Below are 56188 nucleotides of genomic sequence, written 5' to 3'. Positions count from 1 at the left end.
AAGCGCAGGTATCGGCCCAGGTAGATGCCGATCGAGACGGCGAGGATGATCACCGTGACCAGCACCCGGGACAGGGTGGAGTGCATGGCCGCGTTGTCGGTGTCACCGAAAAACACGGTCACGAAGCCCATTTGGACGATCAGGATGCCGAGCACCATGTTGACCACGCCCGACATGGCGAACGACAGGACCGCGACGATGTCGTACCAGAGCGGGACCGGGTCGTCCGGGCGGCGATGGTTGAGATTCAGTTCGGTGATCAGGTAGCTCGAATTCGGCAGCAGCAGTATCCAGATCAGCAAACCGGCCGCACCCACCACGATCGCGGCCCCGCGAGTGGTGGCCAGGTCGACCAGTCCGGTCGCGACGATCACGCCCAGCAGGATGCCCAGCGGCAGGACCGAGAGGAAGAAGTTCCAGACCATCGGCCGGTACACGGGGACGCGATAGATCCGGGAACGCAGCAGGATCAGTAGCAGCGCATAGGCGTTGAGTCCTAGGACATAAAGCATCAGCAGTTCCCCTGGCTTCATATCGGCAACCTATCGCCCAATTTGGCAAATATGTGGCAATGGCTCGGTGGGAGGATTTCCCACCGAGCCATTGCCGTTCCGGCCGTGCCTGTTCGGAGGTCATGCTCCGGCGGCGACCTCCAGACCGCGCCGCGCCGGCGACCGGAAGGTCACCAGGGCGAGCGCCGCCGCGCCGACGGCGATGATGCCGGCCGTAACGAACGCGGCCGAGAAGCCGTCGGTCAGCGCGCCGGCGTCACCGAGCTGGTCGGCGCCCGCGGTGGCGGCGATGGCGGTGACCGCGGCCAGACCCAGCGCCGAGCCGATCTGGTAGCCGGTGTTCACGATGCCCGAGGCGAGGCCGCCCTCCTGCGGCGGCGCGGCCGAAATAGCGGTCTGCAGAGTGGGAATGAAGGCCAGCGACATGCCCAGCGCCGCCACCAGGGAGCCCGGCAGCACGTCGATCCAGAAGGTGCCGTCGGGGCGGATGAACGACAGCCAGGCCAGTCCGGCCGACAGGATGAGCAGGCCGGCGACCGTCATGGTGCGAGCGCCGAAGCGGGCGAACAGTTTCGGCGAGATCGCGATCATGCCGATCATGATCAGCGCGGTCATCGGCAGCAGCGCCGCACCCGACGGGAACGCCGAATAGCCGAGCACCTGCTGCAGATACAGGTTCAGGAAGAACCACATCGGCACCCAGGCCGCGCCCAGCAGCACCTGCGCGAGGTTGGCCGCGCCCAGGTCCGGCGCGCGGAAGATGCTCAGCGGCATGAGCGGTTCGCGGCGGCGGGCCTGGATCGCGATGAACGCGCCCAGCAGCGCGACGGACGCGAGCAGCACCAGCCAGGTCGAGGTCGCGGCCCAATCTCCGCGCACCACAGCGAAGACCGCCGCGCCCAGCCCGAGGGTGGCCGTCGCCGCGCCGAGCAGATCCACCGAGGAGTGCGGCGCCAGCGCTCCATCGGGCGTCAGTGCGGGCGCGGCCAGCAGGGCTACCAGGGCGATCGGGATATTGATGTAGAAGACCCAAGGCCACGAGGCGTATTGGGTGATGAGGCCGCCGAGGAACACTCCGGCCGTGCCGCCCGCGGGGGCGGCGGCGCCGTACACGGCGAACGCCTTGGTCAGCTCGCCGGGATTGCCGCCGAACAGCATCATCAGCAGGGTCAGGGCCGAGGGTGCGATGAGGGCCGCGCCCGCGCCCTGCACGCCGCGCCCGATCAGTTCGACCGCGGCGTTGCCGGCGAGCCCGGCGACCAGCGATCCGACCGCGAGGACGCCCCATCCGGTCTGGAAGATCCGGCGGGCCCCGACGATGTCGGACAGTTTGCCGCCGAGCAGCAGCAGGCCGCCGAAGACGACCACGTAGGCATTGAAGACCCAGGACAGGTTCTCCTGCGAGAACCCCAGGGCGTCCTGCATTTCCGGCAGTGCGACACCGATGATCGAGGTGTCCATGATGACGATGAACTGGGCGAGGGCGATGAGCCCCAACGCGATCCAGCGCCGCGACGAGGGTGGCGCGGAGGTGTGGGTGGACATAGGAATCACTCCCTGACGGAGGTATCGGGGCCGGGGCGGCCACGGGCAGTTCCAACCCGTCCATTGGTACCCCCATGGGGTATACGAAAACAGCCCGGAGTGCTGTGACACTTCTCATACCTATTGGGGGTATAGGTATTTGCGGGTGGTCTGGCCTGCGCGAAAATGCTCCTGGCTCCGGAACTTTCGCGAGATTCGAACGGGGACACGCCCCGGGCATGGTTGACACCGACCCGGTGTCGGCTGTGAGGATTGGCCGATGATGAAACGAACGATCAATTGCTTGACCGCCGTTGCCATCCTCGGCGCCGGCGCGGCCGTCGCCGCCGCACCGGCCGGCGCCGAACCGAACGGCAGCCCGTGTCAGCTGGGCTGGTCGAATGTCGACCCGCGCTCGTGTGCGCAGAACAGTTTCAACATGAGTCCGGTCTTCACCCTCGGCAACGGGGTGTGCGCGGGCATGTTCTCCACCGGCGGCACGGCTTTCGACGGCCCGCTCTACCAGTACTCCGAGGCGCCCGGCGCCTCGCACTCGGTGATCCTGCGCATCAGCCAGGGCTTCTCACCGCTCGGCAACTGGGCCGCCCAGCTGCTGGCCTGCGACGTCAACGCCATCGTCGACTGGAACAACGCCGACACCGGCCAGCAGGGCAGCGTCACCCGCTTCATCGGCGCGGGTCAGAGCAGTACCTATCCGGCCATCTTCCCGGTCAACACCGGTCCCGGCCGAGTCCACCTGACGATCCGCACCGACCGCGCCAACATTCCGGCGAATATCGACGTCGTCGTGCCATAGGACCCTTGGGGCCCCGGCCCGCGATACTTCTCCCACCCGAATCCCGGATTCGGGTGGGAGTCTTCGTTATCGGGCCGTCAGGAACTGCTGCAAGCCCTCGGCGACGGCGGCGTCGCCCCGCACCGTCGGGTGACCCGGCTGCCCGTTGAAGTCCGGACCCGGGGTGAAGATGCCGTTCAGCCAGGGGTCGGCGGAGCACAGTCCGTGGCCCGCGGTGACCGCGGCGGCATCGAAGTACTCGACACCGAGCAGGGCGGCGGCGTCCCGCGGCGCTTGGCGGAGGCTGTCGAAGACGTCGGTGACCGCGCCCGCGCGGGGCAGGCCGACCGGGACGCCCAGCACGCCCATGCAGATCGCCTGGTCGCCCGGAGTGTGCAGCTCCTGGTACCCGACCAGGACGATCCGCGCGTTCGGCGCGTAATAGCGGATGTAGGTGACGATGTCGCGCAGGTGATCGACGTAGTCCTGACCGGTCAGCAGGGCCGGCGGATTGCCGTTCGAGGCCGCGTCGGCGGTGCTGCACCCGCGCAGCACGTCCAACAGGCATGGGACCAGCGCGTTCTGGGCCTGATGGTCGGCGCCCCACGCGTCGTTCAAACCGAACTGCAGCAGCACCGCTTTGGTCCGGGGACCGAACGCGCCGTCCGCGGCCGCCTGCCGCGCCTCGGTCAGCGCCGTCCAGTAGTGGTCCTCGCCGTGCCGCCACATGTACGCGCCGACGCAGGACACGTCGTCGAAGTCCTTGGTCTGCGACAAGCCCATCCGGTCCGCCAGCTGATTCGGCCAGGACGTGGGCAGGTGCGGGCAGGCCACGCCGGTCGGCTGGGGTTGCATGGTGGACCAGGTGGCATTGGCGGTATTCGAATCGCCCATGACCACCAGCGACTTGCCTTCCGCCTGCGCCGGATCGGTGTCCGCCCCGGCGACCGGCGCGGTGAGGCCGCTCAACAGCGCCGCCCCTCCGAAGACCATTGCGACGGCGGAAAGAAAGCGGCTCATGATCCTCGGCATTTCGTGCGGTAGCGAGTGGGACGCCCGGTACGGGTCGCCAGATCCTAGCGTGGCGCGCACCGGGCGAGTCGCCGTTTGATCATCGACCGCCCGCGGCCTGCGCACTCGCGCCGAAATGCTCGACGAGTAGGCGGGTCAGCGCTTCGGGGGCTTCGTCGGGGATCCAATGCGACACTCCCGGCAGCACTTCGAGCCGGTACGGGCCGTCCGCGTAGCGGCGCGTCAACTTGATGCCGGAGTCGAGTACCGCGGTGTCGCCGTCGCTCCAGACCTGCAGCGTCGGGACGCTGACCCGGCCGCTCAGCAGGCGCGGCGAGGAGAACGGCATGCCGCGGTACCAATGCAGCCCGCCGCGGGCGATCGCGCGGTCGCGCATCCGCGCCGAGTCCCGCCGGGCAACCTGCGCGGATTGGCCGGTCCCGCGCAGCAACCGGGTGAAGAGTTCGGTGCGAAGCAAGAGTTCGGGGACCACCGGTAGCTGGAAGAAGTACATGTACCAGGAGGCGAGGCCTTGGCGGCTGGTGAGGATCGCGCGGGCGAAGGCGCCCGGATGCGGGACCGACAACGCCGTCAGCGACAGCAGCCGGTCCGGCCCCTCGATCGCCGCGGCCCAGGCCGCGGCCGATCCCCAATCGTGGCCGACCAGGTGCACCGGCCGACCGATCTGGTCGATCATCGCCAGCACGTCGGCAGCCAGTTCGCCGAGCCGGTACTGCCACCGCAGGCGCGGGGAGGCGGTCGCGCTCGCGCCGCGCTGGTCGGGCGCGAAGGTTCGGTAGCCGGCCTGATTCAGCAGCTCTGCGACTTCGCGCCAACTGCGGGAGTCCTGCGGCCAGCCGTGCAGTAGCAGGACCGGCTCGCCGGAGATCGGTCCGGAGTCGATCACCGGGAACACCAGTCCGTCGCGTCGGAACGAGGTGATTCGCCCCGGAATGGATACTTCGGTCGCCATTGACTCGTGCACCTTTCCTGGTTGCAGCCTTGCTGATTCAGCGTGTCACATGCCGAGTGTTTCCGCTACCGTCGGTTACATGTAATGGTGCTGCGGTGCGAGGTGAGCGGACCCAGAGCCAGGTGGCGGCGAGCATGACGACCAGCGCCGGCTTGCCGAGCACCAGCGCCACCGTGCCGAGCAGTACGACCTTGTTCGCGAGATACAGCGGCACCATGATCAGCAGGTGTAGCGCCCAGAAGGCGAACCAGGCCAGAGACACCTTGCGGTGCAGGCGGATCCGCGCCTCGGGGTCGCCGGTGTGCGCGCGTTCCAGGCCGAGTTTGCGGGAGGCCCAATGGCTGAGCGGGCGGCCGCTGAGCAGGGTGATCCCGAAGGTGGCCGTGGCCACCGCGCAGATGATGAGGTCCGGCAGGTAGAAGCCGCGCCCCTCGCCGGTGATGCCGACGAACAGCGAGAACACCACGACCGTGGCGAGCGACACCGACACCACCTTGACCGAATCGCCCTTGATCAACCGGTAGAGCGAGATCAGCCCGGCGACTCCGAGCGCGACCAGTACGCCGATCTTGGCGTTCACCGCGGCGTATCCGGCGAGGAAGCCGATCGCGGGGGCAGCTCCGTCGAGCAGGTGTTGCGGCCCGCCCAGCGCCCGGAACTTCCCCCACATCTCGGCCGCGGTGGTCCGACGATCTACGGCTTCCTGCATCTGCACTTCCGTCACCAGCATCGCAATCTCCTAGGTATTCGAGGCTTTCCTGGATCGAGCCGCGGATGGGGACGGCTCTGGCTGGTTATTCGGCCTACATCGAGCCCCACGACTGCAGGAGGTAGGTGGCGTTCGCGGCCAGCTGGGTGACCTCACTCGCGAGGTCCAGCGTCGCGGATCCGAGGTTGATGATCGGGAAGTTCATGGTCAGGGCCTTTCATCGGGTTCTTATTGCAGTCTGACTGTAATAAGGATGGCGGGCTGTGGGCAATGCCTTATGACCCGGTAGACCGGTCGCGCCGGATGAGATGTGCGTCACGAACGGTGCTTCCAGCCAGGATTTGCCGCCCTGGGAGGCTCACTCGCAGCGGAAGCCTGTGTCGGTGCGGCGAATGGGGGAGAAGAACTCCCATGCCGCCTGTGCGGCGTTCGGGCCGCGCGGGTCGGTGAACTCGGCGGCGTCGGGATCGGCCGAGCCGCCCGACCAGTAGTGCGCCATATCGTGGATCGTCCACAATTGCAGTGTGGGACAGTCGGATTCGTACTTCCAGGATTCGACAGTGTAGGAATGGCCCTCGGGAACGTTGGCGACACCGTCGACGATTCCGGTCGGCTGTGGCGGGATCCCGTTCGGCGCGGCCTGGGTGGCGAGCAACAGGTTGTCGGTCTGTCGCCACTGTTCGATGACCTGCCGCCCGCATTCGTAAGGCACCGCCGGATCGGCGTCGCCGTGGAAGCCGATGACCGGCATCACCCGGCGATACCCGCCCTCAGCGGATAACGCCTGTGCCGCAAGCTGTTCCGGTGACACGGTCGGTAGGTACGGGCCCACGCAGCCGAGCGCGCCGTGATCGAATGCCGCGCCCGAGTGCACGCCGATGGCGGCGAACAGGTCTGGGAAGTACGCGCCGAGAAGCGTGGTTTCGTAAGCGCCGGAGGACATCCCGACCGCGTAGACCCGATCGGCGTCGACGTGGTAGCGCGCGATGACGAGCCGGGTCATCGCCGCGATCGCGGCGGCGTCACCGGACGTCCGGCTTTCCAGGGCGGGCGTGAGCAGCCCCGACCAGCATCGCTGCTGCAGCAGGTGGAACGGGCTGCCGTCGACGTAGAGGACCACGAACCCGTCGCGGCGGGCGATCGGATCCAGGAGATTTGCGTGCCGCTGCTGTTCGGCTGTGGTCTTGCAGCCGTGGACCATCACCACCAGCGCGGGGTCGGCGGGCAGGTCGTCGGGCACGAAAGCCTCGTAGGTGTAGGTCAATACGCCGGAGGTGTAGCTGCCGGTGTCGATCCGGCCGGGGTCCTCGGGCCGCGCCGTAGCAGGCGCGGCGGTCGCGATCAGCAAGCCGGTCAGCAGGACGATCAGAGCCAGTCGGAGTGTGCCCTGGCGCTCGGATACGCGCATTCTTCCTCGGCTTTCACCGGTCGGCCGCCGCCATCCGGTCGGCGAGGAACGCCTGGGCATCGGGCGCCCGGCGCAGCGCTTCCAGTCCGTGCTCGCCGAGGGGATCGCGCACGGTCTCGATCGTGGTTCCGCCGGCGCGCCACCGGGCCATGAGTTGGTCGGCTTGGTCGACCGGGACGATCTCGTCGGTGTCGGCGTGGTAGTTGAAGATTGGCATGGCCGGTGCCGTCGCTCCAGGAGAATTGTCCCGCAGGACCTGCGCGAACTGCGGGGATTGCAGCAGACCGGTGCCCAGGTCGTAATCATCGAGTCTGCGGAACGCGAAGTTGAGGAGCAGATCGGTGACGCAGGCGTCGCCGGCCGCCGCGATCGCGGAGTGCCCGCGCTCATCGAGCAGGTCACCGATACCGGCTTCGGGGTATTCGCGGTCGAACGCGACCAGGATCCCGAAGTTGTAGCCGGAGAAGATGCTTCCGTCGAACCGAGCGGTCAGGGCCGTCAGGTCGGCGGGGACACCGCCGATCGCGGCCCCGGCGAAGGACAGTTCGGGCGCATAGGTGGGTTGGAGCTGAGCGGCCCACGCGGTCGCGGCCCCGCCGCCGGAGTAGCCGTCGAGTCCCCAGACCGCATCCGGTCCGACCCCGGCGGGCTCGAACCCGCCGACCGCCCGGATGCCATCGAGAATCGTGTGCGCGGTGCGCGGCCCCGTCAAGAAGCCCGACTTCGGGCCTTCGTGATCGGGCACCGCCACGATCCAGCCTTTCGCGAGCATCTGCGTCAACGGCTCGGCCGACTGCACGGTGCGATTCACCAGGGTGTACGACGGCGCGCAGCGGGTACCGGTCGAATCCTCCGGCAGCTGTTCGGAAACCACCGGCCGTCGTCCGGGACCGGACCACGGCGCGGTGGGAACCAGCACGGTCGTCACCCCGAGTTCGGGGCGGTCACGAGAGTCATTGGTGCGGAACGACAATTGCCAGGCGCGGACCGGGATGCCCAGATCCACACCGACTTCGCGGTGGTCGACGAGTTGGCCGTCGCGGTAGGACGCGAGGTCGGGTGGGGGTGAGTAGAACGGATCGGTGTCGGGCCGTACCGACCCTGCGGCGTACGGAAGGTCCTCGGCCAGGGCCGGTGTGTTCGCCGTGAGGGCGACGGCGAGCGCGGCTGCCGCCGCGAAACGGGAGATCATGAATGGTCCTCGAGCTGGCGCCGGTTCAGCGGGCCGGGCGCAGGCAGCTGGCCAGCTCGTCGACGAGCGAGCACACGGTCTGCGGATAAACCGGCCGATAGTCGCCGGGGACGCCGCCGTTGGCGATGATCGACCGGTAGGTGTCGACCGCTGCGGTGGGCACGCGTTCGAGGCTGGGATCGTTGCGCACGTCGACGGAATAGAGTCCGAAACGTGGCTCGTAGCTGCCCCATTCGTAGTTGTCGGTGAGGCTCCAGTAGTTGTAGCCGATGACGTTCATGCCGTCGCGCACGGCGCGCTGCACCCAGTAGACGGCGTCGGACAGGTGGTCGGAGCGCTCGTAATCCGTTCGCGGTGCGCCGTTGTCGGTCGGCATCCCGTTCTCGACGACGTACAGGGGCCGGCCCGGAAAGCGTTCGGCGTAGTGTCGCAGCGCGTAGTAGATGCCGTCGGGGGCGGGGTTGGCCTTCCACGGTTCGGCGAAGGCATTGAAGAAGCTGAAGTCGGTCGGTGACATCGAGTTGTAGTAGTCGAGCCCGATGAAGTCGAGTTTGTCGGCGACCCGGTCGAGGAAGGTGGTGTCGACGGCGGCCTCGCCGACGGGGAAGTAGGCGACGTTCGACGAGACCTGCGCGCCGGGCTGTGCTGCGTGGATGTAGTCGTAGATGTCGCGGTGGGCTCGGACCCAGCGGTCCTGCGCGCCGGATACGTCGGCCGGGTCGAGTCCGCCGACCTGCATTTCCTCGAATGCGTACGCCGAGGGTTCGTTGAAGGTGATCCAGATCGGATCGAACCGGGCGTAGCGGTCGACGACCTGCCTCGCGTTGGCCAGCCAATCGGTGAGCATGTCGGCGTGCCGCCAGCCGCCGCGGTCGAATTCCCAGCCGGGATAGACCCAGTGGTCGAGGGTGATCATCGGCCGCATACCGGCGGCGCGGATGGTGGCGACCACATCGTCGTAGAACGCCCACGCGGCCGGATCGTACTGTCCGGGTGCGGGTTCCAGGCGCGCCCATTCCACGCCGAAGCGGAAGACGCCGACGCCCAGGTCGCGGGCGCGGGCGATGTCCTCGCGGTACCGGTGCAGAAAATCGGCCGAGGTTCCGACCGGATCGTGGGTCTTGCCCGAGGCGGCGTAGCGCGACCAGTTGCTGTCGGGCGAGTACCCCTCGGACTGGAACCCGGAACCCGCTACGCCCCACAGGAATCCGGCGGGCAGTGACCCGCCGTGATCGGCGCCCGGTTCGGCGGCTGCCGAGGTGATCGACAGCAGCGCCATACCGAGTGCGACCGCCGCGATCGCTGCTTTCCGACGCATGTGCTGCTCCTGTTTTCCTCCGCCGGTCACGGTGAACGGCTGCGGCGATGGTAGCTGACCGAGTGGTTGGTCTGCCAGTGCGCCGGGGCCGGTGCCATAGGATTCGACCTCATGGCGACCACCGACTCCGCGCAGCGATCAGGTGAACTGGCGCGCACCAAGATCATCGAGGTGGCGTTCGAGCACTTCGCGCGCCACGGGTACCAGGGCAGCTCGCTGGCCCGGATCGCCGCCGACGCCGAGATCTCGCAGTCGGGCCTGCTGCACCACTTCCGCACCAAACAGGCCCTGCTGCAGGCGGTCCTCGCCACCCGCGATCTGCGCGACATGGCGGTCACCGGCACCGGGCTCGACGAACTGTCGGCCATGGACTTCGACACGCTGCTGTCGTTCTTCGAAAACGTGGTCCGCCACAACGTCACCAACCGGCCCATGATCAGACTCGCCCACCTCGCCGCCGCCGAGGCCGACGGCCCCGACCACCCCGCCTACGAGTGGGTGACCGGCAGACAGCGGTTCCTGCGCTCCCTCATCGAGGCCGCCCTCGAACGTGACATCACCGCCGGTACGGTGCGCCCGGACATCGACCCTCGTGCGATGACCAGCCTGCTCATTGCCACGATGGACGGTCTGGAAAGCCAATGGCTGCTCGAGGCCGACCTGGACGCGGTCGAATCCTTCACCTATTTCACGACGTGGCTGCGCGCATCGGTCCAGCCGCTCGGCTGATCGGGCTCGGCGAGCGATCAGGGCTGCGTGTTCTCGATGACGCTGACGCACATGCGGGCGCATTCGGCGGCGAGTTCGGCGCTCGTCATCTCGATGGCGCCGGCCAGCCATCCCTCGATGAGTTGATTGACGCCACCGGTGATGAACAACGCGGCCCGTCGCAGCCAGGCCGGCTCGACGGTGATTCCCAGTGCCGCGGGGGCGTTTTCGACGACGAGGTCGGCGATCATGGCGAGCACATCGTGTCGGCGCTGCGCCAATTCGGGCAGATCGCCGGAGTCGAGAGTGGACACGATCCGATGAATGTTGCGGTCCGCCGCAACGATTTCGAGGACGGCCTGCAACGCGGCCCGCAGCTTGTGCTCGGCCGGGCCATCGGCCGATACGCCCGCCTGGACCATGGTCGACAGCATGTCGTCGCGGACCTCGTCCGCGACGGTGAGCAGCAGTTCCTCCCGGTTGGCGAAGTGCTCGTAGAAGTAGCGGTCGGTGAGTCCGGCCGTTTTGCACACCCCGCGCACGGTGACCGCGCCGATTCCTGATTCACCCCAGGTGGCGCGGGCCGCGGCGAGCAGCCGCGCGCGCCGGTCGGCGCGGCGCTCGGTGGCGCTGACGCCGCCGTAACTGCGGGTGGCCGTGTTCGTCATTGACAACACTCTAGGCGCGCTCCTACATTTGCGGACATACGTCATCAGATGACAGTCGTCATCAGATTAGCGATTCAAGGGAGAATCCGCGATGACCAGCACTCGCGCCACTGCCACGACCGCCTACGAACAGGTCACCGCACCGCTGCTCGACGAACACGACTACCGGATCGAGCAGATCGACGGGACGCTGCCGAAGGAGCTGCGCGGCACCCTGTACCGGATCGGGCCGGGCAAGCATCTGGTCGGGAAGTCACTGCTGCACAACGTGTTCGACGGCGACGGCATGATCTCCCAGTTCGTGCTGGACGGGACCTCGGTGCGGTTCCGCAACCGGTATGTGCGCACCCGCCACTTCGCCCACGGACAGCGCTCCGGGCGGATCCGGTATCGCGGTGTGGGAGACCAGATTCCGGGTGGGCCACTGGCCAATATCGGGCGGCTGCCGGAGAACGTGGCCAACACCAACATCGTCAACTACGACGGCGGCCTGCTCGCATTGTGGGAGATGGGCAACCCCTATCGCATCGACCCCGACACCCTGGATACGCTGGGCCCCACCGATTTCGGCGGCCGACTCGGGTTTCTCGGCGCGTTCTCCGCGCACCCGAAATGGGATCCCGTCACCGGCGACATGTACAACTTCGGCCTGGATGTGCTGCCCACCCCGCGCATCCGCACCTACCGCATCGACCGCTCGGGACGAGCGCACAACGTCGCGTCGGTGCCGATGCTCGATGTGCCGTGGAATCACGATTTCGCGCTCACCTCGCGCTACCTGGTGTTCGTGCTCGACCCGATCCTGCCCAACATCCTCAAACTCGCCTTGGCCACGACCTCGTTCGTCGACTCCCTGGAATTCAAGCGCGCCAAGGGCACCCGATTTCTGCTCGTGCCCAAGCACGGCGGCCGCCCGCGCATCGTGGAACACGAAGCGCTACTGCACCTGCACCTCACCAATGCCTACGACGACGGCGACGACGTGGTGGTCGAACTGGTCCGCCTCGACACCGAGTGGGACGAAGTCCGCCGCATGACCGGCGTGGTCAACCGCTCCGACCTCGGCGCCCCGCAGTTCCCGGACTCCCGGCTCATGCAGTACCGGATAACCAAGGGCGGCACCGTGATCGAACGCGAACTCACCGACCGATCCGGCGAATTCCCCCAATACGACTGGCGTCGCGGCACCCGCGAACACCACTACAGCTACCTCGCCGGTGCCGGCGGACCGGCCGGGCTGTTCAACTCCGTGGTCAAGATCGACCACCGCACCGGCAAGGTCACCAGCTGCGAACTGGGTTCGAGCTCGGTCGGCGAACCCCTGTTCGTGCCCCGCACCCGTGACGCCGCCGAAGACGACGGCTGGCTGCTGGCCCTCAACCACGACCTCACCGAAAACCGCTCCCAACTCCTGATACTCGACGCCCGCGACCCCGAACGAGGCCCCCTGGCCACCGCTTGGCTCGACCACCACATTCCCTGGGGATTCCACGGCACCTTCTCCCGCCGCATCGCGCACCCCGAGGAACCCCTGCCCGGCACGAACAGTCTCTGATGCCCCGGTATCGTCGCCTGGTCAGATGAGGTCGATGCTGTCGAGCACGCGGGCGCCGATCTCGGCGTCACCGGCGATCGAGACGTCACAGTCGCGCCAGGCGGCGCGGGTCGTGCCCCATAGTGGGAATTCGTCTGCGCGAGCAGTGATCTGGACTGCCGTGTTCTCCGTACCGCCTCGTCGCACGCGGACGGGTCGGCCTCGCTCGGGTTCGATGCGCCATGCGCCGCTGCCTGGGCCGGTGAAACTGATTGCGACCGGGACATCGAGCCAGGCGAGTCGTTGGCGGTGGGACTGCTCCAGCAGGGTGGTCAGCCATTCGAGGATCGAGGCTGTCCGCCGCTCGTCGGTGGGCGGGTGCGGGCGGTCCAGCGCCGGGGCGATGTCGTGGCGCAGGTGGGTGTGCCAGTCGAAGAGGAACATCGCCGGGAAGATTCGCATCGGATAGCGGCCGAGCTCGGCGACCCGCAGCCGGACTCGGCCGACACCGGGCGCGGTCATGACGGCCAGGGCGGCTGTGCCGACTCGGGTCCAGGTCGCGAAGCCTTCGAGGACTTGTTGCGGTGACCGGGGACGCGATGCCGCGACGGCTCGCTCGTTGAGGCTCTCCACGTCCTTGGTGGCCATGAACGCGAGCGCGTCCGGGGTGACGACGCTGCGCAGGTCGGCGGCCATGTGCGCCACAACGTCTTTCACGCTCCAGCCGGCGGCCCGGCTTTCGGCGTGCCACTCCGCATCGGTGAGATCGGCGCAGAAATCGAGCACGGCCTGGCGCTCGATCCGCAGCGCCGACAGGTGGTCACCGGACGCATTCGCGCTCACCCCTCGATCGTATCGGGTGCGGTCGGCTCCGTGGATGGCAGCGCTCCGGTTCAGTTCGGGGTGTCGGGCTTGTTGTCGGCTCGCAGGTGTTCGATCTGGATCTTGCTGAGCTGCTGGGCCTTTCGCAGGTGGCGGATGATCGCCTCCAGTTCAGCGTCGGTGTGGTCGGCGAGCATGGCTTGCCAGCCTTCGCCGAGCTCGTCCCAGACCGCGGTCACGCGGGCAACGCGCTCGGGAACCGGGGTGACCAGGACACGACGGCGGTCATGGGTGTCGGGGACGCGGAGGACGTAGCCGCCGCGCTCGAGCCGGTCGACCAGGCGGGTGGCCGAGCCGGTGGTCAATCCCGTCATATCGGCGATCTGTTTCACGGTCAGCGGTTCGGGCTCGGCGGTCAGCATGCTCAGGCCCTGCAGATCGGTGGGGTGGAGGCCGAGCCGGTCGGCGATGGCCTGGTTGAACAGCGTGTACGCGGCCATGTAGCGGCGCGATTCGTTCGACAGTTCCTCGTACAGCGCGTGCCGGCGCTCCGATGTCATCCAGATCACACTCCCTAATTAGCTGCGCGGCGCAGCGATCTCCGGTAGATTACTGCGTGACGCAGTTAATGCGCCACGCAGCAGATTCTACTAGGAGGACTTCATGCTCACGATCGCGGTCACCGGCGCCACTGGCGCCCAGGGCGGCGCCACCGCCCGTGCCCTGCTCACTCGCGGCCACCAGGTTCGCGCTCTCACCCGCTTCCCGGATTCTCCGGCCGCCGTCGCACTGCGCGAGCTCGGCGCGCAGGTCCACTACGCCGACTTCGACGACCGCGCATCCCTCGATGCCGCACTGGCCGGCGCGGATTCGCTGTTCGCGGTCACCACCCCGTTCGACACCGACACCACCGTCGAAACCCGCCACGGCAAGACCCTCGTCGACGCCGCGGCCGCCGCCGGCATCGGCCACATCGTCTTCACCTCCGTCGCGCACGCCGACCGCGACACCGGCGTCCCGCACTACGAAAGCAAGTTCGCCATCGAGCAGTACCTGCTCGAATCCGGCGTGCCCGCCACGATCATCGGCCCCGCCGCGTTCATGGACAACTACGCCACCGGCTGGACCCTCGACAGCCTGCGAGCGGGCACCTTCGCCTGGCCCATGCCCTCCGACCAGCCGCTGACCCTCATCTGCGCCCAGGACATCGGCGCCTTCGCCGCCCTCGTCCTCGACCGCCGCGGCGAATTCCTCGGCCGTCGCATCGACATCGCCGCCGACGAGCTCACGCCCGCGCAGATCGCCGCCGTGCTCGCCGACGCGCTCGCCACTCCCGTTGCGCACCATCAGGTCCCGCTCGAATTCGTCCGCAGCCGCTCCGAAGACCTGGCCGCGATGTTCGACTACTTCACCACCGCGGGCCTCGACGTCGACGTCGCCGGCCTGCGTCGCGACCACCCCGCCGTCGGCTGGTCCACCTTCGCCGACTGGGCCGCCCGCCAGAACTGGCCCGCCCTCCTGGCCGCCGCACCCACCGGCCACTGACCCCGAACGCTCCGCGCGTCAATTCGATCCCGCACCAAGGAGTTCCGTTGAAACCCATCGGCTACTGGCTCAACCGCGCCGACCGCGCCTTCACCACCCACATGGACACCATGCTTACCGAGTTCGAGCTCACCCGGATCACCTGGCAGGTCCTCAACGTCGTCTCGGACATCCCCGACGCCACAGACACCGACGTCCACACCGTCCTGGCCGCCAACGCCGACCGGGCCACCCTCGACGCTGCCATCGCCACCACCCTCACCGGCGACTGGACCACCCGCCCCGAACCGGGTCGCATCGCCCTCACCGACCACAGTCGCCGCCGCCTCGCAGACGTCATCGACCGTGTCGCCGCCTTCCGCGCCCAGTCCATGCACGGCATCACCGAAGACGAATACCGCACAGCTGTTTCCGTCCTCGAACGCATGACGCTCAACGTCGAATCCGCCGCAGTCTGACATCCGGGACGCGGTCACCGTGGCGACGAACTCGGAAATGTCGCCACCGCCGCCGCGCCCGGCGCTTTGGTCGGCGACCCTGCCGGCCCGTGGTCTGAAACGCCAGGAACGGGGCGGTCAGACGGGCATGTTCTCGGATCGGGCTCGATTCGCCTACGACGGGCGCTCGGATGGATCTGTGTGGGGCGTGTTGTGTGGTCATCGGGTGTGGAAGGCTGGGGATATGAACCGATTGGGCAGCGCGACATCGCCTTATCTGCGTCAGCATGCCGGGAATCCCGTCGACTGGCGGGAATGGGATGCTGCGGCGCTGGCGGAGGCGGCGGAGAGAGACGTGCCGATTCTGCTGTCCATCGGGTACGCGAGCTGCCACTGGTGTCATGTGATGGCGCACGAATCGTTCGAGGATGCCGATACCGCGGCGCTGATGAACGAGAACTTCGTGTGCATCAAGGTGGATCGGGAGGAGCGGCCCGATCTGGACGCGGTGTACATGAACGCGACCGTCGCCATGACCGGGCAGGGCGGGTGGCCGATGACGTGCTTCCTGACGGCTGAGGGGGAGCCGTTCTATTGCGGGACCTATTACCCGAAGACGCCTCGGCACGGGATGCCGTCGTTCACGCAGGTGCTGACCGCGGTGGGGGAGACGTGGCGGAATCGGCGGGACGAGGTGGATGCGGCGGCGGGGCAGGTGGCGGAGGCGCTGCGGCAGCAGACCGCCGGGTTGCCGGATGCCGGGGTGGTGATCGGGGCGGAATTGCTTCAGCACGCCGTGTCGGCGGTGTTGAAGGATGTGGATGGGCAGCACGGCGGGTTCGGGGGTGCGCCGAAGTTTCCGCCGTCGGCCATGTTGGAAGGGTTGCTGCGGCATTATGAGCTGACCGGCGATCTCGGTGTGCTGCAGGCGGTTTCGTTCACCTGCGAGTCGATGGCCCGGGGTGGGATCTATGACCAGCTGCGGGGTGGGTTCGCGCGGTACGCGGTGGATGCCGCGTGGGTGGTGCCGCACTTCGAGAAGATGCTCTACGACAATGCGCAGTTGGTGCGGGTCTACTCGCATCTGGCGCGGCGGGGACTCGATGCGCCGGGCGGTGAACGGGCCGGAGAATCGCTGGCGCTGAGGGTGACTCGCGAGACAGTGCAGTTCCTGATGGCGGATCTGGGGACCGAGCAAGGGGCATTCGCCTCCGCGCTGGACGCCGACACCCACCTCGAGCCGGACGGGCCGGGGGTGGAAGGGGCCACCTATGTGTGGACGCCCGCCGAACTCAACGGCGTGCTCGGCGCGCTCGACGGGGCTTGGGCCGCAGAGATATTCGGCGTCACTACGGCGGGAACGTTCGAGCACGGGACCTCGGTGCTGACTCGGTACACCGATCCGCAGCCCGCCGACCACGAGCGGTTCGAGGCGATTCGGGCAGCCATGTCCGCGGCGCGGGAACGCCGGCCGCAGCCCGAGCGGGACGACAAGGTGGTGACCGCCTGGAACGGGATGGCCATCGTCGCACTCGCGGAAGCCGGTGCCGGACACGGGCATCCGGAGTGGATCGCCGCGGCGGCACGGTGTGCGCGGTATCTGCTGGACACGCACGTCGTCGACGGCCGCGTCTGCCGCGCCTCGCTGGGCGGGACGCCCGGTGCGGCGGCGGGCGTACTGGAGGACTACGCCTGGCTGGCGCTGGGACTGCTCGCCCTGCACCAGACCGCCGAAGGGGACTGGCTCGCCGCGGCACAGCGCGTACTCGACACCGCCATCACGCATTTCGCCGACGCGGACACCCCCGGCAGCTGGTTCGACACCGCCGACGACGCCGAGACGCTGCTGACCCGGCCCCGCGACCCGCTGGACGGCGCAACCCCTTCGGGCACATCGGTTCTCGCCGAAGCGCTGCTCACCGCCGCCGCACTCGGCGAACCGGATCCGGCGGCCCGCTACCGGCAGCTCGCGGACGACACCCTCGCCCGTGGCGCGGTCCTGCTGGCCCGCGCCCCCCGCTCGGCGGGCCACTGGCTCGCCGTCGCCGAGGCCGCCGTCCGCGGACCCATCCAGGTCGCGGTATCCGCGGGCCCGGACGGCGAATCCGGTTGGGCGGCAACACTGACCGCGGCCGCCCGCGCCGCCGCCCCGGGCGGGTCGGTGATCGTCTCCGGCCCGGCCGACTCCCAAGCCCTGCTGGCCGACCGCCCGCCCGTCCGTGACACCGCCGCCGCCTACATCTGCCGCGGCTCGGTCTGCGACCTCCCGGTCACCACGGTCGAAGACGTGCGCGCCGGCCTGCTCCCGCCGCAGTCGGCCTGACCTGCGGCGTCGCGGTCGATCCGGTCGTGGTTCCCGCCTGTGTCGCGGCGGGAATCATGACCAGGACCGCGACGACGTGCACCGCGCGAAACAGTCCGAGTATCACCCCCACCGGGGTCACGCCGGTGAACACTGCGCTCAGCCGGTCGGCCGCCAGCAACGCGCCCACGGGTTCGGCGACCAGCGACGCCAGCCCGACCGTGCCCAGCCCGACCACGAGAATCCCACGCGCCCAAAGACTCCCGAACAGCATGCGAGCCGCGAGCGCGAACACCGCCAGATAGATCCCGGCCCGGATCGTCAGCGCGACCGCGACTCCCGTGACCGGCACCCCCGGATCCTCGAGCGCCTGCGCCGCCCGCAACAGCGTCTCCGCCACCCCGGCGACGAGCGCGATCACGACCGCCCGATAGGCGAGCACCGCCCGTTCCGGCCGCTCCCACCCCGCCGCCGACTTCCGCTCGAACGCACCGATCTCATCCATGCCCCCACTGTCGAGCCTCCGGCCTCGCGCCGAATCACCCTCGGGTACGGGCTCCCGGCGGTTCCCCGGTACGACAGTGGGACATAGCCGTCGCGCATATTCCGTTGCCCGGGAGGTTCGGGCCGCCATACAGTCCGACCGTGTTCAGCTCATGTTCTTCACTGAAGTATTGCCAGGTCCCGTTCGGTTCGCAGACCGGCCTCGAGCGGGTTGGATGATCAGCGCTCGGCGGGTTCCGGGGGTGGGGGTGCGGCCTGTTGGTGGGCGCCCGACGGGGCGGTGCCGTTGTGGCGGGGCGACGCGGGGGACTCGGACGTCACGTCGGTCCAGCTCGGAGTGGGTTCCTTGCGGCCGCGGAGGTGGAGAGTGTCGTGCAGGGTCCACTGTTTGCGCTCGGCGTCGGAGGCGGCGTCTATGACGGCCTGACTGGCGAGGATGCGGCGGGGAACCAGTTTCGCCTCGGTGGTGAGGCGGGCGGCCTCGTTGACGGCGTCACCGATGACGGTGAATTCGAGGCGGGTGTCGGTGCCGACGTCACCGGCGAAGACACAGCCGCGCGCGATGCCGATGCCGACCTCGAGTTCACCCAGCGCCGCCACCTCGTCGCGGATGCGGCGGGCGGCGACCAGGGCGGGGGTGGCGTTGTCGTCCAATGCGATCGGCGCACCGAAAATGCACAGCGCCGCATCGCCTTCGAACTTGTTGACCAGGCCGTGGTTGTCCTCGGTGGCCGCCACCACGATGGTCAGCAGCCGGTTCAGCTTGGCCACGAAATCGTGCGGGGCGAGTTCGGTGGCCATGGCGACCGAACCGGTCACGTCCACGAACAACGCGGTCGCCTCCCGCATGTCGCCGGTCAGGCTGGGACTGCCGGACAGCGCGCGCTCCGCCACCTCCTCGCCGACGTGCCGGCCGAAGACGGTCCGCATGCGCTCGCGCTCATTGAGATTGGCGGCCAGCTCGTTCACCGAATGCTCGAGCCGCCCGATCTCGCTGGTGCTGTTGATGGTGACCCGCGCCTCCAGATCGCCGTGCGCGATCCGGTCGAGCGCGTCACGCAGGGTGTGCATGGGGGTGGCCACCGCGCGAGCCAGGGCCGCCGTCGCCACCACACCCGCCGACAGGCCGACGATGGCCAGATAGATGCCGGTCCGGATGCGGTCATCGGCGTCGGTGGACGGATCCGCGAGCACGGTGATCAGCATCAGCAGCGGCACCGCGCCCGCCACCGCGAAGGTGACCACCACGCGTGCCAGCACGGTGTTGCTCCAGTGCGCGGTCTCGTCGAGCACTTCCGCCACCACCGGAATGGTCGGCCGGATCAGCCGGTCCACGATCAGATAGGTGAGCGCCGCCGACTCCAGCCCGCCGAGGGTGAACATGGACAGCACCACGGGGAAGCTGCGGTCCTCGGTGGCGTGCGCGAAGATCGCAGCCGCCACGATCACGCCCGGCAGCCAGATGGCCAGCGCCCGGATGGTGATCGCGAGCGGCAGCCGCAGCAGTCGCCGCGCCTCGTGTTCGGTGGGCGGCCGATGCTGATCCAGCCAGCCGAAGTAGTGCCGCCGATCGCGCACCGCGAGCACGATGCCGGCGAGCGCGCCGATGGCCGGATAGATCGATACCCCGATGAAGGTCGAGATCCAATTCGAACCGAGCCGGCCCAGGAATCCGCTCAGGAACAGTTCGGTGGTGATCACCGCGAGGCCGCCGAGGTTGCACGCCATGACGACAGCAGAAAGACCCCCCGGCGCCCGCAGCGCCCACAGGATGAGTCTGCTGGTCACGTCGCAGACTTTAGAGACCTTTCGGGGGAGATTGCACGTTTGTGGGCAATTACTCCGTCAGCTCAGCACTACCAGCCAGACCGCGATGTAGTGGCACAGCGCGGCGACGACCGTTGCCGCGTGGAAGAACTCGTGGTGCCCGAAGACCTCCGGCCACGGATCCGGCCAGCGCGACGCGTACAGGATCCCGCCCACGCTGTAGGCGATCCCGCCCGCGAGCAGCAGAATCACCGGTGTCCAGCCCACATTCGCGATGAGCGTCCCGGCCACCGGGACGATGGCCCACCCCAGCAGCAGATACAGCGGCACCCCGACCCATCGAGGTGCGGTGGGCCACAGCATCTTCAACGCCACCCCCGCCAGCGCACCCGCCCACACGATGCCCAGCAGCACGTTTCCCGCGGCGCCGCGCACCCCCAGCAGCGCGAACGGGGTGTAACTGCCCGCGATGAAAAGGAAGATCATCGAATGGTCGGCCCGCTTCATCCACATGCGGGCGCGGTCGGTCTTCCAGTTCACCCGGTGATAGGTGGCGCTGATCCCGAACACCCCGCACACGGTGATCCCGTAGACCAGTGTCGACCAGGCGGCTCGAGCCGACACCGTGCTCGCGACCGACACCAGCACGATCACCGCGATGGCGGCGACCCCGACGGCCCAGGCATGGATCCAGCCGCGCAGGCGGGGCTTGATGAGAGCCAGTTCGTCGCGGACGGTTTCGACCAGACCCGCGGTGTGATCAACGGGCTGCACGCTGTCGGCCATATGTTCCTCCTCGGTAACCTACGGTACCGTAGGTTGTCTCGGCGCCCGACCGCCGGCCGGTGGGAAAGTTTCTACGGCTCTTTCGACCGGCAAAATACGCGGGGAGGCGGGTGAGCGTAGGGTTGCGGCCGTGAAGTTCGTGGGTCAGGTGCGTGGACTCCCATATCGCGTATACGAGGCACGGCTGGCCAAGCAGCTGGCGGGTAAACAACATCCGCGGCATGTCGCAGTCATGTGTGACGGCAATCGACGCTGGGCCAGGGAGAACGGGTTCAGCGACATCTCGCACGGCCATCGGGTCGGTGCGCTGAAGATCGCTGAACTGGTCGGCTGGTGTGGCGAGGCCGGCATCGAGATGGTGACCCTCTACCTGCTCTCCACCGAGAATCTGCGCCGCGATTCCGACGAACTCGACACGCTTTTCGAGGTCATCACCGACGTCGTCGACGAACTGTCTGCGCCGGAACAGGATTGGAGCGTCCGCATCGTGGGCGCGCTCGATCAGCTGCCCGCCGAGTTCGCGCGCCGGCTCAGCGAGGCCGCCAAGAGCACCGAGGGCCGCACCGGCGTACACGTCAACGTGGCCATCGGCTACGGCGGCCGCCAGGAGATCGCCGACGCGGTGCGTTCGCTGGTCCGCCAGGAGATGGACGCGGGCGAGACCGGCGAGGATCTGGTCCAGTCGATCACCGTCGACGCCATCGGCCAGCATCTCTACACCTCCGGCCAGCCCGACCCGGATCTGGTCATCCGCACCTCCGGTGAGCAGCGGCTGTCCGGATTCCTGTTGTGGCAGAGCGCGTATTCGGAGATCTGGTTCACCGAGGCGTACTGGCCGGAGTTCCGGCGCGTGGATTTCCTGCGCGCCCTGCGCGATTACGCGGCCCGGCACCGCCGGTTCGGCGTCTGACCACCTCTGTTATCTCGTACTCCGGTGACTGTGTCACAGGAGTACGAAGCGAGAATGTTGTGGGTGATCCCGCAACAGTCGGTCAACGGTTCCGTTGCAGTGCAACGGCTTCGACGTTCGCGGGCGGGTCGCTGCCGTACCGTCTGGTGCTATGAGCGAGCTGCGTGATGAGTTGGGTGGCCCGGTGGAATCCCAGGTAGTCGCGGTCCCGTACCTGAGTTACGAGGAGTTCGGCCGGAGATTCCTGGAGTACGCCGCCTCGCCGGAGCGGATCGCGGGGGCGTTCGGGAAGCTCACCGGGGAGGCCTTCGAATTCGGGCCGATCGGCGCGGGCCCGGGCAAGCTCGCCAAACTCTCGGCGACCGTGCGGCTCGGGCAACCCCGCCTCGATCGCGAAGTGGACGGCATCATCTCGTTCGATCTGGTGATCCCGCTCAAGGTGGACCTGCTCATCGACCTGGCCGTGGACCGCTACCCGTTCCGCGTGGACGGCACCATCCACCTGCACCTCACGGTCCGCACCGCCGAACCGCTCCGGGTGCTCATCGAGATCGCCGAACCCCAGCCCAGCAATGTCCGCATCAATGTGGCCAGCGCCACCCGCCGCGGCGAACTGCTGCGCATCATCGCCAGCGTGGATCACGAGATCCGCCGTTTCGTGGCGCGCTACATCGCCACCGAGATCCGCAAACCCCACATCCAGGCCGCCACCGACATCGATGTGGGCGCCCGGCTGGACGCCGCCTGGACGCTCTGACCTACAACCCTCCACCCGGTGCCTCGCCGCGGACACGCGGCGAGGCACGAGATTCAGAGTTTCCGCAACCGCAGCCGGTTGATGGTGTGGTCGGAGTCCTTGCGCAGCACCAGGGTCGCGCGCGGCCGGGTCGGCAGGATGTTCTCCACCAGGTTGGGCCGGTTGGTGTTGTGCCAGATTTCCTTGGCCTGGTTGGTGGCTTCCTGATCGTTGAAGTTCGCGTAGTGGTGGAAGTGCGAATTCGGATCCTGGAAGGCGGTCTTGCGCAGCGACAGGAAGCGCTGCACGTACCACTTCTCGATGTCCTCGATGCGGGCGTCGACGTAGACCGAGAAGTCGAACAGGTCCGACACCATCAGGCGCGGACCGGTTTGCAGCACGTTGAGGCCCTCGACGATGAGGATGTCGGGCTGGCGCACGCAGTGGTATTCGCCGGGCACGATGTCGTAGGCGATGTGCGAGTAGACGGGCGCGCACACCTCGTGCGCACCGGATTTCACCTCGGTGACGAAGCGCAGCAGTTTGCGCCGGTCGTAGGACTCCGGGAAGCCCTTGCGGTGCATGATGCCGCGCCGGGTGAGTTCGGCTGTCGGGTAGAGGAATCCGTCGGTGGTGACCAGATCCACCCGAGGATGGTGGTCCCAGCGCGCCAGCAGCGCCTGCAGCACGCGCGCGGTGGTGGACTTGCCGACGGCCACCGAGCCCGCCACGCCGATCACGAACGGCACCTGGCGGTCGGGGTGGGTCTCGCCGAGGAAGGTGGCGGTGGCGGCGAACAGTCGCTGCCGGGCCGCGACCTGGAGGTGGATGAGTCGGGCCAGCGGGAGGTAGACCTCGGCGACCTCCTCGAGGTCGATCTGCTCACCGAGACCACGCAGGCCGACCAGTTCTTCTTCGGTCAGCACCAGGGGAGTCGCCTTGCGCAGGGTGCGCCACTGCTTGCGGTCGAATTCCACGTAGGGGCTGGGCTCGCTCATCCGTGCCATTACTCGTGTCCTTGCATTCGACACTCGTGTCCTGGGATCTGACACTCGCCTCGCGTCGCCAACACTCCACGCATAGCCGAATTGTGCTCGGCTCCAACAGGGAGGTGAACACCAGGTGTTGCTACTGGCCGGTAACCAGAGTGGGATGGGCCACATCACAGAGGCCGGGCGTGTCGGGTGAGGCTGTGAGACAGGCTGATCCGGGCCGAAGTGCGCCGGTCACGCGGCCGGGACGGCGAAGGCGAGCGCGCTGCGGATGACGAAGGCGAGCGCTCTGCATAGGGTCGGGGCATGGCAGCGCATCCCTTGGTGACCGATTATCTGCGCCTCGGCTTGGCATTCGACCGCCTCGAAGAGGGCTTCGTCGACGCCTACACCGGCGACCCCACCCTGCGCCGCGAGGTCGAGAACGCGCCCATGCCCGAGCCGCGCGACCTGGCGCACCGCGCCGCCGGCCTGCGCAAGGAACTCCCCGACGCCGGACTGTCCGTGGAACGCGTCGAGTTCCTGGACGCGCACCTGCGCGCGCTGGAATGCTCCGCACGCAAATTCGCCGGCGAGGACATCTCCTTCATCGACGAGGTCCGCGCCTACTTCGACGTGGACATCGCGCCAGGCGACACCGAGGACTACCGCGAGGCGCACCGGCAGCTCGACGAGGTGCTGCCCGGCGACGGCCCGCTGCTGGACCGCATCTCCGCGCACCGCCGCCAGGACGAGATCCCGCCCGAACGCTTGAAGGAGTGCGTGGCCGCCTTCTCCGGCGCGCTGCGCGAGCTGGTCCGCGAACGCTATCCGCTGCCCGACAACGAGCACGTGGAATACGAAGTGGTGGGCGACAAGCCGTGGTCGGGCTTCAACTACTACCTGGGCAACTACCAGTCCCGGGTGGCCATCAACTCCGACCTCAAGCAGCACCTGTCGCAGCTGCCGCACCTGATCGCGCACGAGTCCTACCCGGGACACCACACCGAGCACTGCCGCAAGGAGGCCGGGCTGGTCGGCGGCGGGCAGGACGAGCAGACGCTGTTCGTGGTCAACACCCCGCAGTGCCTGATGGCGGAGGGGCTGGCGGATCTGGCCCTGAAGTCGATCGTCGGCCCGGGCTGGGGCCGCTGGGCGCAGGAGATCTACGCCGACCTCGGACTGCGTTTCGATGGTGAACGTGCCGAGCGGATCTCGACCGCGTCGGCGAATCTGCTGAGTGTTCGCCAGGACGCCGCGCTGCTGCTGCACGATCGGCGGCGCGACTCCACGGAGGTCGCGGAGTACCTGCAACGCTGGAGTCTGGTCACGCCGGAGCGGGCCACGCAGTCGCTGCGCTTCCTGTCCTCACCGCTGTGGCGGGCCTATATCTCCACCTATGTGGAGGGCTATCGATTGCTCGGCGGCTGGCTGGATCGGGCGGCCGATGCGGCGGAACGGTCCGAGCGATTCCGCCGCCTGTTGGACGAACCCCTCACACCCGGCGCGATCCGCCGCATGTGAGGGGTACTCCCCGAAGGTCCGGAAGGGTCAGGCGCCCCAGGCGGTGCAGGACGCGCCGCCGCTGGACGCGGTGCACAGCGTGCGCAGCAGGGTGAAGAGGATGTCGGTCGGGCCACCGGTAGCGATGTTGAACAGCATGTGATCAATTCCTCGAAATCTGGGTAGGGCCAAGGACACTGACCTATCTGGGTCAGCCGTGCGTCACCTTACCGAGATTTGTTGCTCCGCCATAGCCTGTATCTGTGATTCTGTCCACTCGAAGGAGTGTTAACGCGGTTGGCTAGGATGGCAGGACCGCGACTGGCGCACTCGAGGTGGAAGTAACCACCGGGAAGCACCCCAAGTCCGGCACCGCGCGCCTGGGTGCCTGGCGATCCCCGAATCCCGATTCGGGGTACCCGGACGACGGAGGTGCGCCATGCACGATTCCCAGAACCCACTGACCGACTCCGCGTCGGCGGCCAATACACTCGGCGGCGTGACGATCCAGACGAGCGCCTCTGTGAACAGCCAGTCCCTCGCCGAACTCGACCCCGAGGTCGCGGCCGCGATGGGCGGCGAACTCGCTCGCCAGCGCGACACCCTCGAGATGATCGCCTCGGAGAACTTCGTGCCGCGCGCGGTGCTGCAGGCGCAGGGCAGCGTGCTCACCAACAAGTACGCCGAGGGCTACCCGGGCCGCCGCTACTACGGCGGTTGCGAGAACGTCGACGTCGTCGAGGATCTGGCCCGCGCCCGCGTCAAGGAGCTCTTCGGCGCCGAGTTCGCCAACGTCCAGCCGCACTCGGGCGCGCAGGCCAACGCCGCCGTGCTGTCCGCGCTGATGAACCCGGGCGAGAAGCTGCTCGGCCTGGACCTGGCCCACGGCGGCCACCTCACCCACGGCATGCGCCTGAACTTCTCGGGCAAGCTGTACGAGGTGCACGCCTACGGCGTGTCCAAGGAAGACCACCGCGTCGACATGGACGAGGTTCGCAAGATCGCCCGCGACACCCGCCCGAAGGTGATCGTCGCCGGCTGGTCGGCGTACCCGCGGCAGCTGGACTTCGCCGCCTTCCGTGAGATCGCCGACGAGGTCGGCGCGTACCTGTGGGTCGACATGGCGCACTTCGCCGGTCTGGTCGCGGCCGGGCTGCACCCGTCGCCGGTGCCGCACGCCGACGTCGTGTCCTCCACCGTGCACAAGACCCTGGGCGGCCCCCGCTCCGGCCTGATCCTGGCCAAGCAGGAGTTCGCCAAGAAGCTGAACTCCGCGGTCTTCCCGGGCCAGCAGGGCGGCCCGCTCATGCACGCCATCGCCGCCAAGGCCGTGGCCTTCAAGATCGCGGCCGGCGAGGAGTTCAAGGAGCGCCAGGAGCGCACCATCTCCGGCGCCAAGATCCTCGCCGAGCGTCTGACCGCCGCCGATGCCAAGGAGAAGGGCATCACCGTGCTCACCGGCGGCACCGACGTGCACCTGGTCCTGGTCGACCTGCGCAACTCGCAGCTCGACGGCCAGCAGGGTGAGGACCTCCTGCACGAGATCGGAATCACCGTGAACCGCAACGCGGTTCCGTTCGACCCGCGCCCGCCGATGGTCACCTCCGGCCTGCGCATCGGCACCCCGGCGCTGGCCACCCGCGGCTTCGGCGACGAGCAGTTCACCGAGGTCGCCGAGATCATCGCGGCCGCCCTGACCGGCTCCGCCGACCTGGACTCGCTGCGTCAGCGGGTGTCCAAGCTGGCCCAGGAGTTCCCGCTCTACGAGGGCCTCGAGGACTGGCGCCTGCTGGGCTGACCCGCCGCCGAAAGACCATGAGCCCGCCGCGATCTCACGATCGCGGCGGGCTCTCGTCGTTCAGAAGGACCAGAACTTGCGCGGGCCGCCGGTGAGCTGCGGGGCGTCCGCGGAGACGGTGGCTATCAGCTCTTTCGGGTGCGGGTTGACCCAGTTGCGTTCGGTGGAGCCGTCACGGAAGACGACGGTCGGGACGGTTTCGTTGCCGTCGGCGACCGAGCGGACGAAAGCGGCCGCGTCCGGGTCCTGCCAGATGTCCACCTCGCGGTGAATGATGCCGTGCCGGTTGAGGACCCGGCGCATGCGCGAGCAGTACGGGCAGCCCGGGCGACGGTAGACGATCAGTTCCGGCGTGGCGTCGGCGGTCATCCCCGGAGTGTAGGGCCCGCGTCGGCGGAACGGCCTATGCTGCAAGGGGATCGGAGGCGGGGATGGCGACCACCGTATTGTTGCTGGGCTTGAAGTCGGCAGTCGTGGAGGAGGTGCGCGAGCGGGTCGCGCTACCGGAGGTCGACATTCGCGCGGGCACCGGCTTGACGGATCTGCGGGACACCCTGGCGGTGACGGCCGTCGATCACGTGATCATGGGTGCGGGGCTGGACCTCGAGGATCGGCTGCGGATGGTGCGCGCCGTCTTCGAAGCCAGTGACCGCACCACCGTGCACATGAAGGACTTCGCCTCGGGGCCGGAGGGTTTCGTGCCGTTCGTGCGTGCCGTGCTCACGGGATTGCACGGCACGCCGCTCCGCGAATCCTGACCTGGGCGCCCGAGTCTGCCGGCTCAGGCGTGTTTGGTGAGGTAGTCCAGGTACATCGGGCGCAGCACCTCGCCCAGTTTTCCCTCACCGGCGTGGAAGTAGTCGTCGAGCAGGGCCGCGGTGTTCCAGATGTCGACTTCGCCCTCGCCCTGTTTGCCCGCGGCGACCTCGGCGCCGGGAATCGCCTTGAGCAGTTGCCACAGGAATTTGACGTCGCCGCGGCGGGCGGCAAGCTTCACGGCGCGGTCGTGCAATTCCTTGGTGGACAGGGTCGCCAGATCCGGGGTTTCGGCCATGATCTCGACTGTAATGGAGGCCATGACACAGCAGCCGGGGTACCGGGTGAAGCGCGTGTACGACGACCCCGATCCGGCCGACGGCCGACGGGTGCTGGTGGACCGGCTCTGGCCGCGCGGGGTCAGCAAACAGCAAGCGGCCATTGACGAATGGGCCAAAGATGTGACGCCGTCGAACGAGCTGCGCAGGTGGTATCACGCCGCGCCGGAGACACGCCGTGCGGAGTTCGAGCGCAAGTATCGAATCGAGCTCGGCGCGGACCTGGCCCGGGAAGCCCTGGCACACCTCCGGTCCGAGGCCGCGGCCGGGCCGTTGACCCTGGTCACGGCCACGAAAGAACCCGGGCACAGCCACGTTCCCATCCTGCTCGATGAACTGGGCGAAACGCGCAGAGCGGACAGGCGTTAACGCGATCTTCACCAATGTGCCCGACAGAGCAGAAGCCGGAACGCGAATTCGGCGGTAGCGTCGGGAGTGCGGGCCGCGTAGGTGTGGCTCGTACGGGAGGTCCTGATCGTGACTGAGCAACTCAGTACGAGGGGGCCGGCACCCGGCCCTCGGGTCGTACGACCCCAAGGCTGACCGGCCCAGCGAGAACGCTCGCGCGGTGTCGCGCGAGTGGCAAAGGAGCCCACCGTGACTGATGCACGCTCCGTCAACGCTCCCACCAGGGACGCCAGCTCCGACCAGAGCCCGCGGCCCACGACACGGGGAGTTCGCGCCTCGCAGTCGTCCGATTCCGGACCGAAAACCTTCGTAGTCGACACGTCGGTGCTGCTGTCCGACCCCTGGGCCCTGACCCGCTTCGGCGAGCACCACGTGGTGCTGCCGCTCGTGGTGATCAGTGAGCTCGAGGCCAAACGCCACCACCACGAACTCGGCTGGTTCGCTCGCGAGGCGCTCCGCATGCTGGACGACATGCGGCTGGCGCACGGTCGGCTCGATCAACGGGTGCAGGTCGGCACCCAGGGCGGGACACTCCAGGTGGAGTTGAACCACACCGACCCCGCGGTACTGCCCGTCGGATTCCGTACGGACAGCAACGATTCCCGCATCCTGGCCTGCGCGCTCAACCTGGCCGCCGAAGGGCAGCGGGTCTCGCTGGTGTCCAAGGACATTCCGCTGCGGGTCAAGGCCGGCGCGGTCGGCCTGCAGGCCGAGGAATACCACGCGCAGGACGTCGTCATCTCCGGATGGACCGGAATGATGGAGCTCGAGGTGGCCGTCGCCACCGTCGACAAGCTCTACGCGGAATCGATCATCGATCTCGACGAGGCCCGGGACATGCCGTGCCACACCGGGATTCGGATGGTCAGCCCGCGCGGCAGCGCACTGGCCCGGGTGACGCCGGACAAGCGGCTGCAACTGGTGCGCGGCGACCGGGAGGCCTTCGGGCTACACGGCCGCTCCGCCGAGCAGCGGATCGCGCTGGACCTGTTGCTGGACGAGACCGTCGGCATCGTCTCGCTCGGCGGACGAGCCGGCACCGGCAAATCCGCGCTGGCGCTGACCGCCGGACTCGAGGCGGTGCTCGAACGCCGCACGCATCGGAAGGTGGTGGTGTTCCGTCCGCTCTACGCGGTGGGCGGACAGGAGCTCGGTTATCTGCCGGGCTCGGAGGCCGACAAGATGGGGCCGTGGGCGCAGGCCGTCTTCGACACCCTGGAAGGGCTGGCCAGCCCGGAGGTGATGGAGGAGGTGCAGGCGCGCGGCATGCTGGAGGTGTTGCCGCTCACCCACATTCGCGGGCGCTCGCTGCACGACTCCTTCGTGATCGTGGACGAGGCGCAGTCGCTGGAACGCAATGTGCTGCTCACCGTGCTGAGCCGGTTGGGCAGCGGGTCGCGGGTGGTGCTCACCCACGACGTCGCCCAGCGCGACAACCTGCGGGTCGGCCGGCACGACGGCGTGGCCGCCGTGATCGAGAAGCTCAAGGGACACCCGCTGTTCGCGCACGTCACCCTCACCCGCAGTGAGCGGTCGCCGATCGCGGCGCTGGTCACCGAGATGCTGGAGGAGTTCGGGCCCAACTCCTGACGCCCGGTAGATAGCAAACCCGCCCGGCCGGAGCGCGACTCGCGCTCCGGCCGGGCCAATTTGCCGGCAGAGCGATTTCAGCGGCGGGAGCATCACCTGGGCGACCGTCACCGAGAAGTAGCGGTTCGCGCTCCCCGGGGAGCCGGTGGCCGGCCCACAGCGATCGGCGTCACGCATCGCCTGCTGGTGGCCGGGCGTCCGAACCGTTTCGGTCGCGCCCGGGGGAGACGCCCGCACCTCATGAAATCAGCGCCTACGGCCACGACCGCGATGCCGGGCGCGGCCATAGCGATGGCAAATACTTGCCGAAGATCCCCGCGTTTGCCGATCAGCCGCTAGGTTGTTCGCGTGCACAACGTTTTGGCCGATCGGGACTTGCTGGAATCGCTCGCTGCGGAGGTGGAAGAAAACCTCACGCGGCATATCGCCGTCGCGGCGGAGTGGCAGCCCCACGACTACGTCCCGTGGGACAGTGGCCGCAACTTCCAGGCCATGGGCGGAACCGACTGGGAGCCGTCGCAATCGGAGCTCAGCGAGGTCTCCAAGACCGCGCTGACCGTCGGCGTGCTGATCGCCGACAACCTGCCCTCCTACCACCGTGAGCTGGGCAAGTACCTGCGCACCGGGCCGTGGTGGCGCTGGGTCGGCCGTTGGACCGCCGAGGAGAACCGGCACGAGATCCTCATCCGCAACTTCCTGATGGTGACCCGCGCCGTGGATCCCATCGCGCTGGAGCGGATGCGCATGGCGGCCATGACCGCCAGCTTCAACCGTCCCGGGATGCACCTGCTCGACGTGCTCGCCGTCGCCGCCTTCGAAGAGGCCGCGGCCGGCATCCGGCACCGCAACACCGCGCGGCTGACCGACGACGTCATGGTCACGTCCATCTCCGAGCGCCTGGCCGCCGACGACGAGCTGCAGGCCGTCTTCTTCGCCAACCTGATCTCGGCCGCCCTGGATCTGGCGCCCGACCAGACCATGCGCGCGATCGCCGACCGCGTCGCCGACTTCCAGGTGCCGGTCATCGAACTCGCCGACGGCCGCACCAGCGACCAGGTGCTCGCCGAGGCCGGCATCTACGACCGCGCCCAGGAGCCCGAACTGGTCTTCGCGCCGCTGCTCGAGCAGTGGCAGGTCTTCACCCGCACCGACCTGGGTGAGACCGGCGAGCTGGCCCGCGCCGAACTGGCGCACCTGCGCCGCTGAACCACTCGCGTTCTCGAACGTGAAGCCGCGCCTCGCGCGTGGTTACGATGCCGACGCCCGCCGCGACAACGTGGCGGGCGTCGTGCTGTGTGCGGCCGGTCTACCCGGGCAGGACGGCCCGGACGACACCGGCCGCCGTGCCGCGCAGGACGTTCTCCCACGAGAAGTGGTCGTGCCACAGGGTGATCCGGCCGTTGCTGAATTCGAAGGTGCCGCACACCCAGAACCCGATCTCGATCGGGCCGACCCGCAGGTAGTCGGTGCGCTCGGTGAGCACCACGCCGTCCTCGGTGGCCGCGATGTGGTGCATGTCGGCGCGGAAGCCGAAGCGCGGGTTGGTGAACAGGCCCAGCACCCAGCGCACGCGGTCGATGCCGCGTACGTCGGGCAGTGACGTGTTCTTCCAGACGATGCCCGGGTCGGCCAGCTCGAGGGCCTCGGGCACGATGTTCATCTCCAGTGCGGCGAAGAACTCGCGCACCGTGGTGACCGGATCCTGTTTCAGCTCGGGTAGCTCCGCCATGAGCCGAGCGTAAGCCGAATCAGGGCCGCGGCACAGACATTCGCGACATGTCTCGCGGCGTGGCGAATCGGGTTCGCCGGCTACCGCGCGCCTACCGGCGGGTGTCGATCAGGGCGGCCACGCCGTCGAGGATGCGGTCGATGCCGAAGCGCAGGCCGTTGCCGAGTTCGGAGCCGCCGTCGGGACCCATGGCGGCGGCGAAGGCCGCGACCGCGTACGGGAAGCGCTCGGCCTGCGCCGACAGCACCGAGCCGAGTTCGCGGGCGAGCTGGCTCTCGGCGGGATCGTCGTCGGTGATGACCGCGCTGTGCTGGGCGATCGCCCGCACGTGACCCAGCAGCAGGACGACGGTGTCGAACTGTTCGGCGACGGTCAGGCCGGTGTCGGCGAGCACGCTCAGGGCCGAATCGATCCACGCGAGTTCGTTGGGGCCCATCGGGCGGATGCCGGTGGCCAGTTCGTTCGCCCAGGGGTGGGCGCGGACCCGGTCGTAGAACGTCTCGCTCCACGGCCGCAGGTAGGCGTGCCAGCGCGATTCGGTGGCGCCGGGCGTTGCGGCCGCGACGGACGGCGGGTCGCCGAGGGCGGCGTCGAGCATGAGCGCGGTCAGTTCGGTCTTGCCGGGGACGTAGCGGTAGAGCGCCATCTTGGCGCAGCCGAGGCGTTCGGCGAGCCGGGCCATGGACAGCTTGGCCAGTCCTTCGGCGTCGGCGATGGCGATGGCCTCGGTGAGGATGCGCTCGAGCGTGAGGGACGGTTTCGGCCCCCGTCGAGGGCGGTCGGGGGAGCCCCAGAGCAGTTCGAGCGTGGTGGGTGCCGGCATGGTCGCCATCCTTCCGGATTTCCGGGTTGACAGGTAACTGCGTCCATCATACGCTTTTAATCATCAACAGCGTCCGACGGACGCAGTTACTGAAAGGGTCCCCACCATGCGCAACACCACCGTCCTCATCTCCGGGGCCAGCGTCGCCGGACCCGCCCTCGCCTACTGGCTGCACCGCTACGGCTTCCAGGTCACCGTGGTCGAGAAGGCCCCGGCGCTGCGGGCCGGCGGGCAGGCCATCGACTTCACCGGCGAAACCCACATGACCGTGCTCGAGCGGATGGGCGTCCTCGCCGACATCGAACGCCGCCAGACCGGCAAGACCGACATGGTGATGCTCGACGAGTCGGGTCGGCAGCGCGCGGTCATCAGCGGCGACTTCACCGGCGGCGACCTCGAGATCCTGCGCGGCGACCTGGCCCAGGTCATGTACGAGCGCACCGCCGACACCTGCGAATACCTGTTCGGCGACACCGTCACCGCGCTCACCGAGACCGCCGACGGCGTGGACGTCGAGTTCGCGCACGCCCCGGCCCGGCGCTTCGACCTGGTCTTCGGCTGCGACGGAATCCATTCGCGGGTACGGAAACTGACCTTCGGGGCCGAATCCGAGTTCGTCTCCCACCGCGGCTACTACTACGCGCTCGCGGGCGCATCGCAGTGGGAGGACGCCGACGCGCCGCGCGACCGGGCGGTGTCCTACGGCTGGAACGCGCCGGGCCGGCTCGCGGTCAACGGCGGGGCGAAGGCCGCACAGATGTACATGTTCGCCGCACCCGAACTCGACTACTCGCGAGACGATTTCGACGAACAGCGGCAGATCGTCGCCGAGAAGTTCGCGGGCATGGGCGGCGACGTGCCCGGCATGCTGGCCCAACTCCCGCACCTGGACGGGTTCTACCTGGACTCACTGAGCAAGGTGACGATGAAGAGTTTCGTCGCCGGGCGTGTGGCCTTGGTGGGCGACGCTGGCTACGGAAACACGCTCGCCGGCTTCGGCACCGGGCTCGCTGTCATCGGCGCGTACGTCCTGGCCGGGGAATTGGCGGTCGCCGACGGGGACCACACCGTCGCGTTCGCCCGCTACGAGGACATCATGAAGCGATACATGCGCAAGGCCGACGACGCGCGGCCCGGCCCGTTCCTGGCCCCGAAAACCGCTCTGGGCCTGCGTTTCCGCAACTGGTTCCTGGGCTCGCGGGCCTTCGACATGATGCTGAAGTACGCCGACTCGGCGAAGAACGACATCGAGCTGCGCGACTACCCCGCGCTGCTGGTGCACTGAGCAGGCCACTGTGTGCCCGCACGTTCCTCGCCGTGCGCCCGCAGGCTCAGCGCCAGGGCCCGAACAACCCGTTCGCGTACTCGGTGAGCGCGTTCTGCAGGAACGGCCCGAAACTCACTCGAGCGACGCCCAATTCGGCGAAGTGATCGCGTCCGCCCTGGGTGGGGACACCGATGGCATTGACCGGCAACGGCAGTTCGCCGGTGAGCCGCCGCATCACCTCGGGCTCGTGCATGCCGACCGGATAGAGCACGTCGGCTCCCGCGGCCGCGGCGAGACGCAAGCGGTTGATCGCACTGTCCAGCCGTTCCTCTGGGGTACCGGTGTCGGGGCGGATGAACACATCGGAGCGCGCGTTCACCACGAAATGCACCCCGGTCGCGTCGGCGGCCCGACGCAGCTCACCGACCAGATCGGCATGCTCCTGCGGTTCCCGCAGCCGCCCGCCCTCGCTGTGCACGGTGTCCTCGATATTGAGGCCGACCGCCCCCGCCTCGAGCAGACCCTCGATGAGGGTGACGGGTTTCTGCGCATAGCCGGATTCGATATCCACCGAGACGGGGATGTCCACGGCAGCGGTGATCTCCCGAATCCGCGCGGTCACCTCGGAGAAGGTCATCCCCTCCCGATCCGGCTTCCCCAGCGAATTGGCCAGCGGATGGCTGCCGACGGTGATTGCCGAGAATCCGGCGTCCCGCACGAGCCGCGCGGACCAGGCGTCCCACACGGTCGGCAGGATCACGGGATTTCCGGGTTGGTGGAGAGCGAGAAAGGCGGCGGCTTGCTGCTCGAGGCTCATGCCCCGATCCTGCCCCACGACACCGGCGAGCGAAAGGCCGCTACGCCGGTGCCGGCCCGGCGAAGCTCAGTTGCCGTCGACCTTCGCCATCGACAGGACGTCGAGGCGGCGGTCGAGTTCCTCGAGCGAGAGGTTGTCGCCGATCAGGCCGCGATCGATGACCGTCTGGCGGATCGTCTTGTGCTCCTTCAGGGCCTGTTTGGCGACGGCGGCCGCCTCCTCGTAGCCGATGGCCGAATTCAGCGGGGTCACGATGGACGGGGAGGACTCCGCCAGGTGCCGGAGGCGGTCCACGTCGGCGACCAGGCCTGCGACGCACTTGTCGGCGAACAGGCGGGAGACGTTGGCCAGCAACCGAATCGATTCGAGCACGTTGCGGGCCATCACGGGGATGTAGACGTTCAATTCGAAGGCGCCGTTGCCGCCGCCCCAGGCGATGGCTGCGTCGTTTCCGATGACCTGCGCGGCGACCTGCGTAACCGCTTCCGGCAGTACCGGATTCACCTTGCCGGGCATGATCGAGGAACCGGGCTGCAGATCCGGCAGCTGGAGTTCGGCCAGGCCGGTGAGCGGGCCCGAACCCATCCAGCGAATGTCGTTGGCGATCTTGGTCAGGCTGATCGCGACCGTGCGCAGCGCGCCCGACAGCTCCACCAGCGCATCGCGGGCGGCCTGGGCTTCGAAGTGATCGCGCGCCTCGGAGAGGTGGTCGAGGCCGGTCGCCTTGGCCAGTTCCGCAACGACTTTCGCGCCGAATCCCTCCGGTGCGTTGAGGCCGGTGCCGACCGCGGTGCCGCCGATCGCCAGCTCGCCGACCCGCGGCAGGGTGGCCAGCAGGCGTTCGACGCCCGCGCCCACCTGCCGGGTGTAGCCGCCGAACTCCTGACCGAGCGTGACCGGGACCGCGTCCATCAAATGGGTGCGGCCGGACTTGACCACCGACTTCCACTCCCGGGACTTGTCCTGCAACGCCAGCCGCAGGTGATCCAGCGCCGGGATCAGTTCCTTGACCACCGCCTCGGTGGCCGCCAGATGCGTTGCGGTGGGAAAGGTGTCGTTGGAGGACTGCGACATGTTGACGTCGTCGTTGGGGTGCACGGTGACGCCGTCGCGGGCGGCGATGCTCGCGATCACCTCGTTGGCGTTCATGTTCGAGCTGGTGCCCGAACCGGTCTGGAAGACGTCGATCGGGAACTGGTCGTCGTGGCGGCCGTCGGCGATCTCGGCCGCGGCGGCGATGATGGCGTCGGCCTTGGTCTTGTCCAGCAGGCCCAGATCGCGATTCACCGCGGCGCAGGCCGCCTTCAGCAGGCCGAGCGCGCGGATCTGCGCGCGCTCCAGGCCCCGTCCGCTGATCGGGAAGTTCTCCACTGCGCGCTGCGTCTGGGCGCGCCACAGGGCGTCGACGGGGACTCGAACCTCACCCATCGTGTCGTGCTCGATCCGGTACTCGGTCATGAAATCGACCCTAGGCCCGTGCCGCGCCTCGTGGGGGTGCCACGCCTGAGGGAATCGGCACACCCGGCGCCGGGAATAGCGCTGCGGGAGGTAGCAGAAAAAACGAGCCGCCCCGGTGGATGGATCCACCGGGGCGGCAAGCTGTTTCGCGCCGCGATCAGGGCAGCGGCATGGTGGCGTGCTCGTCGCCCACGAAGTCCACCGACGCGTACTCGCGCAGCTTGGTCAGGCGGTGGAAGCCGTCGATCATGCGGATGGTGCCGGACTTGGCGCGCATCACGATGGACTGGGTGTACGCGCCGCCACCGTAGTAGCGGACGCCCTTGAGCAGGTCGCCGTCGGTGACGCCGGTGGCGCTGAAGAACACGTCGTCGCCGGAGACCAGGTCGGTGGTGTTCAGGATGCGGTCCAGGTCGTGGCCGGCGTCGATGGCCTTCTGGCGCTCGGCGTCGTCCTTCGGGGCCAGCTTGGCCTGCAGCGCGCCGCCCATACAGCGCATGGCGGCCGCGGCGATGATGCCCTCGGGGGTGCCGCCGATGCCGATCAGCATGTCCACGCCGGACTCCGGGCGGGCGGTGGCGATGGCGCCGGCCACGTCACCGTCGGAGATCAGGCGGATGCGGGCGCCCGCTTCGCGCACGGCCGCCATGTGCTCGGCGTGGCGGGGGCGGTCCAGGATGCAGACCGTGAGGTCGGAGACCGAGGAGTTCTTGGCCTTGGCGACGCGACGCAGGTTCTCCGCGATCGGCGCGCCCAGGTCGATCACATCGGCGGCGTCGGGGCCGACGGCGATCTTCTCCATGTAGAACACGGCCGAGGGGTCGAACATGGCGCCGCGCTCGGCGACCGCCAGCACGGAGATGGCGCCGGGCGAGCCCTTGGACATCAGGGTGGTGCCGTCGATCGGGTCGACCGCGAAGTCGAGTTCGGCGCCGGTGCCGTCGCCGACCAGCTCGCCGTTGTACAGCATGGGCGCTTCGTCCTTCTCGCCCTCGCCGATCACCACGATGCCGCGCATGGAGACCGTCGCCACCAACTGCCGCATGGCGTCCACGGCCGCGCCGTCGCCGCCTTCCTTGTCACCCCGGCCGACCCACCGGCCCGCGGCCATCGCCCCGGCCTCGGTGACCCGGACCAACTCGAGAGCGAGGTTGCGGTCCGGTGCCTCGCGGCGGCTGGATGCGGTCATGGGGGAGCCTCCTTGTAGTCAACTGCTGCGTAGATTGTCGCATTGCGGTTTTCGGCTCCACGCAAGTACTGACGTTTCACTTTCGCCCTGGTCGTGGACCTTTACGGAAGCGGCCGGGCGGAAACAGGGTCGCGGGCGGTGCCACGGTCCCTCGTTAGCGGCACTGTGAGCCGGGTCGCACCCGGGGCCCGTGGATACTGTGTGCGTGTCGTACCAAAAGCCCCGCAGCCAGAACGACTACAAGGACCTGATCTGGTCCTTGCTCCCGCTGGTGCTGATCTGTCTGGTCATCGCGGGCATCGCGAGCCAGTGCTCGTTCTCCGCGAAGGGTCCGACACAGGGCCAGATTCCGAACTTCGACGTGAAGAGCGCCCTCACCGACGACGCGCGGCACCTGTCGTTCCCGATCCGCCTGCCCGCGCTCCCGGACACCGCGCCGGACAAGTGGACCCCCAACTCGGGCAGCCACGACACCATCACCGGCACCGGCGGCGGCGACCTCAGCACGGTCGGCTACATCAGCCCCGAGGGCACCTACATGCAGCTGACCCAGTCCAACGCCAGTGTCGAGGCGCTCGCCAAGAAGTACGCGCCCGTCAAGGTCGCGACCGGCAGCGAGCAGCGCGGCGACCACAAGTGGAGCGTCTTCGCCGAACCCGGCTCCGAGCCCGCGTGGATCTCCGACTTCGGCGACGTCCGGATCCTGATCAAGGGTGCGGGCAACGGGGCGGCCTTCAACGCCCTGTCCACCGCGGTGGGTCAGGCGCAGCCGCTGCCGCGCAGCTGATTCCGCGATCCCCACGGGCGGGGCGCCCGCCCGCGGGGACGCCGCCGGCTACTCGGCCGAAGTGCGGTGCGCGAGAGCGTCTTCGACCCGCTTGCGCGCGCCCGCCAGATGCTGCTCACAGCGGGTCGCGAGCGCCTCGCCGCGCTCCCACAGCGCCAGCGAATCGTCGAGATCCATGCCGCCCTGCTCCAGCATCTTGACCACGTTCACCAATTCGTCGCGGGCGCGCTCGTAGCCCAGCGTGGCGATCTCGGTGCGTTCGTCGTCGTTCATCAGGAGTCCTTCCGGGTCGGGCGGGGAGCCAGGGATTGGGAGCCGAGGGCCGCGGCGGAGATCGCGCCGTCGGCCACCCGGATACGGAGCTGGGTGCCGGGCGGCGAGTCCTCGATGGCGCGGACCACCTCGCGGTCCTTGCCGTTCACCCGCTGCACCACCGCGTAACCGCGGGCCAGCGTGGCGGCCGGGCCGACCGCCGCGAGTTTCTCACGCAGATGCCGGGTGGTGGTCGACTCGCCCGAGAGCCGATGATCGACCGCGCGCTGGGCGGCGGTGCGCAGGCGCTCCACCTCGTCGTGGCGCTGGTCCAGCAGACGCAGCGGGTCGGCCAGCACCGGGCGGGAACGCAATTGGGTCAGGGCGCGGGTCTCCCGGTCCACCCAGCCGCGCAGGGCCGCGTTGGCACGGGACCGAAGCTCCTGCAGCAGCGCGGTTTCGGCGGCGGCGTCGGGGACGACCCGCTTGGCGGCATCGGTGGGGGTGGCGGCGCGCAGGTCGGCCACATAGTCCGAGATCGGATTGTCCGGTTCGTGGCCGATGGCGCTCACGATCGGCGTCTTCGCGGAAACGATGGCGCGGCACAGGGTCTCGTCGGAGAACGGCAGCAGGTCCTCCACGCTGCCGCCGCCGCGCGCCAGCACGATCACATCCACTTCCGGGTTCGCGTCCAGCGCCGCGATGGCCTCCAGGATCTGCGGCACCGCGGTCGGGCCCTGCACGGCGGTATTGCGGATCTCGAACCGCGCCGCGGGCCAGCGCTGGGTCGCCACCGTCACCACGTCGTGCTCGGCGGCGCTGGCACGGCCGGTGATCAGGCCGATCCGATTGGGCAGGAACGGGATCGGACGCTTGAGCCGCGGATCGAACAGGCCCTCCGCCGCCAGCAGCGCCTTCAACCGTTCGATGCGGGCCAGCAGCTCGCCGATGCCCACCGGCCGAATCTCGGTGACCCGCAACGACACCGTGCCCCGCCCGGTGAAGAACGACAGCTTGCCGTACACGACGACCCGGCTGCCCTCCTGCAACGGCACCGCGGAACTGCGCAGCAGCTCCGGGTCACACGTCACCGACAGCGACATGTCCGCGGCCGTATCCCGCAGCACCAGAAACGCGGTCCGCGTGCCCGGGCGCAGATTCATCTGGGTGATCTGACCCTCCACCCACACCGCGCCCAGCCGGTCGATCCACTGCGCCACCTTCACGGCAATGGTCCGCACCGGCATCGGGTTCTCGGCGGACGAGCTCGGCGGCTTCGCGGCGCTCGGCGGCGTTTCGGTGCTCACGGCACCGATTCTGTCAGTGACCACCGACGCCGGGTGCATGCCGCCCGCCCGACACGGAATCCGAACCCGGCCCCCGGAAACACCGGACGCCGGCCGCCCGGGGTGAGCCCACCCGGGCGACCGGCGTCGGTCGAGAACGTCGTCTACTGCGCTCGGACCGTCGCGATGCGGTTGGTCAGCATGGTGACGAAGGGGGCGCGGTCGCGGGTCTCCTGCTCGTAGGCGAGCAGGGCGGCCAGGTCGTCGACGGTCAGCTGCCGCAGCCGGGCGCGCAGCTGGGCGATGGTCATCTCCGAGTAGGCGAAGCGGGTCGCCACCTCGGGCTCGGCGACCGCGGGCTCGGGGGTGACTTCGGTCTCCACGGCGGGTTCGGGCGCGGCGGGTTCGGGCGCGGCGGCGACCTTGGGCTCGGCGGGCGCGATGGCGACCGCGGCCGGGGCGCTGCCGTTGTGGCCGTTGGTGGCGGCCTTGGAAGCCGTTGCGGCCGCGACGGTCTCGGTGATCACCGGTTCGGCTGCCTCCTGCGCGGCCGATTCGGTGGGCACCGGAGCCGGTTCGGGCTCGGTGAACAGGTCGAAACGGCTCCGATAAGCCGATTCAGCGGCGAAGCTGGGAGTTAGCTCGTCGTCCTCGTCCTCATCGAAGGTGGCCCACGCGGGCTGCTCCTCGGACTGGGTGAGCAAACGGTCGAAGACGGCGTCGCCCTTGAGAGCGAGGCTGGTCACGAACTGCTGGAGGTGCATGGTGGTCTGCAGCATCTGGCTGATCGCGGTGATCGGGAAGTTGATCGCGGTCGCCGGTAGCCGTCGAGTTTCCTCGAGCGCATAGGCGGCGGCCCCGGCGGCGACCCGGGCCAGGAACGGAGGTCGGAACATGCCCCTAGCCTGCCCGAAACGCCGTGTGATGCAAAGGCGACAAGGCACAAAAAGTGATTGTGATGCCAACCTCCGGGCGAATGCGCGCCGGGCCGCACACGTATTCTGTGGAGCATGTCCTCGGGTATCCCTTTGAACGTCGGAATCGTCCGGTCCGCGGCGGGTGATGCCGGCGCGCCGTTGAGCTCTTCTGCCAAGCGCGTACTGCTCGCCGAACCACGCGGTTATTGCGCCGGTGTGGACCGGGCGGTCGAAACAGTGGAGAAGGCGCTCGAAAAGCACGGCGCCCCCCTCTATGTCCGCAAAGAAATCGTCCACAACCGGCATGTGGTGGAAACCCTGCGGGATCGCGGCGTGATCTTCGTCGACGACACCGAGGAGGTGCCGGAGGGCGCGCTCGTGGTGTTCTCCGCGCACGGCGTCTCCCCGGCCGTGCACGAATCCGCCGCCGCGCGCAACCTGCACACCATCGACGCCACCTGCCCGCTGGTCACCAAGGTGCACCAGGAGGCCAAGCGGTTCGCCCGCGACGACTTCGACATCCTGCTCATCGGCCACGAGGGCCACGAGGAGGTCGAGGGCACCGCCGGTGAGGCGCCCGACCACGTGCAGCTGGTGGACGGCCCGGACGCCGTCGACAGCGTCACCGTGCGCGACGAGAACAAGGTGATCTGGCTCTCGCAGACCACGCTGTCGGTCGACGAGACCATGGAGACGGTCAACCGCCTGCGCGAGAAGTTCCCCAAGCTGCAGGATCCGCCCAGCGACGACATCTGCTACGCCACCTCCAACCGCCAGACCGCGGTGAAGGCGATGGCGCCCGAATGCGATCTGGTGATCGTGGTCGGCTCCCGCAACTCGTCCAACTCGGTGCGGCTGGTCGAGGTCGCGCTGACCGCCGGCGCTCGCGCCGCGTACCTGGTGGATTACGCCCGCGAGGTGAATACCGCGTGGCTGGAGGGCATCGGCACGGTCGGCGTCACCTCGGGCGCCTCGGTTCCGGAGATCCTCGTGGAGGGGGTGCTGGAATTGCTGGCCGAGCACGGTTTCGGCGAGGTGGTGCCGGTCACCACCGCCAATGAGACGCTGGTTTTCTCGCTGCCTCGCGAACTCCGCGCCTCCCGCGGGTAATCTCGCGGCCCGCGGGTAATCCGCGCGTCGAAAACACATTCGCGCCCGCCGCATTCGATGCGGCGGGCGCGAATTGCTATCCGGATGATCCTATTTCGCGCCGGATTTCCTGATTGCCGGAAATCTACGGTGCGTGTCGCTCAGGTGTCGCCGTGCGGGATTCCGGCGGCTTCTGTCAATGCCGGTACGTGTCGCGTCAATGGCGGTTCCCGGTGCGCGAATTGTGGAGATCAATGCACGAGATGGTGGTGACCGGAGCTCGGGAGGGCGGCGCTCAGCGCTCGATGCGGCCCGAATCGCGTTCGCGGTAGCGCACATTCGGGCGCGGGTGCGGCGGCACCTCGCCGGGCTGCGGGCGACGACGGCGGCCGCCCTCGGCGGCGGGGGGCGGATTGCCGGCGGGAGCGGCGTGCCGCTCCGTGCCGCGGCCCGCGGCCTGTTCGGGACTCTGGGCGCGGCGGCGGCGACCATCGCCCTCGGCGGGCTCGGGGGCGGCGGGCTGGGCGGCGCGGCGTTCGCCGGTGCGGGGCGGTTCGGCGGGAACCGCGCGACGCTCACCGGTGCGCGGCGGCTGCTCGCCGTACTGGGCGCGGCGGCGGCCCTCGGCGGCGGGGGCGCCGGACTGCTCCGGGCGTGCGGCCCGGCGGCGGCCCTCGGTGGCGGGCGCGGCGGCGCTCGTGGTGGCCGGATCGGCGTCGGGGGTGCGACGGCGGCGGGACTCACCGGCCGGTCGGTTCGAGCCGACGCGCGGCGGCCCGGCGGCGACCCGGCCGCCGGCTCCGCGGCGGGACGAGCGGGCGGACTCGGTGTCGGGCGCCTCGGTTACGCCCGCTTCCACGCCGGTGGCGTCGTCGCCCGGCCGGAAGCGTCGTCTGGCCGGGTCCTTGGTATCGGTGGAGCGGGTGCGCTGGCTGCCGGGGCGGGTGGCCCGGCCCCGGGTCGCGCGCGCCTTGCCGGAGTCGAAGACCGAGTCGGCGCCCGGCTTGCCCTCGTAGCGGTGCATGGCGATACGGACCGCGCCGACGATCAGCACCAGCGTGGTGGCCAGCGCCATCGTGGGGAATCGGTTCACCAGCGGGATGGCCAGATTCAGCAGGATCTCGCGCAGCTTGAAGCTCCGGGCGGAGCCCAGGAGGAGCTGATAGAACACCGGCACCGAGATGAACAACAGCAGCGGCGGCAGCACCAGCGCGGTGAACAGACCCCGGAAGCGGACGGCCAGTACGGCCAGCAGACAGCCGATCACATACAGGCTCGCGAAGGTGCCCGTGAGCTCGTCGCCGCCCTGCGCGTCGATCAAGAACCCGACGAACGTGCACGTCACGGCGATCAGTACCGCGACTCCGGCGGTGACGCCGGGAACCGACGGCAGGATCGAACGGTGCGACGGGGGCACCTCGGTTCGCTCGCGTTGGGTAACTGCCACGTCAAGCACACTAAGGCATATCGGTGTTTCGCGAGGCAGGCGACATCACGCGGGCACGTTGAATCGCATGAACCAGGGGGTAGCTACGGGGTCTGCGGGGGCGGTACCGAGCGGTTGCTCAGGCCTCGAATTCACCCCCGGCACGGAACCCGTGTTCGCCGGCACGGAATCCATGTTCGCCTCCGGCACGGAATCCATGTTCGCCTCCGGCACGGAATCCATGTTCGCCTCCGGCGAAGCCGACCGCCCGAGGCCAGCTCTCGACGTTGCGGACCTCCGGCGGCGGGGCGTCGGCGACCCCCAGATCGTGCATCTTGCGGGCGGTCACCAGCACCCGCGACTCCATCGAGGCCACCGTGTGGTTGTAGGCGTCGACCGCCTTGCCCAGCTGGGAGCCCAGCCGGTCCAGGTGGCGGCCGGTGGTGCCGAGCCGGGTGTAGAGCTCGCGGCCCAGCTGCTGGATCACCGCCATGTCCTCCGACATCGCCTCCTGCCGCCAGCCCAGTGCCACCGTGCGCAGCAGGGCCATCAGGGTGGTGGGTGTCGCCAAGACCACATTGCGACCGAAGGCGTACTCGAGCAGTCCGGAGTCGCTGGTGAGCGCCGCGTCCAGGAACGGATCGCCGGGCACGAACAGCACCACGAATTCGGGGGAGGGGTCGAAGGCCGCCCAGTACTCCTTGGCCGCCAGCTGATCCACGTGATTGCGCAGATGCCGGGCGTGGCGGGCGAGGTGGCCGTCGCGTTCGCGCGGATCCTCGGTGCCCGCGGCGTCCAGGAACGCGGTGCACGGCACCTTGGCGTCCACCACGATCTGCCGGCCGCCCGACAGACGCACCACCAGGTCCGGGCGCACCACAGTGTCGCCGCGCCGGGTCACCTGGGTATCGAAGTCGCAGTGCCGGGCCATGCCGGCCAGCTCCACCACCCGCTCGAGCTGGATCTCACCCCAGCGGCCCCGGACCTGCGGCGCGCGCAGGGCCGCCACCAACTGCCCGGTCTGCGTGGACAACTGATGCGACATCCGCTGCATGCCCGCGACCTGTTCGCGCAGGCCGGAATACGCGTTGATGCGGTTGTGCTCGACCTCGCGGATCTGCCGGTCCAGACTGCCGACCGCGTCGCGCAGCGGCTCCACCAGCGCGCCGATCGCATGCGACTGCCGCCGTGCGGCGTCCTCGCTGGCCGCCCCGAGTGACTGCCGCAACAATTGCTCGTTGTCCCGCATGGCCGCCAGCCGCGCCTCGGCCACCGCCGCCCGCTGCCCCGCCCGCGCGGCATGCCCGAGCCAGCCCAGGGCCAGCCCCGAAACGAACACCAAAAGCAGCGCGAACAGCATCGGTGCGGTCATGGCCAGTGATAGTGCCGTACCGCACCGACAAAACCGGGAAACCGCCGCCGCACCGTGTCCGGTGGCCGCCGCGAAAACAGTTGTCCCGTGGGCGACGCCGATCGCGCCTCGCCGTACCTCAGCGTGTTCCAGACGACTCGCCAGGGTATCGCTGAACCTGTCGGAGTGATCGCCTAGCGTTTGGCGGCATGCGGATCCTGCACACCTCCGACTGGCATATCGGGCGCACCTTTCACGGCGTCGATCTGCTGACCGATCAGGAGTGCTCGCTGCTGGCCATCGCGGAATTGGTGCGGGCCGAGGGGGTGGACGTGGTCGTGCTGCCGGGGGACGTGTACGACCGTTCCATTCCCAGCGCGGATGCGATTGCGGTGTGCAATCGGGGATTCGAGGCAATTCGGGCAGCGGGGGCCACCATTATCGCGACCTCCGGAAATCATGACTCGCCGACGCGGCTCGGTGCGCTCGGGAGTTTCGCGGCGGCGGGCGGATTGCATTTGCGCTGCCGGATCGCGGATGTGGCGCGGCCGATCCTGCTCTCCGACGAGTTCGGCGAAATTGCCTTTTACGGCATCCCTTACCTGGAGCCGGAGATCACCCGGGTGGAATTGGGCGTACCGCAGGCGCGTTCGCACGCCGAGATCCTGGACGCGGCCATGAGCCTGGTGCGCGCCGATCTCGCGAGCCGGGCGGGGGCGCGGTCGGTGGTGCTGGCGCACGCCTTCGTGGTGGGCGGCGAGGCGACCGGGTCGGAGCGGTCGATTTCGGTCGGCGGGGTGGAGACGGTCTCGCTCGCGTCGTTCGACGGCATCGACTACACGGCGCTGGGGCACCTGCACTCGCCGCAGACGCTGTCGGAGTCGGTCCGGTATTCCGGCTCGCCGCTGCCGTATTCGTTCGGTGAGCGCTCGCACCGCAAGGCCGTCTGGATCGTGGATCTCGACGCCGCGGGGCTCGCGGGCGTTCAGCGTCACGAACTGCCGGTGGTGCGGGGGCTGTCGCAACTCACGGGAACGCTGGAAGCCCTCCTGGAAGCGCCGGAGCACGCCGCGGCCGAATCCCACTATGTCTCGGCCACCCTCACCGACACCGCGCGCCCCGTGGACGCCCTGCGGCGGCTGCGCGATCGCTTCCCGCACGCGGTGCACGTGGAATGGCAACGCCCCGGCGGCAACCCGGAACTCCACTACCGCGAGCGCGTCCACGGCCGCCGCGACACCGAGATCGCCCAGAGCTTCCTGTCCGACGTCCGCGGGGTGCCGACCGCCGGTGAGATGACCTGGCTCGAACGCGCCCTCTCCGCCGCCACCCGCGAAAAGGACGGCCCGCGCCGAATTTCCGCGCAGGGTGAGCCCGCCGTCTCGGTTGCCGCCGAGGCGGTGTCCGCGACAGCGGGGAGGCCGGCTGCGGTTGTCGAGCCGCTCGCGGTCGAGGATGGACCGGCGCCGGAGTCGGCCGCGGTGGCGGCGCGGGTGGTCAGTGCGGCCGGGTTCGACGGGTCGGTGCGTGGATCGGACGCGGCGGAGGCCGATGCGGCGCTCGGGCTGTTCGATGTGGAGGAATTCGGGTTGGCGCCGGGTGAATCGGGCGAGTCGGTCGAGGGGAAGACCGCATGAGCCGTGGGGCACACGGTGTTTCGGCATGTCCTGCCGGTGTGGGCGGGCGGCAGGTTGTCGAATGGGCTGAGGCGTGGCGGGAAGGGGACGCGGCATGCGGCTGCATCGGCTGGAGCTGACGGCTTTCGGGCCGTTCGCCGAGACGGCCGTGGTGGACTTCGACGAGCTGGGGGCGGACGGGCTGTTCCTGCTGCACGGTCAGACCGGGGCCGGCAAGACCACGGTGCTCGACGCCATAGCGTTCGCGCTCTACGGCAAGGTGCCCGGCGCGCGTGAGGAGGGCAAGCGCCTGCACTCCGATCACGCCGACGAGCAGACGCCGCCCCGCGTGCTGCTGGAGGCCACCGTGGGTGGCCGGCGGTTGCGGCTGGTCCGCTCGCCGGAGTTCCAGCGGCCCAGCAAACGCGCCAAATCCGGGTGGGTGAAGGAGAATTCGGTCGCCACCCTGGAGTGGCTGGACGGCCGCGGCCAGAACCTGTCCCGCATCCCCGATATCGGCGACGAGGTGCTGCGCCTGCTCGGTATGAGCGCAGACCAGTTCTTCCAGGTAGTGCTGCTGCCGCAGGGCGATTTCGCGCGCTTCCTGCGCGCCGACAACGAGGAACGCGAGAAGCTCCTCGAAAAGCTCTTCGACACCGAGCGTTTCGGTACCGCCGAGCAGTGGCTGATCGACAAGCGCCGCGCGAGCACCGCCGAACTCGACACCCGCAAACACGGCATCGACGCGTTGATCGCCCGGGTCGGCACGGCCGCGGGCCTGCCCGCCACCGACACCGCCACCATTCTCGAATCGGTCGCCTGGTCCCAGTCCCTGCTCACGACCGCGAGCACCCACCTGTCCGAGACCGCCGCCGATCTCAGTCGGCGTCAACAGGATTCGTCCCGGGTCCGCACCGCCGCCGAGGCCGAACGCCGCCGCCACGACCTGTTCCGTCGCCGCGCCGCGGCCCACGCCCAGCTCGCCGACTTCGCGGCCACCGCCGACCACCGCGCCGCCCGCCAATCCGAACTCGACCGAGCTCGCCGCGCCGAACCGGTCGCCGCCGCCCTCGCCGAGGCCCGCGCCGCCGCCATCACCCTCCGCCGCCGCACCGACGACGCCACCCGAGCTGCCGAACAACTCGCCGACCGCCTCCTCGACCCGCCCAGCGCCGAACTCCCCGGAACCACCTGGGCCGCAGCCGATCTGGCTGCCGCCGAGTTGTCGGGCACCGACCTGGCCGCCGAGCTCGCCGACATCACCGGGCCCGCCGTCGCGGTGGACGATCGTGACGGCGACTCGGGGCTGGTCGGCGATCAAGAGCACCGAGAACCGTACGGCGGGGGCTCCGGCCTCGAGGCGGCGGTCAGGGGTTGGAGTGCGCAGGTGGGGGCGCTGGATGAAGTGCGGGCCGACGCGGAGTCGGCCACTCGGCTGGCGCGGGAGCTGGCGGGGCTGCGGACCGAGCAGTCGGATCTGAGCGCGCGGGCGGCCGAGCTGGCCGCGCGGCTGGCCGAATTGCCGGAAGCCGTTGCCGGTGTGGAGGTTCGGCTGCGGGGGGCGGCGGATGCGGCGGCCGCGCTGGCGGGGCTGCGGGCCGAGTGTCTGCGGCTGCGGATGTCGGCCGAGGCGGCGGTGGAGTTGGAGCGCAAGCGCGGTGAGCTCGCCCGCGCGGGAACGGCTTTCGAGCAGGCCCGCAGTGGGCATGCCGAGGCGTGGAAGCGGACGCAGGCGCTGCGGGAGCAGCGGATGGCCGGGATGGCCGCCGAATTGGCGGAGGCGCTGACCGAGGGGGAGCCGTGCGCGGTGTGCGGGTCGGCCGCGCACCCGGATCCGGCGCGGCCCGCCGCGCACGCGGTGTCGAAGGCAGACGAGGACGCGGCGCTGGCGGCGGAGCGGGCCGCCGAGGCCGCACGGGAGCGGGCGGGGCAGGCGGTGGCCGAGCTGGAGCGGGCCGTCGAGGTGCTGGTCGAGCGGGGCGGCGACGTGGACAAGGCCGAACTGGCAGCCGCACTGGATGATTCGACGCGGAAGTTCACCGCGGCCGAACGGTCGGCGGGCCTGGTGGACGGGCTCACCGCCGAGCTGAACACCCTGCGCTCGGACCAGACCCGATTGCAGGACGAGGCCCGCGAAGCCGAAAGCCGCGGCAGCGCGACGACGGAGCGGATCGTGGCCACCGATCGGCGGCTGGCCGAACTCACCGAACGGTTGCGGGCCGCGGCCGGGGCGGACGGCACGGTCGATCGGCGGCGGGCCCGGCTGGCGGCGCTGGTCGAGGAGGCCACGACGGTGCGCGCGGCCCGCGTCGAGGCGGTGACCGCGCGCGAGCAGGTCGCCGCGGCCGCGGTGCGGGTCGAAAAGCTGTCGTACGAGGCGGGTCTGGTGGAGTCCGCGCCGCCGGTGATGGGGGAGTCGGGGCCGGACTACGCCGTGCTGGGCGAGTACGCCCGCGCCGTCGACGCCGCCTCGCGAACGGCCGCGCAGCAGTCGCAGATCGAAGACGAACTGGTGACGGCCGACCGGACCCGCGCCCACGCCGAAGCCGTCCTAGCCGAACCCGAGATCCGCGCCGCCGGTGACGCGGAACCGGGTGATCTCACCGAGCTGGAAAACGCGGTGGCCCAGGCGGAATCGGCCCTGAACCGGGCGGTGGCCGGCCATGCCGAGGCCGAGCGGCGAGTCGAACAGTTGACGGGTCTGTGCACTCGGTTGCGGACGGCCGTCGACGACATCGCCCCGCTGCAGCGCGCCCACGAGGAGCTGGCCCGCCTGTCCGAGGTGGTGGCGGGCCGCGGCGAGAACAACCGCCGCATGTCGCTGCGCTCCTACGTGCTGGCCGCCCGCCTGGAAGAAGTGGCCGTGGCCGGATCGGTCCGTCTACGTCGAATGTCCGGCGGCCGTTACGAATTCGTCCACACCGATGCCGCGGGTCCCCGTGGCCGCCGCGGCGGCCTGGGCCTCGACATCCGCGACGACTACACCGGCGCGGTCCGCCCCGCCAAAACCCTCTCCGGCGGCGAAACCTTCATGGCCTCCCTGGCTTTGGCCCTCGGCCTGGCCGATGTGGTGTCGGCCGAATCCGGTGGCCTGGTCATGGACACCCTGTTCATCGACGAGGGTTTCGGCAGCCTCGACGCCGACACCCTCGACTCGGTCATGGGCGTCCTCGACGAACTCCGCTCCGGCGGCCGCGTGGTCGGCGTGGTCAGCCACGTCGACGAAATGCGCCAGCGCATCCCCAGCCGCCTGCACGTCATCCGCGGCCGCACCGGCTCCCGCCTGGAAACCTCGGTCGGCGTCTAGCGATCGCGGGTTCCGGCTCACCTGCAATCAGGCCCGAGTGGCTGGAGTTGCCAGGTGCCGCCCACCTGAGCAGGCGCTGCACACATCGGCGCTGTGATCGGCGAGAGTCGCCGCGCGCCGTCGGATCGATCGGCGGGTGGTGCCCGGTCAGGCCCGGGTGTAGCGGATTTCGGCGCGGGCTCGGGCCTTGGCGGCCTCGACCCCGCGGTCCTTGGGCGGGGCGTTGGTGGTCAGGCCGTCCAGGAGGCGGGTCGTGGCCGCGGTGATCTCTTCGACGGCGAGGTCGAAGGCGGTCTGGTTGGCTTGCGAGGGTTTGGTGGTTCCGCTGATCTTGCGGACGTATTGCAGGGCGGCCGCGTGCACCTCGTCCGGGGTGGCCGGCGGCTCGAAGTTGTGCAGGGTGTGGATGTTGCGGCACATGGGTGCGAGCCTACGCCCGGGGACCGACGGCGCTGGTCGGAGCGATGGGAGGGTCGGGAGACGCGGCAGTGCTGGTCGCGCGATGCGAGCAGCGCTGGTGAGGGGACTCGGGACCGTTGCTCAGGCGGATTCGTGGTCGAGTAGCCAGCGTTTGATGGGCAGGCCGTAGCGGAAGCCGCCGAGGCTGCCGTCGGTGCGGATGACCCGGTGGCAGGGCACGAACAGCGCGGCGGCATTGCGGGCGCAGGCGTTGGCGGCGGCGCGGGTGGCGGCGGGACGGCCGGAGATGGTCGCGAAGTCGGTGTAGGTGACCGGGTCGCCGGCGGGCACCTTGCGCAGGATCTCCCAGGCGTGGGTGAGGAACGGCCCGGAGATCTGATGGACGGTGATGGCGTCGATGGCCGTCAGGTCACCGGCGTGATAGTCGGTGATCGCCCGCGAGACCGCTCCGAGCGAGTCGCGGGCGCGCAGCTCCGCGGGCCGGATGCTGGGGTGGATGAGCGCGCGCAGCTCCTCCGGATCGGCGGTCCAGCCGGAGGCCAGGACCACCCCGTCGGTGTCGACCAGCGCGGTGAACGGGCCTGTGGGTGTGCTCAGGGTGGCGTAATCCGCTGGTGCGTGCATGGTTTCGGGGCTCACGGGATTTTCCTCCGGGTCGGAGTCGTGGCGGGGGAGTCGTTCTTGGCGGCACGTGGTTCCGGGTTGGCCAGGGCGTGCTTCCACAGGTGCATGGTGAGGTAGGACCGCCAGGGCGCCCAGCGGGCGGTCGCGGTGAGATCCACGCCGAGCAGGCTCGCGCCGCGGCGTACGACCAGGTCGGAGGGTAGTAGAACGTCCGGGTCGGCGAGTAGTCGCATGGTGACGTAGTCGGCGGTCCACGGCCCGACGCCGTCGAGGGCGAGCAGGTCGCGGCGGAGTTCGGTGGCGGTGCGGCCGGAGTGCAGCACCAGGTCGCCGGCGGCGAGGGCCTTGGCCGCCCCGACGATGGCGTCGATCCGCCGGCCGGGGCCGGTGAGCACCTCGGAGCCGTGTTCGGCGATGGCCTCGGCGGTGGGGAACAGGTGCGGGATGGGCCCGTCGATGGGCTCGCCCAGCTGCTGCACCAGTCGCGCGGTATGCGTATTGGCGGCCGCTACGGAGATCTGCTGCCCGATCATGGTGCGCAGCAACAGTTCCGGGCCGTCCAGGCAGCCGGGGACGCGGATGCCCGCGGGCAGCACGATGCCGTTCGCCGGCTGCGCGGAGCCGTTCGCGGGCAGCACGCCGCCGTTCGCGGGCAGCGGGAAATCACTACGGGACTGCGCGCCACCTTTCGTGGCCGCGCTGCCGCCGGCGCGCTGTGTGCTGCCGGCAGGATCCGCTTCCTCCCATGCATCGCTGGATAGGCCCACGCGCAGCGGCATTCCCGCCATTCCCGCCGTCAGCGCCTCGTCGATGCCGACGGGGTCGGCGTCGAGGTCGAGGAAGTGCCGGATCCGGGCCACGGTCGGCGCGAGATCCCGCATGTCCTGCAGAGACAGCGCGGCTCGCACGTGCCCCGGCTGGATCGACAGCCGAATGGTGGTGTGACCGTGCGGGGTTCGCAGGCTGCGGGTGTAGATCCCGTTCTCGTACAGCTCCAGTCCGGGGACGGCGTGTGCCGCGAGGAACCATTCCAGCCACGTCCGGTCGAGGGGTTCGCGGTAGGGCAGTCGCAGGGTGAGCAGGCCGTTGGTGGCGGGGAGGGTGTCGCCGTTGCGGCGTCGGGATTCCTCGCGCAGGGCGGTGGGGCTGACCGCGAACACCTCGCGCACGGTGTCGTTGAACTGCCGGATGCTGGCGAATCCGGCCGCGAACGCGATGTCGGACATGGGCAGCCGGGTGGTCTGGATCAGCAGCCGCGCGGTGTGGGCGCGGTGGGCGCGCGCCAAAGCCAGTGGGCCCGCGCCGAGTTCACCGGTGAGTACCCGGGTGAGCTGGCGCTGCGAGTATCCGAGGGCGTTGGCGAGGGCGGGCACGCCGCCGCGTTCGATGACGCCGTCGCCGATCAGCCGCATGGCGCGCGAGGCCAGGTCGGCGCGGGTGTTCCAGAGGGGTGACCCGGGTGCGGCGTCGGGCAGGCAGCGGCGGCAGGCGCGGAACCCGCCCTGCTGGGCGGCGGCCGCGGTGGGCAGGAAGGTGACGTTTGCCCGTTTGGGGGTGATGGCCGGACAGGAAGGGCGGCAATAGATTCCGGTGGTGCGTACCGCGGTCACGAAATGCCCGTCGAATCGGGCATCCCGGGTCGCCACGGCGCGGTAGCAACGCTCGAAATCCAAGTCGTTCGCACTCACGCATACCACCATGGCAGCCCGGGCCCGCCCGCGCTAGCGGGAATCGGCCATGACCGTCGGCGGAAAAACGCCACCCGAGGTCAGCAGCAGCGGTTCGCCGGATTCTTGTCGGCGGCGGCGTGCCGTTCGCGCCAGTAATCCCGCTCGGTGGGAATCGCGCAGCCGGGGTGGTGCAGGCGCTGATGCTGCACGTAGCGGGCGTAGTCGTTGCCGCCGAGGATCGAGTTGAACCACCAGGCAACGGCTTTCACGGCCCGGACGAGGGCGAGCCCCGCCCGCCGCAGCGAACCTGCGGTGGACGGGGCGTCGGTGGTGTTCATCGGCGGGTCAATGCCCCGCGACCGCGGCCGCGCCGGGTGTCCGGACCTTGCCTTCGGCGGCCAGGGTGTCCCATTCCTGCTGGACTTCCCGTTCGGCCTTGCTCGCGATGAAACCCTTGGGCCCGAAGAGCTTCGACGGGACCTCCGGCGTTTCGGTGGTCTCGCTGCCGCCCGAGCGGATGTTCTTGATGCACACCCACACGCCGACGACCGCCACGATCAGCACCATCGCCGCGAACACGATCGACAGCGTGCCCTGGATGAAGGTGTTGCGGATGATCTTGTCCATATTGCTGATCTGCAGGTTCAAGGCGTCGATGTCCTTGATGCCCTTCGGCAGCTGCCCGGAGTCGCGGGCCGCGATGTAGGCGTTCTGCTTGTCGATGGTGTTGTTGTGCAGCGTCCAGTAGCCGATCTTCGGGTCGCCGGAGAAGATCTTCTGGAACGAGGCGGTCATGGTGACGATCAGGTCCCAGACCAGCGGAATCGCCGGAATCCAGGCCCATTTCAGCAGGCCCTTCTTCACCACGATCACCAGCACCACGGTCAGCGCGATGGCGGCCAGCAGCTGGTTGGAGATGCCGAACAGCGGGTACAGCGTGTTGATGCCGCCCAGCGGATCGGTGACGCCCATCAGCAGCACCGAACCCCACGCGGCTACCACCAGCCCGGAGCAGATGAACACGCCCGGCCACCACGACGGGTCGCGGAACTTCTTGGCGAAGCCGCCCAGGTTGCCCAGCGAATCCGAGAGCATGAACCGGGCGACTCGGGTGCCGGCGTCGATCGTGGTGAGGATGAACAGCGCCTCGAACATGATCGCGAAGTGGTACCAGAACGCCTTGAGGCTGTTGCCGCCGATGAACTTGTGCATGATCTCGGTCATGCCGATGGCCAGGGTGGGCGCGCCACCGGTACGCGAGTAGACGCGGGCCTCACCGGTGCCCGAGGCGACGTCGTTGAGGTACTGCGCGTCGATCGGGTTTCCGCTGAGCCCCAGCTTGTTCACGCTGTCGGCGGCGGCCTGCGCGGAGGTCAGGTTGGGTGTGTTGATCGCGAAATACAGGTGCTGATCCAGGATCGACGCCGCGATGATCGCCATCACCGCGACGAACGACTCCATCAGCATGCCGCCGTAGCCGATCATCCGTGCCTGCGACTGCTTCTCCAGCAGCTTCGGCGTGGTGCCCGAGGACACCAGCGAGTGGAAGCCCGACAGCGCGCCGCACGCGATGGTGATGAACAGGAACGGGAACAGGCTGCCCGCGAACGACGGTCCGTTGGAGTTGCTCGCGAACTGGGAGACCGCGGGGGCCTTCAGCACCGGCATGGTGGCGAGCACGCCGAGGGCGAGCAGGCCGATGGTGCCGATCTTCATGAACGTCGACAGGTAGTCGCGCGGGGCGAGCAGCATCCACACCGGCAGCACCGAGGCGATGAAGCCGTAGACGATCAGCATCCAGGAGATGGTGGTGCCCGACAGGGTGAACAGGTCACGGCCCCAACCGGATCCGGCGACCCAGTTGCCGGAGATGATGGCCAGCATCAGCGCCGCGAAGCCGATGATCGACACCTCGCCGACCTTGCCGGGCCGCAGGAAGCGCAGGTACAAGCCCATGAACAGGGCGATCGGGATGGTCATCGCGATGGAGAACACACCCCACGGGCTGCCGCCCTCGAGCGCGTGGGTGACCGGGTTCTTGGTCGCAGCAAGGGCGTTCACGACGACGATGCCGAGCACGGCGAGCAGGATCATCATGATCACCAGCACCGCGACGATGGCCGCGACGCCGCCGACCACGCCGAGCTCATCGCGCGCCATCTGGCCCAGCGAGCGGCCGCGGCGCTTCACCGACGCCCACAGGACCAGGTAGTCCTGCACCGCTCCGGCCAGCACCACGCCGACGATGATCCAGATGGTGCCGGGTAGGTAGCCCATCTGTGCGGCGAGCACGGGGCCGACCAGCGGGCCCGCGCCGGCGATGGCGGCGAAGTGGTGGCCGAACAGGACCCGCCGGTCCATCGGCATGTAGTCCTTGCCGTTCTCCATCTCCTCTGCGGGAGTGGCGACGTCGTCGCGCGGCTTGGTGATCTTGTATTCGATGAGCCGGGCGTAGAACTGGTACGCGAGCACGTAGGTGCACAGCGCGGCGATGACGATCCACACCGCGTTCACGTTCTCGCCGCGCATGAACGCGAGGATGGCCCAGGCGATCGCGCCGACGACGGCGATGGCGAGGAAGATGCCCTTCTTCGCCGGTGACATGGGTGTCCGGTCCACGACACCCACCGGCGGCAGGTCGGGATCCGTCCGGAGGTATTCGATGGTCGCCATGCGCCAACTCTCCCGTGCGGTACAACGGTCACTGATTGAAATGGTCACAACGTAGCCCAACCGACACGCCTCTGAATCGGCTTTGACCAGCCGTTCATCTGCGAGTCGTACCGACGGGTACGGGTGGCCCGGGGGACGCTGTACCGGGCTCGACGGGGGTGCTGCGGTCCGGCGCGGTGCCCGCGAGTTCGCGTGTTCTCCACGTGTCGCGGGTTGCTCCCCGTATGCTGCCATGCTGGTTCGAGATCTACGTCACGGTGGTGGCATTAGTTCGTTTAGTTCACGGATATATCCTTCCGGCCGCCCCGTCCCCTTGTTTCGACTCGCCGCGCTCGACCCCGAGGAGACGCGATGCCGCAGCAGCCCCGCCCGGCGGACTCGCGGGAGATCGACGGTGCGCGCGGCGGATTCGACCGCCGCAGCCTGCTCCGCTCGGCCCTGTCGGCCGCGATGCTGGCGGCCGGGGGGTGCGCGGGCGGCGACGACGACGCGGTCACCTTCTTCTTCCAGGCGCGGCCCGAGGAGGCGCGGACCCGGCTGCGCATCATCGACGAATTCCAGCGGCGGCGACCCGATATCCGGATTCGCACCATCATGTCCGGTCCGGATCCCTTGCAGCAGATGCTCACCTACTGCGCCGGTGGCAAATGCCCGGACGTGCTGATGGCGTGGGAGCTGCTGTACGCGGGGCTCGCGGATCGGGGAGTGCTGGTCGACCTGCGTGAATTCCTGGACCGGGAACCGGATTACGCGGCGCGGCTGCGGGCGGACGGATACGCCACGCTGCGCGACACCTTCGTGTGGGGCGGCGGGCAGTACGCGCTGCCCGAGCAGTGGTCGGGGGTGTTCCTCTACTACAACCGGAATCTGTTCGCCGAGGCCGGGATCCAGCCGCCGGTGCGATGGTCACAGGCGTGGACGTTCGACGAGTTCCTGACGGCCGCGCGAGTGCTCACCCACCGCGACACCGATGGCCGCACCCGGCAGTGGGGGTTCGTGGACGCCTGGGTGCCGTACTTCTCGGCGGCCTGCTTCGGCATGAACAACGGCACCGAATGGTTCAGCCCGCCGGTGCGGCCGGAACACACCAACCTCGGTGATCCCGTGTTCGCGGCGGGCCTCCAGTTCTACGCCGACCTCGCCGTACGGCATCGGGTCGCGCCCAGCGTCGGTGACCGGCAGTCCGTTTCGGCGCAGGACCTGTTCCGCAGCGGGCGTGCCGCCATGCTGCTGGGCGGGCACTGGCTGTACTCGGAATTCACCGATCACGACGGTCTGGATTTCGACGTCACGGTGCTGCCGGTCGGCCCGCAAGGGGGACCGGGGGCGATCACGGATATCGGCAGTACGGGACTGGCGATCGCGGCGAGCAGTCCGCGCCGCGAACAGGCGTGGGAATTCGTGAAATTCGCGACCGGGCCGGAAGGGCAGGCCATCATCGCCGAATCCGGGCTGTTCGTGCCGGTGCTGCGGTCGGCGATGCGGTCGCCCGGGTTCGCCGCGGCGCATCCCAAGCTGCGGAATCTGGAGGTGTTCACCGAGGGGCCGGAGAATTCGCGGCCGCTGGCCGTGACGCCGTTGTGGGGCAAGGTGGAGGCGTTGCTGGAGCGAGGCTGCAATCGCGTGTTGCGGGGCGCCGCGACGGCCGACTCCCTGGGTGGGCAGACCAGCGACGATATCGACCAGCTGCTGCGGGCCGCGGTATGACCCGCTCGGCCCTGGAGCGACGCCGTGCGCGCGCCGGAAAACTGTTCGTGGCACCGAATCTGACCGCGATCCTGGTGTTTCTGCTGTTCCCGTTGGGCTTCTCGCTGTATCTGAGCTTCCACTCGTGGGATCTGTTCAGCCCGCCGCGCTTCGTCGGGATCGCGAACTATCGGCGGTTGTTCTCCGAGGACCCGCTGTTCTATATAGCGCTGCGTAACACGGCGATGTTCACGGTGCTCACCTTGGTGCCGACG

General features: G+C 69.1%; 52 protein-coding genes, 1 pseudogene and 1 riboswitch (2 of these 54 only partly in view). Of the genes and pseudogenes, 21 read left to right on the top strand and 32 right to left on the bottom strand.

Annotated features, from left to right (window positions below; genetic code table 11):
- Both ACYVKL_RS15270 and ACYVKL_RS15265 read right to left on the bottom strand, forming a co-directional pair.
- Positions 1 to 512, bottom strand: the 5' portion of a protein-coding gene (locus tag ACYVKL_RS15270) for a DUF1361 domain-containing protein (protein WP_379163693.1). Its footprint begins 175 nt before the window's first position; 512 of the gene's 687 nt are visible here — the first part of the coding sequence; its start codon is at positions 510 to 512; its stop codon lies off the left edge, out of view.
- 120 nt (positions 513 to 632) lie between these two features.
- Positions 633 to 2057, bottom strand: a complete 1425-nt coding sequence (locus ACYVKL_RS15265) for an MFS transporter (protein WP_379163690.1) — start codon at positions 2055 to 2057, stop codon at positions 633 to 635.
- A gap of 259 nt (positions 2058 to 2316) precedes the next feature.
- Here ACYVKL_RS15265 and ACYVKL_RS15260 point away from each other — a divergent pair, with 259 nt between their 5' ends.
- Entirely contained in the window at positions 2317 to 2853 is a 537-nt protein-coding gene (locus tag ACYVKL_RS15260; protein ID WP_379345413.1) for a hypothetical protein, read from the top strand.
- A 66-nt stretch (positions 2854 to 2919) separates the two neighbouring features.
- Here the strand turns inward: ACYVKL_RS15260 and ACYVKL_RS15255 are convergent, their stop codons facing one another.
- The 6 genes from ACYVKL_RS15255 to ACYVKL_RS15230 form a co-directional block, all read right to left on the bottom strand.
- Positions 2920 to 3852 carry an SGNH/GDSL hydrolase family protein gene (locus ACYVKL_RS15255; RefSeq protein WP_379163685.1) on the bottom strand — a complete coding sequence of 311 codons (933 nt, stop codon included), beginning with the start codon at positions 3850 to 3852 and terminating at the stop codon, positions 2920 to 2922.
- Positions 3853 to 3943: 91 nt separating this feature from the next.
- Positions 3944 to 4816: an alpha/beta fold hydrolase gene (locus ACYVKL_RS15250; RefSeq protein WP_379163682.1), complete on the bottom strand. Its 873-nt coding sequence runs from the start codon at positions 4814 to 4816 to the stop codon at positions 3944 to 3946.
- 37 nt (positions 4817 to 4853) lie between these two features.
- A complete protein-coding gene (locus tag ACYVKL_RS15245) occupies positions 4854 to 5546 on the bottom strand; it encodes a DUF3159 domain-containing protein (RefSeq protein ID WP_379163679.1) in 693 nt (230 codons plus the stop codon).
- 337 nt (positions 5547 to 5883) lie between these two features.
- Positions 5884 to 6933 carry an extracellular catalytic domain type 1 short-chain-length polyhydroxyalkanoate depolymerase gene (locus ACYVKL_RS15240; protein ID WP_379163676.1) on the bottom strand — a complete coding sequence of 350 codons (1050 nt, stop codon included), beginning with the start codon at positions 6931 to 6933 and terminating at the stop codon, positions 5884 to 5886.
- A gap of 13 nt (positions 6934 to 6946) precedes the next feature.
- The gene (locus ACYVKL_RS15235; protein ID WP_379163673.1) at positions 6947 to 8125 is read right to left on the bottom strand and encodes a lipase family protein; all 1179 of its coding nucleotides are present in this window, start codon (positions 8123 to 8125) and stop codon (positions 6947 to 6949) included.
- Between the two features lie 25 nt (positions 8126 to 8150).
- The gene (locus ACYVKL_RS15230; RefSeq protein ID WP_379163670.1) at positions 8151 to 9443 is read right to left on the bottom strand and encodes a family 1 glycosylhydrolase; all 1293 of its coding nucleotides are present in this window, start codon (positions 9441 to 9443) and stop codon (positions 8151 to 8153) included.
- Positions 9444 to 9554: 111 nt separating this feature from the next.
- On the opposite strand from ACYVKL_RS15230, the gene ACYVKL_RS15225 reads away from it, so the two are divergent.
- Positions 9555 to 10172: a TetR/AcrR family transcriptional regulator gene (locus ACYVKL_RS15225; RefSeq protein ID WP_379163667.1), complete on the top strand. Its 618-nt coding sequence runs from the start codon at positions 9555 to 9557 to the stop codon at positions 10170 to 10172.
- Between the two features lie 17 nt (positions 10173 to 10189).
- Here the strand turns inward: ACYVKL_RS15225 and ACYVKL_RS15220 are convergent, their stop codons facing one another.
- Entirely contained in the window at positions 10190 to 10819 is a 630-nt protein-coding gene (locus ACYVKL_RS15220; protein WP_379163664.1) for a TetR/AcrR family transcriptional regulator, read from the bottom strand.
- A 91-nt stretch (positions 10820 to 10910) separates the two neighbouring features.
- On the opposite strand from ACYVKL_RS15220, the gene ACYVKL_RS15215 reads away from it, so the two are divergent.
- Entirely contained in the window at positions 10911 to 12374 is a 1464-nt protein-coding gene (locus tag ACYVKL_RS15215) for a carotenoid oxygenase family protein (protein WP_379163661.1), read from the top strand.
- 21 nt (positions 12375 to 12395) lie between these two features.
- Here ACYVKL_RS15215 and ACYVKL_RS15210 read toward each other — a convergent pair whose 3' ends face one another.
- The gene (locus ACYVKL_RS15210) at positions 12396 to 13196 is read right to left on the bottom strand and encodes a DinB family protein (RefSeq protein ID WP_379163658.1); all 801 of its coding nucleotides are present in this window, start codon (positions 13194 to 13196) and stop codon (positions 12396 to 12398) included.
- Between the two features lie 50 nt (positions 13197 to 13246).
- Complete coding sequence (locus tag ACYVKL_RS15205) at positions 13247 to 13735, bottom strand: MarR family winged helix-turn-helix transcriptional regulator (RefSeq protein ID WP_379163655.1); 489 nt, start codon at positions 13733 to 13735, stop codon at positions 13247 to 13249.
- A 103-nt stretch (positions 13736 to 13838) separates the two neighbouring features.
- Between ACYVKL_RS15205 and ACYVKL_RS15200 the strand changes: the two genes are divergently transcribed.
- The 3 genes from ACYVKL_RS15200 (at position 13839) to ACYVKL_RS15190 (ending at position 17480) form a co-directional block, all read left to right on the top strand.
- Positions 13839 to 14720 (top strand): NmrA/HSCARG family protein, encoded by an 882-nt coding sequence (locus ACYVKL_RS15200; RefSeq protein ID WP_379163652.1) that lies wholly within the window; start codon positions 13839 to 13841, stop codon positions 14718 to 14720.
- 47 nt (positions 14721 to 14767) lie between these two features.
- The gene (locus tag ACYVKL_RS15195) at positions 14768 to 15178 is read left to right on the top strand and encodes a hypothetical protein (RefSeq protein WP_379163649.1); all 411 of its coding nucleotides are present in this window, start codon (positions 14768 to 14770) and stop codon (positions 15176 to 15178) included.
- A gap of 223 nt (positions 15179 to 15401) precedes the next feature.
- Positions 15402 to 17480, top strand: a complete 2079-nt coding sequence (locus ACYVKL_RS15190; RefSeq protein WP_379163646.1) for a thioredoxin domain-containing protein — start codon at positions 15402 to 15404, stop codon at positions 17478 to 17480.
- Here the strand turns inward: ACYVKL_RS15190 and ACYVKL_RS15185 are convergent.
- The 3 genes from ACYVKL_RS15185 to trhA form a co-directional block, all read right to left on the bottom strand.
- Positions 17428 to 17964 carry a hypothetical protein gene (locus ACYVKL_RS15185; RefSeq protein WP_379163643.1) on the bottom strand — a complete coding sequence of 179 codons (537 nt, stop codon included), beginning with the start codon at positions 17962 to 17964 and terminating at the stop codon, positions 17428 to 17430. The genes ACYVKL_RS15190 and ACYVKL_RS15185 overlap by 53 nt on opposite strands.
- Before the next feature lie 218 nt (positions 17965 to 18182).
- Entirely contained in the window at positions 18183 to 19751 is a 1569-nt protein-coding gene (locus tag ACYVKL_RS15180) for an adenylate/guanylate cyclase domain-containing protein (protein ID WP_379163640.1), read from the bottom strand.
- 57 nt (positions 19752 to 19808) lie between these two features.
- Positions 19809 to 20516, bottom strand: coding sequence for a PAQR family membrane homeostasis protein TrhA (gene trhA, locus ACYVKL_RS15175; protein ID WP_379163637.1), 708 nt, complete (start codon positions 20514 to 20516; stop codon positions 19809 to 19811).
- Between the two features lie 130 nt (positions 20517 to 20646).
- Between trhA and ACYVKL_RS15170 the strand changes: the two genes are divergently transcribed.
- Both ACYVKL_RS15170 and ACYVKL_RS15165 read left to right on the top strand, forming a co-directional pair.
- Entirely contained in the window at positions 20647 to 21426 is a 780-nt protein-coding gene (locus ACYVKL_RS15170) for an isoprenyl transferase (protein ID WP_213559556.1), read from the top strand.
- 151 nt (positions 21427 to 21577) lie between these two features.
- The gene (locus ACYVKL_RS15165) at positions 21578 to 22183 is read left to right on the top strand and encodes a hypothetical protein (RefSeq protein WP_213559557.1); all 606 of its coding nucleotides are present in this window, start codon (positions 21578 to 21580) and stop codon (positions 22181 to 22183) included.
- Between the two features lie 53 nt (positions 22184 to 22236).
- Here the strand turns inward: ACYVKL_RS15165 and coaA are convergent, their stop codons facing one another.
- Positions 22237 to 23169, bottom strand: coding sequence for a type I pantothenate kinase (gene coaA, locus ACYVKL_RS15160; protein WP_213559558.1), 933 nt, complete (start codon positions 23167 to 23169; stop codon positions 22237 to 22239).
- Between the two features lie 291 nt (positions 23170 to 23460).
- Here coaA and ACYVKL_RS15155 point away from each other — a divergent pair, with 291 nt between their 5' ends.
- Both ACYVKL_RS15155 and glyA read left to right on the top strand, forming a co-directional pair.
- Positions 23461 to 24657: a DUF885 domain-containing protein gene (locus ACYVKL_RS15155; RefSeq protein WP_379163633.1), complete on the top strand. Its 1197-nt coding sequence runs from the start codon at positions 23461 to 23463 to the stop codon at positions 24655 to 24657.
- A 286-nt stretch (positions 24658 to 24943) separates the two neighbouring features.
- A riboswitch (ZMP/ZTP riboswitch) is annotated at positions 24944 to 25029 on the top strand.
- Between the two features lie 106 nt (positions 25030 to 25135).
- On the top strand, positions 25136 to 26434 hold the full coding sequence (glyA, locus tag ACYVKL_RS15150) for a serine hydroxymethyltransferase (protein ID WP_281423535.1): 1299 nt from the start codon (positions 25136 to 25138) through the stop codon (positions 26432 to 26434).
- A gap of 60 nt (positions 26435 to 26494) precedes the next feature.
- Here glyA and ACYVKL_RS15145 read toward each other — a convergent pair whose 3' ends face one another.
- Positions 26495 to 26803: a glutaredoxin domain-containing protein gene (locus ACYVKL_RS15145; RefSeq protein WP_379163629.1), complete on the bottom strand. Its 309-nt coding sequence runs from the start codon at positions 26801 to 26803 to the stop codon at positions 26495 to 26497.
- Between the two features lie 62 nt (positions 26804 to 26865).
- On the opposite strand from ACYVKL_RS15145, the gene ACYVKL_RS15140 reads away from it, so the two are divergent.
- Entirely contained in the window at positions 26866 to 27192 is a 327-nt protein-coding gene (locus tag ACYVKL_RS15140; RefSeq protein WP_379163626.1) for a hypothetical protein, read from the top strand.
- 23 nt (positions 27193 to 27215) lie between these two features.
- On the opposite strand, the gene ACYVKL_RS15135 is transcribed toward ACYVKL_RS15140, so the two are convergent.
- Positions 27216 to 27488 carry a hypothetical protein gene (locus tag ACYVKL_RS15135; protein WP_379163624.1) on the bottom strand — a complete coding sequence of 91 codons (273 nt, stop codon included), beginning with the start codon at positions 27486 to 27488 and terminating at the stop codon, positions 27216 to 27218.
- Positions 27489 to 27510: 22 nt separating this feature from the next.
- Between ACYVKL_RS15135 and ACYVKL_RS15130 the strand changes: the two genes are divergently transcribed.
- The 3 genes from ACYVKL_RS15130 (at position 27511) to ACYVKL_RS15120 (ending at position 30732) form a co-directional block, all read left to right on the top strand.
- Positions 27511 to 27897 carry a DUF488 domain-containing protein gene (locus ACYVKL_RS15130; protein ID WP_379163621.1) on the top strand — a complete coding sequence of 129 codons (387 nt, stop codon included), beginning with the start codon at positions 27511 to 27513 and terminating at the stop codon, positions 27895 to 27897.
- Between the two features lie 228 nt (positions 27898 to 28125).
- Positions 28126 to 29526, top strand: a complete 1401-nt coding sequence (locus ACYVKL_RS15125; protein WP_379163619.1) for a PhoH family protein — start codon at positions 28126 to 28128, stop codon at positions 29524 to 29526.
- Between the two features lie 348 nt (positions 29527 to 29874).
- The gene (locus ACYVKL_RS15120; RefSeq protein WP_379163617.1) at positions 29875 to 30732 is read left to right on the top strand and encodes an acyl-ACP desaturase; all 858 of its coding nucleotides are present in this window, start codon (positions 29875 to 29877) and stop codon (positions 30730 to 30732) included.
- A 100-nt stretch (positions 30733 to 30832) separates the two neighbouring features.
- Here ACYVKL_RS15120 and ACYVKL_RS15115 read toward each other — a convergent pair whose 3' ends face one another.
- Complete coding sequence (locus tag ACYVKL_RS15115; RefSeq protein WP_213559566.1) at positions 30833 to 31255, bottom strand: limonene-1,2-epoxide hydrolase family protein; 423 nt, start codon at positions 31253 to 31255, stop codon at positions 30833 to 30835.
- A 91-nt stretch (positions 31256 to 31346) separates the two neighbouring features.
- Positions 31347 to 32078, bottom strand: coding sequence for a TetR/AcrR family transcriptional regulator (locus ACYVKL_RS15110; RefSeq protein ID WP_379163615.1), 732 nt, complete (start codon positions 32076 to 32078; stop codon positions 31347 to 31349).
- 106 nt (positions 32079 to 32184) lie between these two features.
- On the opposite strand from ACYVKL_RS15110, the gene ACYVKL_RS15105 reads away from it, so the two are divergent.
- The gene (locus ACYVKL_RS15105) at positions 32185 to 33363 is read left to right on the top strand and encodes an FAD-dependent monooxygenase (protein WP_379163612.1); all 1179 of its coding nucleotides are present in this window, start codon (positions 32185 to 32187) and stop codon (positions 33361 to 33363) included.
- A 46-nt stretch (positions 33364 to 33409) separates the two neighbouring features.
- Here the strand turns inward: ACYVKL_RS15105 and ACYVKL_RS15100 are convergent, their stop codons facing one another.
- From ACYVKL_RS15100 to glpX, 3 genes are all read right to left on the bottom strand, one after another.
- Entirely contained in the window at positions 33410 to 34162 is a 753-nt protein-coding gene (locus ACYVKL_RS15100; protein WP_379163609.1) for an isocitrate lyase/PEP mutase family protein, read from the bottom strand.
- Positions 34163 to 34228: 66 nt separating this feature from the next.
- Complete coding sequence (locus ACYVKL_RS15095) at positions 34229 to 35620, bottom strand: class II fumarate hydratase (RefSeq protein WP_379163606.1); 1392 nt, start codon at positions 35618 to 35620, stop codon at positions 34229 to 34231.
- A gap of 157 nt (positions 35621 to 35777) precedes the next feature.
- On the bottom strand, positions 35778 to 36809 hold the full coding sequence (gene glpX / locus ACYVKL_RS15090) for a class II fructose-bisphosphatase (RefSeq protein WP_213559571.1): 1032 nt from the start codon (positions 36807 to 36809) through the stop codon (positions 35778 to 35780).
- A 205-nt stretch (positions 36810 to 37014) separates the two neighbouring features.
- Between glpX and ACYVKL_RS15085 the strand changes: the two genes are divergently transcribed.
- Positions 37015 to 37596: a DUF4245 domain-containing protein gene (locus ACYVKL_RS15085; protein WP_379163602.1), complete on the top strand. Its 582-nt coding sequence runs from the start codon at positions 37015 to 37017 to the stop codon at positions 37594 to 37596.
- A 48-nt stretch (positions 37597 to 37644) separates the two neighbouring features.
- Here ACYVKL_RS15085 and ACYVKL_RS15080 read toward each other — a convergent pair whose 3' ends face one another.
- The 3 genes from ACYVKL_RS15080 to ACYVKL_RS15070 form a co-directional block, all read right to left on the bottom strand.
- On the bottom strand, positions 37645 to 37869 hold the full coding sequence (locus ACYVKL_RS15080; protein ID WP_213559573.1) for an exodeoxyribonuclease VII small subunit: 225 nt from the start codon (positions 37867 to 37869) through the stop codon (positions 37645 to 37647).
- A complete protein-coding gene (gene xseA, locus ACYVKL_RS15075) occupies positions 37869 to 39095 on the bottom strand; it encodes an exodeoxyribonuclease VII large subunit (RefSeq protein ID WP_379165743.1) in 1227 nt (408 codons plus the stop codon). The genes ACYVKL_RS15080 and xseA overlap by 1 nt, the downstream gene beginning before the upstream one ends.
- A gap of 203 nt (positions 39096 to 39298) precedes the next feature.
- Positions 39299 to 40030 carry a lipid droplet-associated protein gene (locus ACYVKL_RS15070; RefSeq protein WP_379163599.1) on the bottom strand — a complete coding sequence of 244 codons (732 nt, stop codon included), beginning with the start codon at positions 40028 to 40030 and terminating at the stop codon, positions 39299 to 39301.
- Between the two features lie 114 nt (positions 40031 to 40144).
- Between ACYVKL_RS15070 and ACYVKL_RS15065 the strand changes: the two genes are divergently transcribed.
- Positions 40145 to 41161, top strand: a complete 1017-nt coding sequence (locus ACYVKL_RS15065; protein ID WP_379163596.1) for a 4-hydroxy-3-methylbut-2-enyl diphosphate reductase — start codon at positions 40145 to 40147, stop codon at positions 41159 to 41161.
- Between the two features lie 274 nt (positions 41162 to 41435).
- On the opposite strand, the gene ACYVKL_RS15060 is transcribed toward ACYVKL_RS15065, so the two are convergent.
- Positions 41436 to 42587, bottom strand: coding sequence for a DUF6542 domain-containing protein (locus tag ACYVKL_RS15060; protein ID WP_460771983.1), 1152 nt, complete (start codon positions 42585 to 42587; stop codon positions 41436 to 41438).
- A 118-nt stretch (positions 42588 to 42705) separates the two neighbouring features.
- Entirely contained in the window at positions 42706 to 43938 is a 1233-nt protein-coding gene (locus ACYVKL_RS15055; protein WP_379163590.1) for a DNA recombination protein RmuC, read from the bottom strand.
- 188 nt (positions 43939 to 44126) lie between these two features.
- On the opposite strand from ACYVKL_RS15055, the pseudogene ACYVKL_RS15050 reads away from it, so the two are divergent.
- A pseudogene (locus ACYVKL_RS15050) lies at positions 44127 to 45290 on the top strand (exonuclease SbcCD subunit D); the annotation flags it as partial.
- 358 nt (positions 45291 to 45648) lie between these two features.
- A complete protein-coding gene (locus ACYVKL_RS15045; protein ID WP_379163587.1) occupies positions 45649 to 48840 on the top strand; it encodes an AAA family ATPase in 3192 nt (1063 codons plus the stop codon).
- Positions 48841 to 48987: 147 nt separating this feature from the next.
- Here the strand turns inward: ACYVKL_RS15045 and ACYVKL_RS15040 are convergent, their stop codons facing one another.
- The 5 genes from ACYVKL_RS15040 to ACYVKL_RS15020 form a co-directional block, all read right to left on the bottom strand.
- Complete coding sequence (locus tag ACYVKL_RS15040) at positions 48988 to 49260, bottom strand: DUF2277 domain-containing protein (protein ID WP_379163584.1); 273 nt, start codon at positions 49258 to 49260, stop codon at positions 48988 to 48990.
- A 120-nt stretch (positions 49261 to 49380) separates the two neighbouring features.
- Positions 49381 to 49884 (bottom strand): methylated-DNA--[protein]-cysteine S-methyltransferase, encoded by a 504-nt coding sequence (locus tag ACYVKL_RS15035; protein WP_379165742.1) that lies wholly within the window; start codon positions 49882 to 49884, stop codon positions 49381 to 49383.
- Positions 49885 to 49895: 11 nt separating this feature from the next.
- Complete coding sequence (locus tag ACYVKL_RS15030; RefSeq protein WP_379163581.1) at positions 49896 to 51584, bottom strand: DNA-3-methyladenine glycosylase 2 family protein; 1689 nt, start codon at positions 51582 to 51584, stop codon at positions 49896 to 49898.
- A 68-nt stretch (positions 51585 to 51652) separates the two neighbouring features.
- Positions 51653 to 51892 (bottom strand): YbdD/YjiX family protein, encoded by a 240-nt coding sequence (locus ACYVKL_RS15025; protein WP_379163578.1) that lies wholly within the window; start codon positions 51890 to 51892, stop codon positions 51653 to 51655.
- Positions 51893 to 51899: 7 nt separating this feature from the next.
- Positions 51900 to 54227, bottom strand: a complete 2328-nt coding sequence (locus ACYVKL_RS15020) for a carbon starvation CstA family protein (RefSeq protein ID WP_379163574.1) — start codon at positions 54225 to 54227, stop codon at positions 51900 to 51902.
- Between the two features lie 351 nt (positions 54228 to 54578).
- On the opposite strand from ACYVKL_RS15020, the gene ACYVKL_RS15015 reads away from it, so the two are divergent.
- Together ACYVKL_RS15015 and ACYVKL_RS15010 are read left to right on the top strand one after the other, a co-directional pair.
- A complete protein-coding gene (locus tag ACYVKL_RS15015) occupies positions 54579 to 55934 on the top strand; it encodes an ABC transporter substrate-binding protein (protein WP_379163571.1) in 1356 nt (451 codons plus the stop codon).
- On the top strand, positions 55931 to 56188 hold the 5' portion of the coding sequence (locus ACYVKL_RS15010; protein WP_357191234.1) for a carbohydrate ABC transporter permease. Its footprint extends 636 nt past the window's final position; 258 of the gene's 894 nt are visible here — the first part of the coding sequence; it begins with the start codon at positions 55931 to 55933; its stop codon lies off the right edge, out of view. The genes ACYVKL_RS15015 and ACYVKL_RS15010 overlap by 4 nt, the downstream gene beginning before the upstream one ends.

Source organism: Nocardia tengchongensis, from assembly GCF_054781395.1.
This window is presented reverse-complemented; position numbering and strand designations above follow the sequence as displayed.

Coding starts and splice junctions, on each gene's coding strand:
- ACYVKL_RS15205 (WP_379163655.1), bottom strand. CDS start 13,735: ATGACATCGGAGCGCCGGCACGCGCTGTACGAGGAACTGTCGAACGAA.
- ACYVKL_RS15070 (WP_379163599.1), bottom strand. CDS start 40,030: ATGTTCCGACCTCCGTTCCTGGCCCGGGTCGCCGCCGGGGCCGCCGCC.
- ACYVKL_RS15230 (WP_379163670.1), bottom strand. CDS start 9,443: ATGCGTCGGAAAGCAGCGATCGCGGCGGTCGCACTCGGTATGGCGCTG.
- ACYVKL_RS15190 (WP_379163646.1), top strand. CDS start 15,402: ATGAACCGATTGGGCAGCGCGACATCGCCTTATCTGCGTCAGCATGCC.
- ACYVKL_RS15095 (WP_379163606.1), bottom strand. CDS start 35,620: ATGACCGAGTACCGGATCGAGCACGACACGATGGGTGAGGTTCGAGTC.
- ACYVKL_RS15215 (WP_379163661.1), top strand. CDS start 10,911: ATGACCAGCACTCGCGCCACTGCCACGACCGCCTACGAACAGGTCACC.
- ACYVKL_RS15235 (WP_379163673.1), bottom strand. CDS start 8,125: ATGATCTCCCGTTTCGCGGCGGCAGCCGCGCTCGCCGTCGCCCTCACG.
- ACYVKL_RS15130 (WP_379163621.1), top strand. CDS start 27,511: ATGACACAGCAGCCGGGGTACCGGGTGAAGCGCGTGTACGACGACCCC.
- ACYVKL_RS15225 (WP_379163667.1), top strand. CDS start 9,555: ATGGCGACCACCGACTCCGCGCAGCGATCAGGTGAACTGGCGCGCACC.
- ACYVKL_RS15140 (WP_379163626.1), top strand. CDS start 26,866: ATGGCGACCACCGTATTGTTGCTGGGCTTGAAGTCGGCAGTCGTGGAG.
- ACYVKL_RS15045 (WP_379163587.1), top strand. CDS start 45,649: ATGCGGCTGCATCGGCTGGAGCTGACGGCTTTCGGGCCGTTCGCCGAG.
- ACYVKL_RS15110 (WP_379163615.1), bottom strand. CDS start 32,078: ATGCCGGCACCCACCACGCTCGAACTGCTCTGGGGCTCCCCCGACCGC.
- ACYVKL_RS15185 (WP_379163643.1), bottom strand. CDS start 17,964: ATGGATGAGATCGGTGCGTTCGAGCGGAAGTCGGCGGCGGGGTGGGAG.
- ACYVKL_RS15135 (WP_379163624.1), bottom strand. CDS start 27,488: ATGGCCGAAACCCCGGATCTGGCGACCCTGTCCACCAAGGAATTGCAC.
- ACYVKL_RS15220 (WP_379163664.1), bottom strand. CDS start 10,819: ATGACGAACACGGCCACCCGCAGTTACGGCGGCGTCAGCGCCACCGAG.
- ACYVKL_RS15015 (WP_379163571.1), top strand. CDS start 54,579: ATGCCGCAGCAGCCCCGCCCGGCGGACTCGCGGGAGATCGACGGTGCG.
- ACYVKL_RS15115 (WP_213559566.1), bottom strand. CDS start 31,255: ATGGCGGAGCTACCCGAGCTGAAACAGGATCCGGTCACCACGGTGCGC.
- ACYVKL_RS15105 (WP_379163612.1), top strand. CDS start 32,185: ATGCGCAACACCACCGTCCTCATCTCCGGGGCCAGCGTCGCCGGACCC.
- ACYVKL_RS15020 (WP_379163574.1), bottom strand. CDS start 54,227: ATGGCGACCATCGAATACCTCCGGACGGATCCCGACCTGCCGCCGGTG.
- ACYVKL_RS15025 (WP_379163578.1), bottom strand. CDS start 51,892: ATGAACACCACCGACGCCCCGTCCACCGCAGGTTCGCTGCGGCGGGCG.
- ACYVKL_RS15035 (WP_379165742.1), bottom strand. CDS start 49,884: ATGCACGCACCAGCGGATTACGCCACCCTGAGCACACCCACAGGCCCG.
- ACYVKL_RS15260 (WP_379345413.1), top strand. CDS start 2,317: ATGATGAAACGAACGATCAATTGCTTGACCGCCGTTGCCATCCTCGGC.
- trhA (WP_379163637.1), bottom strand. CDS start 20,516: ATGGCCGACAGCGTGCAGCCCGTTGATCACACCGCGGGTCTGGTCGAA.
- glpX (WP_213559571.1), bottom strand. CDS start 36,809: ATGACCGCATCCAGCCGCCGCGAGGCACCGGACCGCAACCTCGCTCTC.
- ACYVKL_RS15065 (WP_379163596.1), top strand. CDS start 40,145: ATGTCCTCGGGTATCCCTTTGAACGTCGGAATCGTCCGGTCCGCGGCG.
- ACYVKL_RS15165 (WP_213559557.1), top strand. CDS start 21,578: ATGAGCGAGCTGCGTGATGAGTTGGGTGGCCCGGTGGAATCCCAGGTA.
- ACYVKL_RS15055 (WP_379163590.1), bottom strand. CDS start 43,938: ATGACCGCACCGATGCTGTTCGCGCTGCTTTTGGTGTTCGTTTCGGGG.
- ACYVKL_RS15250 (WP_379163682.1), bottom strand. CDS start 4,816: ATGGCGACCGAAGTATCCATTCCGGGGCGAATCACCTCGTTCCGACGC.
- xseA (WP_379165743.1), bottom strand. CDS start 39,095: ATGCCGGTGCGGACCATTGCCGTGAAGGTGGCGCAGTGGATCGACCGG.
- ACYVKL_RS15080 (WP_213559573.1), bottom strand. CDS start 37,869: ATGAACGACGACGAACGCACCGAGATCGCCACGCTGGGCTACGAGCGC.
- ACYVKL_RS15245 (WP_379163679.1), bottom strand. CDS start 5,546: ATGCTGGTGACGGAAGTGCAGATGCAGGAAGCCGTAGATCGTCGGACC.
- ACYVKL_RS15100 (WP_379163609.1), bottom strand. CDS start 34,162: ATGAGCCTCGAGCAGCAAGCCGCCGCCTTTCTCGCTCTCCACCAACCC.
- ACYVKL_RS15255 (WP_379163685.1), bottom strand. CDS start 3,852: ATGAGCCGCTTTCTTTCCGCCGTCGCAATGGTCTTCGGAGGGGCGGCG.
- coaA (WP_213559558.1), bottom strand. CDS start 23,169: ATGGCACGGATGAGCGAGCCCAGCCCCTACGTGGAATTCGACCGCAAG.
- ACYVKL_RS15200 (WP_379163652.1), top strand. CDS start 13,839: ATGCTCACGATCGCGGTCACCGGCGCCACTGGCGCCCAGGGCGGCGCC.
- ACYVKL_RS15030 (WP_379163581.1), bottom strand. CDS start 51,584: ATGGTGGTATGCGTGAGTGCGAACGACTTGGATTTCGAGCGTTGCTAC.
- ACYVKL_RS15145 (WP_379163629.1), bottom strand. CDS start 26,803: ATGACCGCCGACGCCACGCCGGAACTGATCGTCTACCGTCGCCCGGGC.
- ACYVKL_RS15240 (WP_379163676.1), bottom strand. CDS start 6,933: ATGCGCGTATCCGAGCGCCAGGGCACACTCCGACTGGCTCTGATCGTC.
- ACYVKL_RS15155 (WP_379163633.1), top strand. CDS start 23,461: ATGGCAGCGCATCCCTTGGTGACCGATTATCTGCGCCTCGGCTTGGCA.
- ACYVKL_RS15040 (WP_379163584.1), bottom strand. CDS start 49,260: ATGTGCCGCAACATCCACACCCTGCACAACTTCGAGCCGCCGGCCACC.
- ACYVKL_RS15265 (WP_379163690.1), bottom strand. CDS start 2,057: ATGTCCACCCACACCTCCGCGCCACCCTCGTCGCGGCGCTGGATCGCG.